Source organism: Micromonospora sp. NPDC007220, from assembly GCF_040634035.1.
Lineage (GTDB): Bacteria > Actinomycetota > Actinomycetes > Mycobacteriales > Micromonosporaceae > Micromonospora > Micromonospora reichwaldensis.
This window is the reverse complement of record NZ_JBEYEU010000020.1, coordinates 1-56400: the sequence shown is the minus strand read 5'-3', so window position 1 is coordinate 56400 and position 56400 is coordinate 1. Positions and strand designations below refer to the sequence as shown.

51 protein-coding genes, 1 tRNA gene and 1 pseudogene (1 of these 53 only partly in view) are annotated in these 56400 nt (G+C 73.3%); 24 read left to right on the top strand and 29 right to left on the bottom strand.

The genetic code is table 11. The features are described 5' to 3' along the window. The 3 genes from eccCa to ABZ573_RS25510 form a co-directional block, all read left to right on the top strand. Positions 1-1074 carry the final stretch of a type VII secretion protein EccCa gene (gene eccCa / locus ABZ573_RS25520; protein ID WP_358121484.1) on the top strand. Its footprint begins 2895 nt before the window's first position, so 1074 of the gene's 3969 nt are visible here — the last part of the coding sequence; its start codon lies beyond the left edge, outside the window; it ends in the stop codon at positions 1072-1074. Positions 1075-1148: 74 nt separating this feature from the next. Next, positions 1149-2555, top strand: coding sequence for a type VII secretion-associated serine protease mycosin (mycP, locus tag ABZ573_RS25515; RefSeq protein WP_358121531.1), 1407 nt, complete (start codon positions 1149-1151; stop codon positions 2553-2555). Positions 2556-2679: 124 nt separating this feature from the next. Then, complete coding sequence (locus ABZ573_RS25510) at positions 2680-3453, top strand: phosphatase PAP2 family protein (protein WP_358121482.1); 774 nt, start codon at positions 2680-2682, stop codon at positions 3451-3453. Between the two features lie 4 nt (positions 3454-3457). Here ABZ573_RS25510 and ABZ573_RS25505 read toward each other — a convergent pair whose 3' ends face one another. From ABZ573_RS25505 to ABZ573_RS25480, 6 genes are all read right to left on the bottom strand, one after another. Beyond that, positions 3458-4636 (bottom strand): MarP family serine protease, encoded by a 1179-nt coding sequence (locus ABZ573_RS25505; protein ID WP_358121480.1) that lies wholly within the window; start codon positions 4634-4636, stop codon positions 3458-3460. A 63-nt stretch (positions 4637-4699) separates the two neighbouring features. Continuing rightward, entirely contained in the window at positions 4700-5392 is a 693-nt protein-coding gene (locus ABZ573_RS25500; RefSeq protein WP_358121478.1) for a CoA pyrophosphatase, read from the bottom strand. Between the two features lie 70 nt (positions 5393-5462). Next, positions 5463-6086, bottom strand: coding sequence for a TlpA disulfide reductase family protein (locus tag ABZ573_RS25495; protein WP_358121529.1), 624 nt, complete (start codon positions 6084-6086; stop codon positions 5463-5465). A gap of 103 nt (positions 6087-6189) precedes the next feature. Next, the gene (nth, locus tag ABZ573_RS25490) at positions 6190-6978 is read right to left on the bottom strand and encodes an endonuclease III (protein WP_358121476.1); all 789 of its coding nucleotides are present in this window, start codon (positions 6976-6978) and stop codon (positions 6190-6192) included. 61 nt (positions 6979-7039) lie between these two features. Then, a complete protein-coding gene (locus tag ABZ573_RS25485; RefSeq protein WP_151455803.1) occupies positions 7040-8203 on the bottom strand; it encodes a CapA family protein in 1164 nt (387 codons plus the stop codon). Between the two features lie 56 nt (positions 8204-8259). Beyond that, positions 8260-8922 carry an adenosylcobinamide amidohydrolase gene (locus ABZ573_RS25480; RefSeq protein WP_151455802.1) on the bottom strand — a complete coding sequence of 221 codons (663 nt, stop codon included), beginning with the start codon at positions 8920-8922 and terminating at the stop codon, positions 8260-8262. 217 nt (positions 8923-9139) lie between these two features. Here ABZ573_RS25480 and ABZ573_RS25475 point away from each other — a divergent pair, with 217 nt between their 5' ends. The 9 genes and pseudogenes from ABZ573_RS25475 (at position 9140) to ABZ573_RS25435 (ending at position 20502) form a co-directional block, all read left to right on the top strand. Next, positions 9140-9817, top strand: a complete 678-nt coding sequence (locus ABZ573_RS25475; protein ID WP_089003062.1) for a Crp/Fnr family transcriptional regulator — start codon at positions 9140-9142, stop codon at positions 9815-9817. Between the two features lie 84 nt (positions 9818-9901). Beyond that, positions 9902-10645, top strand: coding sequence for a metallophosphoesterase family protein (locus ABZ573_RS25470; RefSeq protein WP_358121474.1), 744 nt, complete (start codon positions 9902-9904; stop codon positions 10643-10645). A 412-nt stretch (positions 10646-11057) separates the two neighbouring features. After that, positions 11058-11660: a TetR/AcrR family transcriptional regulator gene (locus tag ABZ573_RS25465; protein WP_327029854.1), complete on the top strand. Its 603-nt coding sequence runs from the start codon at positions 11058-11060 to the stop codon at positions 11658-11660. A 53-nt stretch (positions 11661-11713) separates the two neighbouring features. After that, positions 11714-12496, top strand: a pseudogene (locus ABZ573_RS25460) (TIGR03084 family metal-binding protein); the annotation flags it as partial. A 122-nt stretch (positions 12497-12618) separates the two neighbouring features. Continuing rightward, a complete protein-coding gene (locus ABZ573_RS25455) occupies positions 12619-14442 on the top strand; it encodes an acyclic terpene utilization AtuA family protein (RefSeq protein WP_358121472.1) in 1824 nt (607 codons plus the stop codon). Beyond that, complete coding sequence (locus ABZ573_RS25450; RefSeq protein WP_327029856.1) at positions 14439-15578, top strand: acyl-CoA dehydrogenase family protein; 1140 nt, start codon at positions 14439-14441, stop codon at positions 15576-15578. The genes ABZ573_RS25455 and ABZ573_RS25450 overlap by 4 nt, the downstream gene beginning before the upstream one ends. After that, on the top strand, positions 15575-17176 hold the full coding sequence (locus ABZ573_RS25445) for a carboxyl transferase domain-containing protein (protein ID WP_358121470.1): 1602 nt from the start codon (positions 15575-15577) through the stop codon (positions 17174-17176). Before ABZ573_RS25450 ends, ABZ573_RS25445 begins: the two co-directional genes overlap by 4 nt. A gap of 55 nt (positions 17177-17231) precedes the next feature. Next, entirely contained in the window at positions 17232-19295 is a 2064-nt protein-coding gene (locus ABZ573_RS25440) for a biotin carboxylase N-terminal domain-containing protein (protein ID WP_358121468.1), read from the top strand. A gap of 16 nt (positions 19296-19311) precedes the next feature. Continuing rightward, positions 19312-20502: an acyl-CoA dehydrogenase gene (locus tag ABZ573_RS25435; RefSeq protein WP_327029859.1), complete on the top strand. Its 1191-nt coding sequence runs from the start codon at positions 19312-19314 to the stop codon at positions 20500-20502. Between the two features lie 69 nt (positions 20503-20571). Here the strand turns inward: ABZ573_RS25435 and ABZ573_RS25430 are convergent, their stop codons facing one another. The 3 genes from ABZ573_RS25430 to ABZ573_RS25420 all read right to left on the bottom strand — a co-directional run bounded on the left by ABZ573_RS25430 (position 20572) and on the right by ABZ573_RS25420 (position 24720). Next, the gene (locus ABZ573_RS25430) at positions 20572-21201 is read right to left on the bottom strand and encodes a hypothetical protein (protein WP_358121466.1); all 630 of its coding nucleotides are present in this window, start codon (positions 21199-21201) and stop codon (positions 20572-20574) included. A gap of 349 nt (positions 21202-21550) precedes the next feature. Beyond that, positions 21551-22663 (bottom strand): hypothetical protein, encoded by a 1113-nt coding sequence (locus tag ABZ573_RS25425; RefSeq protein ID WP_358121464.1) that lies wholly within the window; start codon positions 22661-22663, stop codon positions 21551-21553. Positions 22664-22914: 251 nt separating this feature from the next. Beyond that, a complete protein-coding gene (locus ABZ573_RS25420; RefSeq protein WP_358121462.1) occupies positions 22915-24720 on the bottom strand; it encodes an alpha/beta hydrolase in 1806 nt (601 codons plus the stop codon). Positions 24721-25001: 281 nt separating this feature from the next. Between ABZ573_RS25420 and ABZ573_RS25415 the strand changes: the two genes are divergently transcribed. Beyond that, positions 25002-25349 carry a hypothetical protein gene (locus ABZ573_RS25415; protein WP_151456544.1) on the top strand — a complete coding sequence of 116 codons (348 nt, stop codon included), beginning with the start codon at positions 25002-25004 and terminating at the stop codon, positions 25347-25349. Here ABZ573_RS25415 and ABZ573_RS25410 read toward each other — a convergent pair. The 7 genes from ABZ573_RS25410 to ABZ573_RS25380 all read right to left on the bottom strand — a co-directional run bounded on the left by ABZ573_RS25410 (position 25326) and on the right by ABZ573_RS25380 (position 33197). Then, positions 25326-26825 carry a serine/threonine-protein kinase gene (locus ABZ573_RS25410; RefSeq protein ID WP_358121459.1) on the bottom strand — a complete coding sequence of 500 codons (1500 nt, stop codon included), beginning with the start codon at positions 26823-26825 and terminating at the stop codon, positions 25326-25328. The two genes, ABZ573_RS25415 and ABZ573_RS25410, sit on opposite strands and share 24 nt — an antisense overlap. A 30-nt stretch (positions 26826-26855) precedes the next feature. Beyond that, positions 26856-27326, bottom strand: coding sequence for a hypothetical protein (locus ABZ573_RS25405; protein ID WP_151456542.1), 471 nt, complete (start codon positions 27324-27326; stop codon positions 26856-26858). 127 nt (positions 27327-27453) lie between these two features. After that, on the bottom strand, positions 27454-31038 hold the full coding sequence (locus tag ABZ573_RS25400) for an adenylate/guanylate cyclase domain-containing protein (protein ID WP_358121457.1): 3585 nt from the start codon (positions 31036-31038) through the stop codon (positions 27454-27456). Continuing rightward, on the bottom strand, positions 31035-31862 hold the full coding sequence (locus ABZ573_RS25395; protein WP_151456540.1) for an MBL fold metallo-hydrolase: 828 nt from the start codon (positions 31860-31862) through the stop codon (positions 31035-31037). The genes ABZ573_RS25400 and ABZ573_RS25395 overlap by 4 nt, the downstream gene beginning before the upstream one ends. 121 nt (positions 31863-31983) lie before the next feature. Then, entirely contained in the window at positions 31984-32445 is a 462-nt protein-coding gene (locus tag ABZ573_RS25390) for a RidA family protein (RefSeq protein WP_151456539.1), read from the bottom strand. A 76-nt stretch (positions 32446-32521) separates the two neighbouring features. After that, positions 32522-32677, bottom strand: a complete 156-nt coding sequence (locus tag ABZ573_RS25385) for a DUF4177 domain-containing protein (RefSeq protein WP_018222171.1) — start codon at positions 32675-32677, stop codon at positions 32522-32524. 46 nt (positions 32678-32723) lie between these two features. After that, positions 32724-33197, bottom strand: a complete 474-nt coding sequence (locus tag ABZ573_RS25380; protein ID WP_327029868.1) for a hypothetical protein — start codon at positions 33195-33197, stop codon at positions 32724-32726. Between the two features lie 532 nt (positions 33198-33729). Here ABZ573_RS25380 and ABZ573_RS25375 point away from each other — a divergent pair. Genes ABZ573_RS25375 through ABZ573_RS25365 form a run of 3 tightly spaced genes read left to right on the top strand, consistent with a single transcriptional unit; the run spans position 33730 to position 36506 of the window. Further along, entirely contained in the window at positions 33730-34296 is a 567-nt protein-coding gene (locus ABZ573_RS25375) for a hypothetical protein (protein ID WP_327031116.1), read from the top strand. A gap of 26 nt (positions 34297-34322) precedes the next feature. Further along, positions 34323-35300, top strand: a complete 978-nt coding sequence (locus ABZ573_RS25370) for an ArsA-related P-loop ATPase (protein WP_151453589.1) — start codon at positions 34323-34325, stop codon at positions 35298-35300. 54 nt (positions 35301-35354) lie between these two features. Then, positions 35355-36506 (top strand): ArsA-related P-loop ATPase, encoded by a 1152-nt coding sequence (locus tag ABZ573_RS25365; protein WP_327029870.1) that lies wholly within the window; start codon positions 35355-35357, stop codon positions 36504-36506. A 6-nt stretch (positions 36507-36512) separates the two neighbouring features. On the opposite strand, the gene ABZ573_RS25360 is transcribed toward ABZ573_RS25365, so the two are convergent. Then, entirely contained in the window at positions 36513-36833 is a 321-nt protein-coding gene (locus ABZ573_RS25360) for a WhiB family transcriptional regulator (protein WP_132238543.1), read from the bottom strand. A 404-nt stretch (positions 36834-37237) separates the two neighbouring features. Between ABZ573_RS25360 and ABZ573_RS25355 the strand changes: the two genes are divergently transcribed. Next, positions 37238-39673, top strand: a complete 2436-nt coding sequence (locus ABZ573_RS25355; RefSeq protein WP_327029871.1) for a penicillin-binding protein — start codon at positions 37238-37240, stop codon at positions 39671-39673. A gap of 81 nt (positions 39674-39754) precedes the next feature. Here ABZ573_RS25355 and ABZ573_RS25350 read toward each other — a convergent pair whose 3' ends face one another. Next, positions 39755-40210, bottom strand: a complete 456-nt coding sequence (locus ABZ573_RS25350; RefSeq protein WP_151453586.1) for a GatB/YqeY domain-containing protein — start codon at positions 40208-40210, stop codon at positions 39755-39757. Positions 40211-40235: 25 nt separating this feature from the next. Between ABZ573_RS25350 and ABZ573_RS25345 the strand changes: the two genes are divergently transcribed. After that, positions 40236-41129 carry a metallophosphoesterase gene (locus ABZ573_RS25345; protein ID WP_151453585.1) on the top strand — a complete coding sequence of 298 codons (894 nt, stop codon included), beginning with the start codon at positions 40236-40238 and terminating at the stop codon, positions 41127-41129. Between the two features lie 308 nt (positions 41130-41437). Next, positions 41438-41514: transfer RNA gene (locus tag ABZ573_RS25340), tRNA-Pro, on the top strand. A 279-nt stretch (positions 41515-41793) separates the two neighbouring features. Here the strand turns inward: ABZ573_RS25340 and uppS are convergent. Together uppS and ABZ573_RS25330 are read right to left on the bottom strand one after the other, a co-directional pair. After that, a complete protein-coding gene (gene uppS, locus ABZ573_RS25335; RefSeq protein WP_151453584.1) occupies positions 41794-42576 on the bottom strand; it encodes a polyprenyl diphosphate synthase in 783 nt (260 codons plus the stop codon). A 205-nt stretch (positions 42577-42781) separates the two neighbouring features. Then, a complete protein-coding gene (locus ABZ573_RS25330) occupies positions 42782-43006 on the bottom strand; it encodes a winged helix-turn-helix domain-containing protein (protein WP_151453583.1) in 225 nt (74 codons plus the stop codon). 483 nt (positions 43007-43489) lie between these two features. Between ABZ573_RS25330 and ABZ573_RS25325 the strand changes: the two genes are divergently transcribed. After that, positions 43490-43708 carry a flavin reductase gene (locus ABZ573_RS25325; RefSeq protein ID WP_151453582.1) on the top strand — a complete coding sequence of 73 codons (219 nt, stop codon included), beginning with the start codon at positions 43490-43492 and terminating at the stop codon, positions 43706-43708. Then, positions 43705-43878, top strand: a complete 174-nt coding sequence (locus ABZ573_RS25320) for a hypothetical protein (RefSeq protein WP_165947716.1) — start codon at positions 43705-43707, stop codon at positions 43876-43878. The genes ABZ573_RS25325 and ABZ573_RS25320 overlap by 4 nt, the downstream gene beginning before the upstream one ends. A 584-nt stretch (positions 43879-44462) precedes the next feature. Here ABZ573_RS25320 and ABZ573_RS25315 read toward each other — a convergent pair. After that, positions 44463-44966 carry a hypothetical protein gene (locus ABZ573_RS25315; protein ID WP_358121451.1) on the bottom strand — a complete coding sequence of 168 codons (504 nt, stop codon included), beginning with the start codon at positions 44964-44966 and terminating at the stop codon, positions 44463-44465. A 433-nt stretch (positions 44967-45399) separates the two neighbouring features. Here ABZ573_RS25315 and ABZ573_RS25310 point away from each other — a divergent pair, with 433 nt between their 5' ends. Next, positions 45400-47319 carry a hypothetical protein gene (locus ABZ573_RS25310; RefSeq protein WP_358121449.1) on the top strand — a complete coding sequence of 640 codons (1920 nt, stop codon included), beginning with the start codon at positions 45400-45402 and terminating at the stop codon, positions 47317-47319. A 66-nt stretch (positions 47320-47385) separates the two neighbouring features. Here ABZ573_RS25310 and ABZ573_RS25305 read toward each other — a convergent pair whose 3' ends face one another. After that, complete coding sequence (locus tag ABZ573_RS25305) at positions 47386-47859, bottom strand: hypothetical protein (RefSeq protein ID WP_358121447.1); 474 nt, start codon at positions 47857-47859, stop codon at positions 47386-47388. A 132-nt stretch (positions 47860-47991) separates the two neighbouring features. Between ABZ573_RS25305 and ABZ573_RS25300 the strand changes: the two genes are divergently transcribed. Beyond that, on the top strand, positions 47992-49275 hold the full coding sequence (locus tag ABZ573_RS25300; RefSeq protein WP_151453577.1) for an MFS transporter: 1284 nt from the start codon (positions 47992-47994) through the stop codon (positions 49273-49275). A gap of 135 nt (positions 49276-49410) precedes the next feature. Here ABZ573_RS25300 and ABZ573_RS25295 read toward each other — a convergent pair whose 3' ends face one another. From ABZ573_RS25295 to ABZ573_RS25275, 5 genes are all read right to left on the bottom strand, one after another. Next, positions 49411-51117: a bifunctional metallophosphatase/5'-nucleotidase gene (locus tag ABZ573_RS25295; RefSeq protein ID WP_151453576.1), complete on the bottom strand. Its 1707-nt coding sequence runs from the start codon at positions 51115-51117 to the stop codon at positions 49411-49413. A gap of 288 nt (positions 51118-51405) precedes the next feature. Next, positions 51406-51861, bottom strand: coding sequence for a lamin tail domain-containing protein (locus ABZ573_RS25290; RefSeq protein ID WP_151453575.1), 456 nt, complete (start codon positions 51859-51861; stop codon positions 51406-51408). 270 nt (positions 51862-52131) lie between these two features. Then, complete coding sequence (locus ABZ573_RS25285) at positions 52132-52539, bottom strand: hypothetical protein (protein WP_358121445.1); 408 nt, start codon at positions 52537-52539, stop codon at positions 52132-52134. Continuing rightward, complete coding sequence (locus ABZ573_RS25280; RefSeq protein WP_358121443.1) at positions 52506-52835, bottom strand: hypothetical protein; 330 nt, start codon at positions 52833-52835, stop codon at positions 52506-52508. The genes ABZ573_RS25285 and ABZ573_RS25280 overlap by 34 nt, the downstream gene beginning before the upstream one ends. A gap of 19 nt (positions 52836-52854) precedes the next feature. Further along, positions 52855-53637, bottom strand: coding sequence for a phosphodiesterase (locus tag ABZ573_RS25275; RefSeq protein WP_151453574.1), 783 nt, complete (start codon positions 53635-53637; stop codon positions 52855-52857). A 216-nt stretch (positions 53638-53853) separates the two neighbouring features. Between ABZ573_RS25275 and ABZ573_RS25270 the strand changes: the two genes are divergently transcribed. Further along, entirely contained in the window at positions 53854-55275 is a 1422-nt protein-coding gene (locus ABZ573_RS25270) for a diguanylate cyclase (protein WP_151453573.1), read from the top strand. A gap of 14 nt (positions 55276-55289) precedes the next feature. On the opposite strand, the gene ABZ573_RS25265 is transcribed toward ABZ573_RS25270, so the two are convergent. Continuing rightward, entirely contained in the window at positions 55290-55793 is a 504-nt protein-coding gene (locus tag ABZ573_RS25265; RefSeq protein ID WP_151453572.1) for a helix-turn-helix transcriptional regulator, read from the bottom strand. A 62-nt stretch (positions 55794-55855) separates the two neighbouring features. Continuing rightward, on the bottom strand, positions 55856-56269 hold the full coding sequence (locus ABZ573_RS25260; RefSeq protein WP_358121440.1) for a hypothetical protein: 414 nt from the start codon (positions 56267-56269) through the stop codon (positions 55856-55858). Positions 56270-56400 lie beyond the last annotated feature (131 nt).

The window sequence follows — 56400 nt, the reverse complement described above, 5'->3', positions numbered from 1 at the left end:
ATCACCGACCTGGCCACCCGGGGGCTGTCGTACGGGGTGCACGTGGTGGCGACGGCGGTGCGTTGGCTGGACTTCCGGCCGGCGATCCGGGACCTCTTCGGTTCCCGGCTGGAGCTGCGCCTCGGCGACCCGGCCGACTCGCTGGTGGCCCGCCGGGCGGCGGCGAACGTGCCGGAGAAGACCCCCGGCCGGGGCGTCACGGCGGAGAGCCTGCACTTCCTCACCGCGCTGCCGCAGCTCGCCGCCTCCGGCGGGGACACCACGGATCTGGTCAAGCAGTCCGCCGGGGGCTGGGCCGGCCCGGTCGCGCCCCCGGTGCGGCTGCTCCCGCCGGTGCTCCCGTACGCCGAGCTGGACCTGGCCGCGGCCACCGGACTGCGCATCCCGGTGGGGATCGCCGAGGCGGACCTGCGCCCGGTGGTGCTGGACTTCGGCACCGAGCCGCACTTCGTGGTCTTCGGCGACGCCGAGTGCGGCAAGTCGTCGTTCCTGCGCGCGCTGGCCACCTCGATCATGACCCGGTTCACCCCGGAGCAGGCCCGGGTCATCCTGGTCGACTACCGCCGCAGCCTGGTGGACCTGACCGAATCGGCGTCGCCGCACCTGATCGGCTACGGCTCCGCCGCGGCGCACACCACCGACCTGGTCGAGTCCGCCGCCGGCTACATGGCGGGGCGGGTGCCCGGGCCCGACGTCACGCCGGCGCAGTTGCGGCAGCGGTCGTGGTGGTCCGGGCCGGAGCTGTTCGTGCTGGTCGACGACTACGACCTGGTCGCCGGCGGGCCGTCCAACCCGCTGCGCGCCCTGGAGGAACACCTGCCGCACGCCCGGGACGTCGGGCTGCACCTGGTGCTCGCCCGCCGCTCGGGCGGCGCCGGACGGGCCCAGTACGAGCCGCTCGTGCAGCGCCTGCGGGAGCTCTCCACCTCGGGGCTGGTGATGGCGGGCAGCCCGGAGGAGGGGGCGCTGGTCGGCCCGGTCCGGCCCGGTCCGCTGCCCCCGGGGCGCGGCCGGCTCGTCACCCGGCGCGAGGGCGTACGCCTCGTCCAGTTGGCCCATCTGCCGCCGCCGTGACCGGTGTCCCGGGAACGCCCCGCAAGGCGGCGAGGAACCGGTAATCTCCGATCGTCATGTTTGCGTCGTGATGAATCCCTGAGGATGTGACGACCGTGCGGCACAGCTGTCCGCCAGCGGCTCGGCGGATCGCCGGACGTACGTTGCTCGGTCTGGCGGCCGCCGTCGTGTCGGTCGCGGGTCCGGTCACGGCGGCCGACGCCGCCCCTCCGCAGCCCGCCGCCCGGCCGGTCCTCGACCCGCCGGCCGCCGTCGTCCCGGTGGCGCTCGCGGCGCCCGACAGCAAGAACCGCCCCGACCAGGTCCGCGACGAGCAGTGGCAGCTCGACGTGTTGCAGGCGAAGACCGCGTGGCGCAGCTCGACCGGGCGGGGGGTCACCGTCGCGGTGATCGACTCCGGCGTGGACGCCGCCCATCCCGACCTGGCCGGCCAGGTGCTGCCCGGCCTCGACCTGGTCGCGCCCCGGGGCGCCGCCGGCGACCCCGATCCGGTCGGCCACGGCACCACCGTGGCCGGGCTGATCGCCGGCCGCAACGACGACGCGCGGGGGGCCGTCGGCCTGGCGCCGGACGCCCGGATCCTCCCGGTGCGCGTCCTCGACGCCGAGAACCGCTACGACGACGCCCTGATCGTCGCGAAGGGCGTGCGCTGGGCCGTCGACAACGGCGCCCGCGTGATCAACCTGTCCCTCGGCGGCAGCGGCGACAGCCCCGCCCTGGCGGCGGCGCTCGACTACGCCTTCGCCCGGGACGTCGTCGTGGTCGCCTGCACCGGCAACCTGGGCAACTCGGCCAACGCGAAGGTCTGGTACCCGGCCCGCGAGCCGGGCGTCATCGCGGTCGCCGGGTCGGAGCGCGACAGCGACAACCTCTGGTCGGGTTCGATCACCGGGCGGGCCACCGTGCTCACCGCCCCCGCGACCGGCCTGGTCGGGGCCCGGCCGGGCGGCTACTGGCGGGTGCAGGGCACCAGCTTCGCGGCGCCGCTGGTCGCCGCCACCGCCGCGCTGGTGCGGGCCCGCTACCCGGAGATGTCCGCCGGCGACGTCGTCAACCGGCTGCTCGCCACCGCCCGCGACATCGGCCCCACCGGCCGGGACGACCGTTTCGGGTACGGCATGGTCGACCCGGTCGCCGCGCTGGACGCCGAGGTGAGCTCCGTGGGCCGCAACCCGCTGGACGACGAGTCCTCGCCGGGCGTGGTCGGTTTCGGCCCGGCCCCGGGGGCGACGCAGCCCGACGTCGCGGGGGTCGGCGGCGACCCGCGCGGCTTCACGGTGCCGCGCCAGCAGTCCCGGTGGGCGGCGCAGCCGGCGGGCGCGCAGGAGGAGACCACTCCGGAGCAGCTGTGGACCGGGGCCGCGTTCTTCGTCGCCCTGCTGACCGGGGCCGCGTTGATGGTGCGCCGGTTCCGCCAGTGGACCCCGCTGGCCTCGCCCCGGCGCAGCACCGGGACGTGGCGTCGCCCGCCGGCGCCCTGACCGGCCGGCCCGGTCGTCGTCGCCCTCGCGGGAGGAACCGCCGGCGCCCCGACCGGGCAACCGGCCCCGGGTGGACGCCCCGGATCGGGTCTGACCGGGCCGCGTCCCGGGTAGGAGCACTGTCATGAGCCCGTCCGGCCCGCGTACCCTCGCCGCCCCGCCGCGCTCCTCGTGGCGGGGCCGCCGACTGCACCCGGACCACGCCCGGGGCCTGCGGCTGACCCTCGCCGCGGCGGCCGCGTTCCTGGTGGCGGTGCCGTTCACGCTGCTGGCCGTCCTGGTCCTGGGAGACTGGTCCCCGCTGCGCCGGCTGGACATGGCGGTCACCGACGCGCTGGTCGGCTACGCCGCCGACCACCCGGCGTGGGTACGCCTGATGACCCTCTGGACCGACGTGTTCGCCCCGATGCCGCTGCGCGTCGGCGCCCTCGTCCTGGTCCTCTGGCTGGTCCGCCGGGGTGCCCGGCAGCTGGCGGTCTGGGTGGCCGTCACCATGACGGTCGGCGGCCTGCTCAGCCCGCTGCTCAAGCTGCTCGTCGGCCGGCCCCGGCCGGACCTGCCGGACCCGGTGGCCGAGGCGCCCGGCCTGGCCTTCCCGTCCGGGCACGCGCTCAACGCCGCCCTGGCGGCCGGGGTGCTGCTGGTGGTGTTCCTCCCGTACGCCCGGCCGGCCGGGCGCCGGGTGGTGTGGACGGCCGCCCTGCTGCTCGCCCTGGTGACCGGGTTCAGCCGGGTGGCCCTCGGCGTGCACTGGACCAGCGACGTGCTGGCCGGCTGGCTGCTCGGCGCGGCCGTGGTGGCCGCGACCGCCGCCGCCCTCACCGTCTGGCGGGCCGACCCGCCGGGCCGCCCGACGCCGCCCACGGGTCACGGGCCGGCGGCGGGTACGGGGAGCTGACCGGTCAGGTGCACTCGCCGGTGCCGACGGCGCGGGTGCGCTCGGCGCCGGCCAGGGCCACCGGGCGGGCCTCGGCCGCGGTCACCGCGAAGCCGGTGTTCGGATCGTCGGCCACCGCCGCGAAGATCACCCCGAGCACCAGCCCGTTCGACGAGACCAGCGGGCCGCCGGAGTTGCCGCTCTGCACGAGCGCCCGGATGGTGTAGACCTCCCGGGTCACGTTGCCGGCGGAGTAGATGTCCGGCCCGGTGATCCGGTCGACGTCCCGGATCCGCGCGGACTGCGCGTTGTACGGCCCGTCGAGCGGGAAGCCCAGCACGATCGCGTCCGCGCCGCTGCCCGCGTTGCCGGCGGCGAACCGCATCGACGGGCCCGGCAGCCCGGGCACGTGCAGCACGGCCAGGTCCCGGTCGGGGTCGTAGACGACCACCTTGCTGTCGTACCGCTCGCCGTTCAGCTCGACGACGGTGGACCGGGTCCCGGCGACGACGTGCGCGTTGGTCATCACCCGGTCGTCGGCGTAGACGAAGCCGGAGCCCTCGATCCGGCGCGAGCAGCTCGGGGCGGAGCCGAGCACCTTGACCACCGAACGCTGGCTGTTGACCACCACCTGCGAGCCGGCGAGCGCCGGATCCGGCGGGGACACCTGACGGGCGCGGGTGGGTGCCAGGTCGCCGAAGACGTCGGGGAAGCCGTTGGTGTCGACGGTGTCCCGCAGCGCCGTGGAGAGCTGCTGCGCCTGGTCGGGCAGGACCCGGTCGACCACCGTGAGCAGCGCGCTGTTGCGCACCGAGGAGGCCAGCCAGGGCAGCGACGACGAGCCGAGCGGCACCGCGACGAGCCAGGCAACCAGCAGCACGGCGAAGAGCGAGACGAACGCCCCGCCGACGTCGTCGACCCGCTTGGCGACGTCATTGGTGATCGTCTTGCGCAGGTGCGAACCGAGCCAGCCGGCGAGCGCCTGGCCGACCACCGCCAGCCCGAAGATCGCCACCAGGGAGATCAGCACCCGGGTGCCGCTGTCGACGAACTGCTGTGCCAGCAGCGGCCCCAGTTGGAGGCCCACCAACGCGCCCAGGAAGAAGCCGGAGAACGACAGCACCCCGATGACGAAGCCCTGGCGGTATCCGCTGATCGCGAACACGAGCATGAGCAGCAGCAGTACGAGATCCACGGCGGACACGCGTCAAGCGTACGGGCACCGGGCTCGCGAGATGACCATCGCTTGCGGAAGGTGACCGTCCGGTCAGCGCACCGGGGTCTCGTCGACCGCGTCGGTGCCGGCCGAGGGCGCCGGGGTGGCCCCGGCCGGCGGCAGGTCCACGACCCGGTCGCGGGGCCACGGCCGGGCCCAGCCGCCCATGTCGAGCAGGGCGGCCAGCACCCCGGCGGTGAAGCCCCAGACCAGCATCCCGCGCGCCGAGAAGGCCGGGCCGATCCAGCCGCTCGGGTGGCGGACCCGCATCCGGTTCGCCGGGTCGACCAGCTCGGCGACCGGCAGCCGGGCCACGTGCGCCACCTCGGCCGGCTCCCGGGGATGCACCGGGTGCGGCGCGTGCCACCAGGCGAGCACCGGGGTGACCACGAAGTCGCTGACCGGGATCCAGAGCTTCGGCAGCTCCGCCAGGACGGTGACGCTGGTCGGGTCGAGGCCGACCTCCTCGTTCGCCTCGCGCAGCGCGGTCGCCCGGGCGTCGGCGTCCTCCGGGTCGGCCGCGCCGCCGGGGAAGGCGGGCTGCCCCGCGTGGTTGCGCAGGGTGGCCGCCCGCTGGAGGATCAGCACGTCCGGGCCGGCGCCGGGCTCCTCGCCGAGCAGCACCAGCACCGCGCTCTCCCGCCCCCCGCTCTCCGGGGTGACCAGCCGGGTGAAGTCCTCGCTGCGCGCACTACCGAGCCGGGTCAGCAGCGGGTCGAACCAGCCCGGCGGACGCCGGTTCACGCCGACACTCCCGCGTCCTGCCGGTGGCCCGTGCCCGCACCCCCGCGCCCCGTCGCGCGTGCCGGACGGCTCACGCCGGCACCGTCACGCCGAGGTGCTGGCGGACCAGGTCCGCCAGCCGGGCGTCGTCGAGGGCGCCGCTGGAGTCCACGTGCCGGATGCGGCCCTGCCCGTCGACGAAGACGGTCAGGGGGATGGCCTTGCGGTTCAGCTCCCGCTTCAGGCGCTCACCCTGGTCGACCAGGACCGGGAAGCGGACGCCGAAATCCTCGCCGATGGCCTGGGCCGCCTCGCGGCCGTCCTGGTTGTTGACCCCGACCACCTGGAGCTGGCCGGCGGCCCGCTGGCTGAGCCGCTGGAAGGCGGGGAGTTCCTTGCGGCAGGGCGGGCACCAGGACGCCCAGACGTTGATCACCGCCGGGCCGCGCAGGTCGCGCAGGGCGACCGGGGCGCCGTTGGTGAAGCAGTTAAGGGTCAGCTCGGGCAACGCCTGGCCCCCGCCCCCGGCCGGGGCGGCGGGTGCGGCGGACGCGGGCGGCGTACCGAGGGCGGAGCAGTCCTGGAAGGGCGACGGCCGGCTGGCGGCGGCCTTCTGCCGGTCGGTGGGGCCCGGGTCCTTCTCCTCGGTGCCGGCGGTGCACCCCGCGACGGCCAGCAGCACGGGTACGAGCAGGGCGACGAGCCGGCGCTTCACCGGTCGCGACTGCGGGGCTCGCAAGACCGGCTCACTCCTCGCGCTCACGGCGATACCTCGGTTCGCGACTGCGGGGCTCGCAACACCGGCTCACTCCTCGCGCTCACGGGGCCTCCGCCACGACGGCCTGGACCGGCACCAGCTCCGGGTCGACCCCGGCCGCCACCGCCAGGTCCCGGGCCCGGGGGCCCTTGAGCAGCTTCGCGGCCGCCGCCGGCTCGGTCGGGCCGGTGCCGTACGACGGGCACAGCTTCACCAGGGTGCACGCCCCGCAGGCCGGCTTGCGGGCGTGGCAGACCCGCCGGCCGTGGAAGATGATCCGGTGCGACAGCATGGTCCAGTCGCGCCGGGGGAAGAGCGCCCCGATCGCGTGCTCGATCTTGACGGGGTCGGTCTCGGCGGTCAGCCGCCAGCGCTGGACCAGCCGCTGGAAGTGGGTGTCGACGGTGATCCCGGGGACGTCGAAGGCGTTGCCGAGGATGACGTTGGCGGTCTTGCGGCCGATGCCGGGGAGCGTCACCAGGTCGGCGAGCCTGCCGGGGACCCGGCCGTCGTACCGCTCCACGAGGGCCTGGCCGAGCTTGATCAGCGAGTCGGTCTTGTTGCGGTAGAAGCCGGTGGGCCGGATCAGCTCCTCCAGCTCCGTCCGGTCCGCCCCCGCGTAGTCGGCCGCGCTCGGGTAGCGGGCGAAGAGCTTCGGGGTGACCTCGTTGACCTTCTTGTCCGTGCACTGCGCGGAGAGGATCGTCGCGACGGCCAGCTCCAGGGCGTTGGAGTGGTCCAGTTCACAGTGCGCGTCGGGGTGGGTGTCGGTCAGCGCCCGGCCGATCCGCCGGGCGCGACGGGTGCGCCCGAGGTCGGTCTCGGTGAAGCCGGAGGAACTCGTGGTCACGCCGGCCAGCCTACGTCGCCCGGCCGACGGTCGGCCGGGTCCACGCGCCGTGCCGCCCCGGTCAGCCGCCCTGCGGCGCGCTGATCGCGCCCGAGTCGTCGAAGTCGGCCCCGGTCTCCGGGAAGTCGCTCTTGGTGAGCTGCTTCATCAGGCCCAGCCCGCGGTCGTCCTTGTCCATGGTCGGCTTGCCGATGGAGTTCATGTACGTGGAGACGAACGAGCCGCCGGCCCAGCTCCCGTCCGGCTTCAGCGAGACCTTCAGCACCCCGCCCCAGCCGAGCCGGCCGGCGTTGCTCAGCGAGTTGCCTCCGCCAGCGAAGTTGCCCAGGCTGTACGCGATCAGCCGGCCCTTGTAGAACTCCATGCCGCGCAGCACGTGCGGGCCGTGCCCGACGATCAGGTCCGCCCCGGCGTCGATCATCGCCTTCGAGAACTTGACCGGGTCGCCCCGGTTCTCGCCGAGGAACATCTCGGTGCCGGGCCGCACCCGCGTCTTCTCGGAGCCCTCGCCGCCCATGTGCACCTGCACCACCACGATGTCGGCCATGCCGGCCGCCTTGGTGATCACCTTCTTCGCGGCGGCGATGTCGGTGAGGCTGTTGGACCAGACGTACGACGAGAAGCCGGCAACCGCGACCTTGACCCCCTTGACGTCGACCACGGTGATCTGGTCGGGCGCCCCGGTGTGCGCGAGCTCGTACTTCTCCAGCGCCTTCTGGGTGTTCTCGTAGCCCCTCGGCCCGAAGTCGTAGCCGTGGTTGTTGGCCTGGTTGAGCAGGTCGAAGCCCGCGTCGCGCAGGTGCGCGGCGTACTCCGGCGGGGCCCGGAACTGGAAGCAGCGGGTCGAGTTCGGGCCGCACTTGCCGGTGCCGGTGTCGACGGTGAGCGGCTCCTCCAGGTTGCCCATCACCAGGTCGGCGGCGAGCGCCTTCTCGACCGAGTCGAAGAAGCCCTTCCCGCCGTTGGGGGGCAGCCGGTTCGGCGCGTTGCCCATGATGATGTCGCCGGTCGCCGAGAGCGAGATCGCCTGCTCGGCGGGCTGGGTGGTGCTCGTGGGCTCGCCGGAGCGGACCGGGGCGCCGGTGTTGCCGCCGCCCGCGCCGGGCTGCCAGACCGCGTCGGACCCGGATCCGGGACCTCCGCAGCCGGCGGTGAGCAGGACGGCGAGGAGTCCGCCGAGGGCGAGTGCGGCCCGGCGACGCGGAGAGGAGGCGGCAGCGTACATCGAGCGCGACCTTATCGGCTGGGCAACGCCGAAACGAGGGCCGATCGGACGGAGTCTCAGCCCGCCAGTCGGTCCGACCACGGGACCACGGTGCCCGCCCCGCCGGCCGTCACGGCGGCGTGCACGGCCCGGGCCAGCGGGGCGCCCCAGGTGGAGCGCGGTCCGCCGTACGCCGACTCGGGGCCGTCGACCGGGCAGAGCACGGTGACCGCGTCCGTCGGGGTGCCGGTACCCGGCACGCCCAATTCCGCGATCGCCTGCGCCTTCGCCTCGGTGGCGGTGGCCACCGCGTTGACGAGGGCGGCGTCGCCGAGCCGCGCCGGGACGTACACCACGATGTTGACGGTGCCGACCCGCTGGGCCAGCGCCGCCGGGGCGGGCTCCGCCGCCCAAACGGGGGTGCCCAGGCCGACCGTCGCCCAGGCCCGCACGCCGGTGTCCGTCCGGGCGACCACCTCGGCGACGTCCACCCCGGTCAGCAGGCCCACCCCGGGCCCGTCGAGGTCGAGCCGGTCGGCCAGTTCGGCCAGGTGGTCGGCGGGGTCGTCCCGGTCGTACGACATGGGCACGGTCGCGTTGACGACCCAGTGCCGGACGCCGATCCCGCCGCCCAGCGGCGCGGAACTGACCGCGCGCAGCGGGCGGTCGGCGCGCCAGAACAGCAGCGGGACGTCCCGACCGTCCTCCTGGCGGGCGGTCAGCACGGGTTCACTCAGCACGTGGTGACCCTACGACCCGGGTGTCGGGGGCCGGATCGGCGTTCGGGAGGGCGCGCGATTTTACTGCTTGATCAGGCCCGGCAGGTTACGCCCAACGATCAAGTTTCCAGGGGTGCACCTCTGATTGCTGCTCACGTGCGCCTAGACTGGCGACGCGCGAGGGATCAGCGGACGGCGGACCCGGCCGACGGACGGCACGCGCAGGCGGAGGTGCGCGATGGACGAGGTACTGGCCCGCAGCGGGATCTTCCAGGGCGTCGACCCGGAGGCTGCCGAGGCGCTCGCCAAGGAGATGGAGACGCTCGAGGTCCGCAAGGGCGAGATCGTCTTCAACGAGGGCGAGCCCGGCGACAGTCTCTACATCCTGCTGTCCGGCAAGATCAAGGTGGGTCGGCGGGCTGCCGACGGCCGGCAGAACCTGATCGCGGTGATGGGCCCGTCGGACATGGTGGGCGAGCTGTCGCTCTTCGACCCCGGCCCCCGCACGGCGACCGCCACCGCGGTGACCGACACCCGGCTGGTGCGGCTGCGCAAGCAGGCCCTGCGCCCGTGGCTGAACAACCGGCCGGAGATCGCCGAGCAGCTGCTCCGCGTGCTCGCGCGCCGGCTGCGGCGGACGAACGACTCGCTGGCCGACCTGATCTTCACGGACGTGCCCGGCCGCGTCGCCAAGAACCTGCTCCAGATGGCCGGCCGCTTCGGCACCCGCGACGGCGGCGTGCTGCGGGTGACCCACGACCTCACCCAGGAGGAGATCGCCCAGCTCGTCGGCGCCTCCCGGGAGACCGTCAACAAGGCGCTGGCCGACTTCGCCTCGCGTGGGTGGCTGCGCCTGGACGGCAAGAGCATCATCATCCTCGACCCGGAGCGCCTGGCCCGCCGCGCCCGCGTCTGACGCACCCGCTGATCTGCCCCGGGCCCTGTCTGCCCGGGGCAGAACCGCTGGACACCGGCACGGGCCGGTGGGCACGGTGGAGCGATGCTGAACCGGGTCGCCGTTCTCTCCGACATCCATGGTGCGCTGCCGGCGCTGGAGGCCGTGCTGGCCGAGCCGGACGTCGCCGCCGCCGACCTGATCGTGCTCACCGGCGACATCGCGGCCGGCCCACAGCCGGTCGAGGTGCTGGACGTGCTCGCCGACCTCGGCGACCGGGCCTGCTGGGTCCGCGGCAACGCCGACCGTGAGCTGGTGGAGGCCCGGGCCGGGCACCTCTCCCCGGTCGACGTCTCCAACTGGGCGGCCGAGCAGTTGCGCGACGACCAGCTGGCCCGGTTGGCGGCGCTGCCGCTGACGGTCACCCTGGAGATCGCCGGCCTCGGTCCGGTGCTGTTCTGCCACGCCACCCCCCGCGACGACGAGGAGGTCGTGCTCGTCGACTCCCGGATGGAACGCTGGGCGGAGGTGCTCGCCGACGTCCCCGCCGAGGTGGGAACGGTGGTCTGCGGGCACACCCACATGCCGTTCACCCGGCTGGCCGACCGCCGGCTGATCGTCAACCCGGGCAGCATCGGGATGCCCTACGGCGGCCCCGGCGCCTTCTGGGCGCTCCTCGGGCCCGGCGTGGACCTGCGGCGTACCCCCTTCGACGTGGACGCCGCCTGCGCCCGGGTGGCGGCCGAGTCGGGCTTTCCCGACGCCGCCGACTGGGCGGACGAGTACCTGCGCTCCCGACACAGCGACGCCGCGGCCCTCGCGGTCTTCGCCCCGCGCGACGGCCGCTGAGGACGGCGGGACGAGGGACGCGGAGGGCGACGGGACGAGGGACGCGGAGGGCGACGGGACGAGGGACGCGGAGGGCGACGGGACAAGGACGCGGAGGATGAACGGAGGAAGAACCCGGCCACCGCCCTGTCGAACTGAATCGCCTACGACATCAGAGGAATCCGGCGCCGCGTCTCTACGGTCGCCGCAGGAAGGCGCGGTCGCGTGAGTCGGCTACGACATCAGTTCGACAGGGCCGCGTAGGTCATCCGCCGCCCTGCCCGGCGCCCTGCCCGCCACGTTGTCCGCGGGCCATCGCGGTGGCGCGGATGGCGGGCTTGCAAGCACCGGGACCGGCGAGGCATGCGGTCGAGTCGCCCGCCGAGAAAAAGTCAGTCTTGACTGTTTGTTTCTGCGGCGGCACGCTGTCTCCATGTCCGCATCGACCCGCGTCCCTCAGCAGGAACGCAGCCGCGCCACCCAGGCGCGGCTGCTGGAGGCGACCGTCGAGTGCCTGGTCGAGCACGGCTGGTCCGGCACCACCACCACCGTCGTCGCAGCCCGGGCCGGCGTCTCGCGCGGCGCCCAGCTGCACCACTACCCCACCAAGGCCGCGCTGGTCACGGCCGCCGTCGCCCACCTCGCGGAGCGGCGGGCGGAGGAGCTGCGCACCGAGGCCGAGGCGCTGCCGCCCGGCCCCCAGCGGCTCGACCGGGTGATCGACCTGCTCGGCGCGGCCTTCACCGGCCCGCTCTTCGTCGCCGCCCTCGAACTCTGGGTCGCCGCGCGCACCGACCGGGAGCTGCGCGAGGCCCTGGTGCCGCTGGAGGCCCGGGTCGGCCGCGAGATGCACCGGCTCACCGTCGCGCTGCTCGACGTGGACGAACGCCGTCCGGGCGTACGCGAGGCGGTGCAGGCGACCCTCGACCTGCTCCGCGGGCTCGGGGTGGCCAACCTGCTCAACGACGACTCGTCCCGCCGCGCCGCCCTGCTGCACACCTGGAAGCGCCAGCTCGCCACCCTGCTCACCCCCTGACCGCCCGCCCCGACCGGCCCGCCCTGGCCGCCCGCCCAGCCCCCGGAGGCACCATGGTCGACCTCAAGGACCTGCTCGCGGACCTGGCCGACGAATCCCAGCAGCTCGACGACCTGGTGACCGGCCCGCCGACCGACTGGGAGCGCGCCACGCCGTCCCCGGGCTGGAGCGTCGGGCACCAGATCGCCCACCTCGCCTGGACCGACCACGTCGCACTGCTCGCCGCCACCGACGCCGAGGCGTTCCTCGCCGTCGTGCTCGCCGCCCCCGACCCGGCCCGGCTCGTCGACGTCGGAGTGGCGGAGTTCCTCGCCCCGCCGAGCGGGTTGCTTCCCCGCTGGCGGGCCGGCCGGGCGGCGCTCGCCGACGCGTTGGCACGCGTGCCGGCGGGCGGGAAGCTGCCCTGGTTCGGCACCCGGATGTCGGCCGCCTCGATGGCCACCGCCCGGATCATGGAGACCTGGGCGCACGGCACGGACGTGGCCGACGCGCTCGGCGTGACCCGCCCCGGCACGGCCCGACTGCGGCACGTGGCGCACCTCGGCTTCCGTACCCTCGGCCACAGCTTCGCCGCCCACGGCCGGCCGGTGCCCACGGCGCCGGTGCGGGTCGAGCTGGCGGCGCCGGACGGCGACACCTGGGCGTACGGCCCGGCCGACGCCGCCGACCGGGTCACCGGTCCCGCGCTCGACTTCTGCCTGCTGGTCACCCAGCGGAGGCACCGCGCGGACCTGGCGCTGGCGGCGACCGGCCCGGTCGCCGACGCCTGGCTGGACGTCGCGCAGGCCTTCGCCGGCCCACCGGGTCCCGGCCGCCCGCCGACGGCTCCCGCACCCGACACGGCCGACACGGCCAACGCACCCGGCACGGCCGACACGGCCGACGCGGCCAACACGACCGACGCGGTCCCCGCTGCCGGGGCGGCCGGCTGGACCGGCGTGGCGGGCGGGGTGCCGGCGTGAGCGACGTGCTGCGGGTGGGCAACGCCTCCGGCTTCTACGGTGACCGGTTCACGGCGTGGCAGGAGATGCTCGACGGCGGCGAAGTGGACGTGCTGACCGGCGACTACCTCGCCGAGCTGACCATGCTGATCCTCGGCCGGGACCGGCTGCGCGACCCCTCCCTCGGCTACGCGAAGACCTTCCTCCGCCAGCTGGAGGGCTGCCTCGGCACGGCGCTCGACCGGGGCGTACGGATCGTGACAAACGCCGGCGGGCTGAACCCGGCCGGCCTGGCCGCCGCCATCGGGTCCCTCGCCGACCGGCTCGGCCTGACCGTCCGGGTCGGGTACGTCGAGGGCGACGCCCTCGCCCGCCCGGACGCGCTGACGGCGAACGCCTACCTGGGGGCATACGGCATCGCGGCCTGCCTCGACGGCGGGGCGGACGTGGTGGTCACCGGCCGGGTGACCGACGCGTCACTGGTGGTCGGGCCGGCGATCGCCCGGTTCGGCTGGGGGCGCGACGACCTGGACGCGCTGGCCGGGGCGACCGTCGCCGGTCACCTGGTCGAGTGCGGGGCGCAGGTGACCGGGGGCAACTTCAGCTTCTTCACGGAGCTGCCCGACGGCGGGCGGCGCCCCGGCTTCCCTGTCGCCGAGCTGCACCCCGACGGCTCCTGTGTGATCACGAAGCACCCGGGCACGGGCGGCGCGGTCACCGTGGAGACGGTCACCGCCCAGCTGCTCTACGAGGTCGGCGGCCCGGCCTACCTCGGGTCGGACGTGGTGACCCGGCTGGACACGGTCACCCTGAGCGCCGACGGGCCGGACCGGGTACGGGTGAGCGGCGTCCGGGGTACGCCCCCGCCAGCCACCCTCAAGGTGGGCGTCAACAACCTCGGCGGCTTCCGCAACTCGATGACCTTCGTCCTGTGCGGGCTCGACATCCCCGCCAAGGCGGCCCTGGTGCGGAGCCAGGTCGAGGCGGCGGTCGGCACGGAGGGGCTGGCGTTCACCCTGGCCCGCACCGACCACGCCGACGCGGTCGACACCGAGGCGGCGAGCGCGCTGCTGCACGTACACCTGCGCGACGGCGACAAGGCGCGGGCCGGGCGGGCCTTCTCGGCCGCCGCGGTGGAGCTGGCCCTGGCCTCCTACCCCGGCTGCACGCTGACCACGCTGCCGGGCGACGCGACGCCCTACGGGGTGTTCACCGCCGACGCCGTGCCGCAGGACGCGGTGCCGCACGTCGCGGTGCTCCCCTCCGGCGAGCGGGTGTCGATCCCGCCGCCAGCGCGGACCGCCGGCCCGCCCGACGAGCCGGGATCCCCCGCCGGCCCGCCCGACGGGCCGGCGCCCGACAGACCGACGCCCGACGCAACGGCGTCCGACGGACCGACGCCCGACGCAACGGCGTCCGACGGGACAGCGCCCGACGGGACGGCCCCGGCGGCCGACCGGCCCGTCCGGCGCGCGCCGCTCGGCGAGCTGGTCGGGGCGCGCTCCGGCGACAAGGGCGGCGACGCCAACCTCGGCGTCTGGGCCCGCACCGATGCCACCTGGTCGTGGCTGCGCGGCTGGCTGACCACCGCGCGGCTGCGCGAGCTGCTGCCGGAGACCGCGCCGCTGACCGTGGAGCGGTACGAGCTGCCGAACCTGCGGGCCGTCAACTTCGTCGTCCGGGGCCTGCTCGGGCAGGGGGTGGCGGCCTCCACCCGGTTCGATCCGCAGGCCAAGGCGCTCGGCGAGCTGCTCCGGTCCCGGCTCGTCGACCTGCCGGCGGAACTCACGCCCGGCCCGGACTCCCCGGCCGTAGGCGCGACGCCCCGGGAGGGCCGATGACCATCGTGGACACGCCGGAGCGCCGGCAACTGCGGGAGCTGACCCGGGCCTTCGTCACCCGAGAGGTGCTGCCGCACCTGGACGACTGGGAGCGGGCCGGCGAGATCCCCCGGGAACTGCACGCCACCGCCGCCAAGCTCGGCCTGCTCGGCATCGGCTTCCCGGAATCGGTCGGCGGCAGCGGGGGCGACCTGCTCGACTCGGTCATCGTCACCGAGGAGATCATCCGCTCCGGCGGCTCGTCCGGGCTGATCGCGGCGCTGTTCACCCACGGCATCGCCCTGCCGCACATCGTCGCCTCCGGCGACGCGGAGCTGATCGACCGGTACGTCCGGCCCACGCTGGCCGGCACCATGATCGGCGCGCTGGCGATCACCGAACCGGACGGCGGCTCGGACGTGGCGAGCATCCGCAGCCACGCCCAGCGCGACGGCGACCACTACGTGGTCAACGGGTCGAAGACCTACATCACCAGCGGCGTACGGGCCGACTTCGTGACCACCGCCGTCTGCACCCTGCCGCCGGGCACCGGCGCCCTGACCCTGCTGGTGATCGACAAGGGCACGCCGGGCTTCACGGTCGGGCGTCGGCTGGAGAAGCTCGGCTGGCACTGCTCCGACACCGCCGAGCTGTCCTTCGTCGACGTCCGGGTGCCGGTGGCGAACCGGGTCGGCGCGGAGGACACCGCCTTCCTGGCGATCATGCAGAACTTCGCCGCGGAGCGGCTCTCCCTCGCCACCCAGGCGTACGCCATCGCGCAGCGTTCCGTGGAGCTGGCGGTGCGCTGGTGCCGGGACCGGTCCACGTTCGGCCGCCCCCTGGCGAGCCGGCAACTGATCCGGCACCGGCTGGCCGAGATGCACACCCGCACCGAGGCGGCCCGCGCGTACGTGCACCAGGTGGCGGCCCGGGTGGCGGCGGGCGAGCCGGTGGTGACCGAGGTGGCGATGGCGAAGAACGTCGCGGTGGCCGCCTGCGCCGAGGTGGTCGACCAGGCGCTCCAGTTGCACGGCGGCTACGGCTACCTGCGCGACGCCGAGGTGGAGCGGCACTACCGCGACGCCCGGATCCTCGGCATCGGCGGCGGCACCACCGAGATCATGAACGAGATCATCGCGAAGGGCATGGGCCTATGACGACACTGCGCAGCGCGGTCGACGCGTCCTCGCCGGGGTACCGCGCCAACCGGGAGGCCCTGCTGGAGCGCCTCGCCGAGCTGGACGCCGCCCTCGACCAGGCCCGCGCCGGCGGCGGCGAGAAGTACGTGACCCGGCACCACAAGCGGGGCAAGCTGCTCCCCCGGGAGCGGATCGAACTGCTGCTCGACCCGGACAGCCCGTTCCTGGAACTGTCGCCGGTGGCGGCGTACGGCACCGACTTTCCCGTCGGCGCCAGCGTGGTGACCGGCATCGGCGTCGTCGAGGGCGTCGAGTGCCTCATCGTCGCGAACGATCCGACGGTACGCGGCGGCGCGGTGAACCCGTGGTCGCTGGCGAAGACCCGCCGGGCGGGCGAGATCGCCCTGGCCAACCGCCTGCCGATGGTGAACCTGGTCGAGTCGGCGGGCGCGGACCTGCCCACCCAGGCGGAGATCTTCATCCCGGGCGGGCGGGTGTTCCGCGACCTGACCCGGCTCTCGGCCGCGAAGATCCCCACGGTCAGCGTGGTCTTCGGCAACGCCACCGCCGGGGGCGCGTACGTGCCGGGGATGTCCGACCAGGTGATCATGATCCGGGACCGGTCGCAGGTCTACCTGGCCGGGCCGCCGCTGGTGAAGATGGCCACCGGCGAGGTCACCGACGACGAGTCCCTCGGCGGGGCCGCCATGCACGCGAGCACGTCCGGGCTGGCCGACTTCCTCGCCGAGGACGAGCCCGACGGCATCCGGCTCGCCCGGCAGTGCGTACGCCGGCTGAACCGGCGCAAGCAGGGCCCGCCGCCGCGCAACCCGTTCCCGGCTCCGCCGAAGTACGACCCGGAGGAGCTGCTCGGCATCGCCAGCGCCGACCTGAAGGTGCCGTTCGACCCGCGCGAGGTGCTGGCCCGGGTGCTCGACGGCAGCGAGTTCGACGAGTTCAAGCCGGCCTACGGCACCGCCCTGGTGACCGGCTGGGGCGAGCTGCACGGCTATCCCGTCGGGGTGCTGGCCAACGCGCGGGGCGTGCTGTTCAGCGAGGAGGCGCAGAAGGCGGCCCAGTTCATCCAGCTCGCCAACGCCGCCGACACCCCGCTGATCTTCCTTCAGAACACCACCGGCTACATGGTCGGCACCGAGTACGAGCAGCGCGGCATCATCAAGCACGGCGCCCTGATGATCAACGCGGTGTCGAACTCGACCGTGCCGCACCTGACGGTCAACCTGGGCGCCTCCTACGGCGCCGGCAACTACGGCATGTGCGGGCGGGCGTACGAGCCGAGGTTCCTCTTCACCTGGCCGAACGCCAAATCGGCGGTGATGGGGCCGGCGCAGCTCGCGGGCGTGCTGTCCATCGTGGCCCGGCAGGCCGCCGCCGCCCGGGGCCGGGACTACGACGAGGACTCCGACGCCGCGATGCGGATGATGGTCGAGCAGCAGATCGAGTCGCAGTCCGGCGCGCTCTTCCTCTCCGGCCGGCTCTACGACGACGGGGTGATCGACCCCCGCGACACCCGTACCGTCCTCGGGCTCTGCCTGTCGGCGATCCACACCGGACCAGTCAGGGGCGCCGACGGCTTCGGCGTCTTCCGCATGTGAGCGCGAGGAACGCAGCGAAGCGGAGTCCCGCAGTCGCGAACGAAAGGCAGACTCAGTGATCACGAGACTTCTGGTGGCGAACCGGGGCGAGATCGCCCGCCGGGTCTTCGCCACCTGTCGGACGCTGGGCGTCGAGACGGTGGCCGTGCACTCCGACGCCGACGCCGACGCGCCGTTCGTCGCCGAGGCCGACCAGGCGGTGCGGCTGCCCGGGAACACGCCCGCCGAGACGTACCTGCGGATCGACCTGATCCTCGACGCGGCCCGCCGGGCCGGTGCGGACGCGGTCCACCCCGGCTACGGCTTCCTCGCCGAGAACGCCGAGTTCGCCGCGGCGGTGACCGACGCCGGGCTGACCTGGGTCGGCCCGCCGGCCAAGGCGATCGCCGCGATGGGCGACAAGGTGGCGGCGAAGGCCCTGCTCGCCGAGGCGGGCGTGCCGATGCTGCCCACCTGGACCGACGCCGACGCGATCACCGACTTCCCGGTGCTGGTGAAGGCGTCCGCCGGCGGCGGCGGGCGCGGCATGCGGATCGTCCGCGACGCCGCCGACCTCGCCGAGGCCGTCGCCTCCGCGCGCCGCGAGGCGGCTGCGGCGTTCGGCGACGGCACGGTCTTCGTCGAGCGGTACGTCGAGCGCGGCCGGCACGTCGAGGTCCAGATCTTCGGCGACACGCACGGTACGGTGGCCGCCCTGGGCGTGCGCGAGTGCTCGATCCAGCGCCGGCATCAGAAGATCGTCGAGGAGGCCCCCGGGGTCCTTCCCGCCGAGGTCCGGGAACGGCTGCACGAGGCGGCGGTGGCCGCCGGCCGGGCGGTCGACTACGTGGGCGCCGGCACGGTCGAGTTCCTGCTCGCGCCCGACGGGGAGATCTACTTCCTGGAGATGAACACCCGCCTCCAGGTCGAGCACCCGGTCACCGAACTCTGCACCGGGCTGGACCTGGTCCGGCTGCAACTGATGGTCGCCGAGGGCCAGCCCCTGCCGGAGAACGCCATTGACCCGAACTGGATGCGTGGCTACGCGATCGAGGTGCGGCTCTGCGCCGAGGACCCGGCGCAGGGCTGGCTTCCCGCCACCGGCACCCTCCACCGGTTCGCGGTCCCCGGGGTGGCGCGGGAGTTCGGCAACCTCCGGGCGATCGGCCTGCGGCTGGACTCCGGCGTGGTGGACGGCTCGACCGTCGGGGTGCACTACGACTCGATGCTGGCGAAGGTGATCGCCTGGGGCCAGACCCGCGCCGAGGCGATCCGGCTGCTGGCCGACGCGCTGACCCGGGCCGAGCTGCACGGGGTGACCACCAACCGGGACCTGCTGGTCCGCATCCTGCGCAGCCGCGAGTTCGGCGCCGTGGAGATCGACACCGGTTTCCTGGACCGGCACGGGGAGGTCTTCGCCCCGCTGCTGCCCACCGACCAGCTCCCCCTGGTGGCCCTGGCCGCCGCGCTGGCCACCGCCGCCGCCCGCCGCGCCGCCGCGCCGGTGCTCGCCGGCCTCCCATCGGGCTGGCGCAACGTGCCCGCCTTCCCGCAGGTCACCCGCTACGCGGGACCGGACGGCGAGATCGAGGTCCGCTACCGGCTGGACCGCTCGGGCGGCCTCGCCGAGTGGTCGGCCTCGCCGGGCGCCGGCTCCACCGCCCGCACCGACGGTTTGGCCCCGGACGGAGCGGCCCCGGCCAGCGGGTCGTCGTCGGACAAGGCGGCCCCGGCAGGCGGGCCGACGCCCGTGGTGAGCCTTGTCCAGGCCACCCCGGACCGGGTGGTGCTCGACGTCGACGGGGTGCGGCGGGCGTACCGCGTACACCGGGTGTCCTCGGAGGTCTTCGTGGACGGCCCGGACGGGGCAGCGAGCCTGACCGAGCTGCCGCGCTTCCCCGAGCCCACGGCGGAGCTGGCGGCCGGGTCGCTGGTCGCGCCGCTGCCCGGCGCGGTGACCCGGGTGCACGTCGAGGTCGGTCAGCGGGTGGCGGCCGGCGACCTGCTGCTGACCCTCGAAGCGATGAAGCTGGAACATCCCGTGCTCGCCCCGGCCGACGGCGTGGTCGCCGAGCTTCCGGTCGCGGCCGGCGGGCAGGTCGACACGGGCGCCGTGCTGGCCGTGGTCAACCCCGAGTGATCCTGGAGGCCCCCCGATGAACTTCGACCTCACCCCCGAGCAGGACCAGCTCCGCGACGCCGTGCGCGCCCTGGGCCGCCGGTACGGCCACGAATACTTCGTCGCCAAGGCGAGATCCGGCGAGCACACCACCGAGCTGTGGGACGAGGCCGGCCGGCTGGGCTACCTCGGGGTCAACATCCCCACCGAGTACGGCGGCGGCGGGGGCGGGATCACCGAGCTGGCCATCGTCTGCGAGGAGCTGGCGGCGGCCGGCTGCCCGCTGCTGCTGCTGGTGGTCTCCCCCGCCATCGCGGCCACGGTGATCGCCCGGCACGGCACCGAGGAGCAGCGCAAGCGCTTCCTGCCCGGTTTCGCGGACGGCTCGCTGAAAGTGGTCTTCGCGATCACCGAGCCGGAGGCCGGCTCCAACTTCCACCGGCTCGGCACGGTGGCCCGCCGCGACGGCGACGACTGGCTGCTCTCCGGTCGCAAGTGCTACATCTCGGGCGTCGACGAGGCGTCGTACGTGCTGGTCGTCGCCCGCGTCGCTGTCGAAGACGGCCAGGCCGGCACAGGGGATGCCACGCCGCAGAAACTAAAGCCGGCGCTGTTCATCGTGCCGACCGACGCGCCGGGGCTGACCCGCTCCAAGCTGGACATGGAGATCGTCTCCCCGGAGAACCAGTTCCTGCTCTACCTCGACGACGTGCGGCTGCCCGCCGACGCGCTGGTCGGCGAGTCGCTGGACGCCGGCCTGCCGGCGCTCTTCGCCGGGCTCAACCCGGAGCGGATCACGGTCGCCGCGATGGGCGCCGGCACCGGCCGGTACGCGATCGAGCGGGCCAGCGAGTACACCGCCACCCGCAAGGTCTGGGGCGGCCGGACCATCGGCTCCCACCAGGGCGTGGCCCACCCGCTCGCGCACGCCGCCGTGCAGGTCGAACTGGCCCGCCTGATGATCCACAAGGCGGCCACCCTCTATGACGCGGGCCGCGACCTGGAGGCCGGAGTCTCCGGCAACATGGCCAAGTACGCCGCCGGGGAGGCCGCCGCGCTGGCGGTCGACACGGCCGTCCAGGTGCTCGGCGGGGCCGGCATGACCACCGAGTACGGCGTGGCCACGCTCCTCGGCGCGGTGCGCGCCGGCCGGATCGCCCCGGTCAGCCGCGAGATGATCCTCAACTTCGTCGCCCAGCACGTCCTCGGTCAGGACAAGTCCTACTGACTCCGGCTCGCCCCGTGTCAGGTACGGGATCCACCCGTTGAGGCAGGCTCTGACGGCGGGGAGCACCGCTCATCGTGGATGGGCGGTGTGGGTCTTCAGTGCTCGGCGCCAATGATGGTCAGGAAGGGTGGTTCCCAGGGCATCGTCGAGCCATCGGCTGGCTGGTTGGCTGAGAAGCGGCAGGGCTGCGGCGAAGTCGATCTCATCCTTGGCCAGTTGGTTTGCCGGCTTCGCCTTGTAGTGAAGCTGGACCTCTGGAGCAAGGTACGGCCAGCCATCGCGGGTGCGTCGACCGAGGCGGTCGACAGGAAGTGTCACCGCCGGGTGGCGTCGCGAGTGCCAATGCTGCCCTTCGGCGTTGTCGATCATGAACTGGATCCGCCAGGGCGAGGTGGGACCTTCTCGGCACCAGATGTCGTGGACGTGTTCGGGAAGCAGCTCCCCCTCTCTCCAGGGACGCAGCTGCCCGGGCGGATCGGCGGCTTGGATGTCCCAGCCGGGTAGGACGTGGTGGACCATCCACTGATCACGTCGAAGGATCAGGACATCGATGTCACCGTGGGGGCGAAGACTGCGGCCGGCGAACAGTTCGATCGCGTAGCCGCCGGCGATCCACCACGGCTGTCGGACGTCGCTGCGGCGGAACCGGTCCACGACTTGTCGAGGAGTCTCCGGCTCCCATCTTCCGAGATCGCTCATCGGTCCATCGTTCCACTCAGCAGGGCTGACGCAGCGGGCCATGTTCCGTCCTGCAACCCTGGCCGGGCGACGGAGCTGTCCGGTAGCCGGGTGCAGCCGGTGACCACACTCGACATCGTCGCTCAGGCGTCGGACCTGCCGCCCTTGATGTCCTGGACGAAGCTGGCCCACTGGCCGCCGGTGAAGGACGACACCTCCGCGTGAGCGCCCGCCCCGGTGATCAGGACGCCATGGACCTCAAAGCAGCCGGATGACGTCCATAGGATCCTGATCACCCGCCCCGCGCCCCGGCGCGACTGGGCGGCGGCCGGCAGGTCAGCCGCGACGGCATCCGGCCGATGGCGTAGTGCTAGCGCAGGACGTTGGCGATGTGGCCGCCGGCCTGGATGCTGGGGGCCTGGAACGAGGAGACGACAGCGTTCCACGGCTCGGGATGGGGGCCGGACGGCGGATTCGGCTTCGGGATGCGGATCTGCCACGCCAGGCTGTTGCCGCACCAGTCGCCGTCGAGGTGGTCGCCGTGGATGGTGGCGGCGATCGGCTTTCCGGCGATGGCGACGCCGGATGCGGTGGCTGCCGTCGGCTCGTGCCAGGTTCCGGCGACGTTCGAGGTGGCCCGGACGGCGCCGTCGTGGCCGGCGAACATGACGATGGCCGGGCCGCCGGCGAACTGGGCCGCGGCGAGGTGCGCCCCGGCCGGTGCGGTCCCGGCACCGGCGACGGCGACCGGTTGCCACGGGTCCGGTATCGGGCCGCCGGTCAGCCTCACCTGCCAGATCCGTCCGTCGAGCCCGGTGACGAACCCGGCGAGGGCGGAGATGGCGGCGAGCCCGCCACCGGGTGTGGCGAAGTTCGGCGGGCTGGCCGGTGCCGTCGTCCAGGTGCCGGTGCTGTTCGACCGGACCACGCGGAGTGCGCCGTCGGTGCCGACGAACGCCACTCCGGGAGTGGTCCCGGGGATCGCGGCGACAACCGCGCCGGGTGGGGCGATGCCGGCGACGGTGATCGGCCGCGGCCCGACCGGCGCGCTGCTCAGGTATGACCTGTTGAAGACCGCGCCGTTGCGGCCGACGAAGAAGACGTCCAGGCCGGCGGCGGCTGTCGGGGCCCCGGGTGGGGCCAGGCCGGAGGGGCCGTCGATGGTGACGGCGGGGCCGGGGCCGAGCGGCAGGGTCCGCGACATGACGAGACCGCCGTTCAGGCCGATCGCGAACGCGGTGACGCTGCCGGATGCGGGCCGGATGGTGGCGATGCCGGCCCCGGGCGGCGCGACGTGCTCACCGTGCACCAGGGCTGGTGCGCCGCCGGTGGACTTGTAGAGGCCGTAGCCCGTGCCGATCGTGTACGCCTCGACCTGGCTGTCGGCGTACGCCGGTGGGGTGCCGATCGGCGCGGCCGCGAGGATCAGCGCGGCGCCCATCGCGACTGCGGCGCGTCGATGTCCGGCGCGGATCTGGATCATGCGTGCCCCCTGCGGGTGATGGAACCGGTAGGGACAGAGTCGCCGCAGGACCACAAATCGCATAGGGATTCGTCGATCGATTTCGGGTGTCGGCATTTTCGGCACGACGATGAGGATCCTCAGCCGCGTCGCCGAGCCAGCCCATGTCGACCACGACCTGCCGCGGTTCCTCCTCGCTCGGGCATCTCCTGCGCGCGCTGTCGCGGGGCGGGGTGCGGCGGGCGCCCGATCGCCCGCCGCACCCCGGGTCCTCAGCGGACGGTCAGCGAGCCGACCGCCGGCAGCGGGGCGACCACCGGCGGGAGCCGCTTCGGCTCACCCCGCCCGGGGGCGCCCTCGGCGGCCAGCACGCCCTTCGACGCCTCCGCCCGCCGGGTCGCCTCCGGCTCGGCCGGCAGCTCGGCGAACGGCTGGACGTCGCCCACACAGACCTTGCCGTTGGCCGGCAGCGCCCCGCGCAGCAGGTACGCGTCGACGGCGCCGGTCACGCAGGCCGACGTCCCGTACGCGGTGTGCCCCCAGCTGTCGCTGCTGAGCAGGCGGCTGTTCGGCAGCAGCCGGGCCGAGCTGACCGCGCCCCGGTAGTTGGTCGCCGGGTCCCAGTAGTTGCCCAGCACCAGCACCGGCGCGGCGGTCCGCCGGTTGAACGGGCCGGTGTAGGCGTCCTCGTCCCGCACGGTCCAAGTCTTGCGGGCGCACGGCGAGGTGCCCCACGTCCACAGCCGACCGAAGTACGGGTCGCGCTTGTCGGCGTTGGCGGCCAGCGCCGGGAACGAGCCGGCGTCCTTCGGGTGGTACGCGTCGGTGCAGTCCACGCCGAGGAAGGTCTCCAACCCGTTCTCGTACGGGAAGTCGTACCGTCGGGCCTGCTCGCGGGCCTTGGCGGCCTGGCGGGTCACGTCGGCCGTCGCCGGGCGGCGGGCGGCCGGCGACGACGCCGGGTCGGTGAGCACCAGCAGGGCGGCGGTGAGGTCGACGACCTCGGCGTAGCCCGTCGGGCCGTAGAGCATGCTGAGGTTGGCGGCGACGAAGTCGGCGTACGTGATGGTGACCGGGCCGAGGTCGGGGTCCTCGATGACCACCGGCTTGGCCCGCAGCCGCTTCGCGACCAGGTCGAACGACGCGACAGGATCGCCCTCGGCCAGCGCACACGCCTCCGCGCCGGCCTTGTCGCAGCGCACCAGGATCTCCCGCAGCGCCTTGTACGCGCCCTGTGCGCTGCGCATCCGGTCCTCCTGGGACAGGTTGCGCGCCCTGCCCTGGCCGACCCACTCGTTCGGGTTGAGCACGCCGTCGATCACCAGGGCGCGGACCCGGTCCGGGAACATGTTGGCGTAGTACTGGCCGAGGATGCTGCCGTAGCTGAAGCCGAGGAAGGTGAGCTTCCGGTCACCCACGGCACGGCGCAGCACGTCCATGTCGCGGGCGACCTCGGCGGTCGACATCGCGCCGGTGAGCGGCTTGCCCGTGGTGGAGCAGCCCTTGCCGACGGCCTTCGAGGAGGCCACGTAGGCCTTCTCCTCGGCCTTCGTCCACGGGAACGCCACGTTCAGCCCGGCGTACGCCCGGGTCTGCTCCTTGACGGAGGGGAAGCATCTGACCTGCTGGCTGGCGGCGACGCCGCGCGGGTCGACGCCGACGATGTCGAAGCGGTCCAGCACCTCGTCACCGAGGAAGTACGGCGCGGCGAGCGCGACGTCGGTGCCGGAGCCGCCGGGGCCGCCCGGGTTGACGAAGAGGCTGCCGATCTTCCGCTGCTGGTCGCGGGCCTTGACGCGCAGCACGGCGACCTCGGTCGTCGGGCCGTTCGGCTTGTCGTAGTCGCGGGGCAGCCGGACGGTGGCGCACTCGGCGTAGCCGTAGCAGGCGTACCAGTCCAGCGCGGGCGTGGGCACCCGGTCGACCCGGCGGGCCTCCTGTGGGCTGGTCCGGTCGGAGGTGACCGGACGGTCCCCGCCGGCGGGGGACGGTGCGGCGGCGGCGGGTGCGACCGCGGCGCCGGCGAGGAGGACGCCGGCGATTCCCGCGGCGGCGAGGGACCGGTTTCGTCGTGGCATGTGGACGCCTTCCGGTGGGCGACAGGACGGTCGAGCGTGGCTCGACCTCCGTCACTCTAGGAACGGCGGACCAGGATTACCGGCCGGCGAACGGCCGCATATCCGACAAACCGCTGATCGATGTAACGAATTGTTCACCGTCGACGCTTTTGGCGGCGGCCAGGCGCAGTGGCCCGGTGTCAGCCCGCGCGCCGGCTCACTGATGCCGGCCATCCACACCGGCGGTCATCCGGTGCCGGCGACCCGGTTGACAGCGGGCCCCGCTCGGACATCCTGGACGGGTGAGACTTGCGAGGCCCGATGCACGGGCGAAGGCGGTGGCGGCCGCGCTGGTGGCGGCCTCCCTGCTGGTGACGCTGATCGTGTGGGGGCGCCAGGATCTCGTCGGCGTGACGTTGGCGCTGCTCTGCGTACTGGCGACGATGATCGCGGCGGTGTCCGTGGCGGCGGCCCGGCAGGATGACGGCCCGGAACCGGCGGTCACGCCGAACGGCCCGGGGCAGCCCGTCGGGGGACTGTACGGCGTCGACGCCGACACGCTGGAGTCGCTGGACCACCGGGAGGCCGTCCGCGCGATGCGCGAGCGCCACCGGGGACGCGGCGGCTCAGCGGCCCGTGAGGGTGGGTGAGACGAGCGCGTCGAGCCCACGCCCGGCCAGGCAGCGGTACGTCCGGTCGGCGTCGGCCGGGGGCAGCACCTCCAGGTTCCAGCCGTCCGCGTAGCTGATCCCGCTGGTGAGCCGGAAGGTGGTCTCGTTGCAGACCCCGCGTACCGCCGCGTCCGCGCTGACCTGGTCGTGGCCGGCGCCGACCAGGGTGTCGGGGAGCTTGCCCTCGGCGTAGCTCTCCCAGGTGTGCTGGCCGTCGCAGGGCACCCGGGGCGCCCGGGTCCGCGCGCCGCGCACCTCCATCGGCCCGAAGCACTCCAACTCGTCGGCGCAGCCCGCGCCGGCCGGCAACGCGGTCGTCAGGGCGCAGGCGGGCAGCACCGTGCTCGTCGCCGCCACGCCGGCGGTCGGCGACGGGCCCGGGCTGGAGACCGCGCCGGCCAGCCAGGCACCGGCGCCCGCCGAGGCGGCCAACGCGACCATCCCGGCGCCACCGAGGAACCAGCGCCGCCGACGCCGCTGGCGGGCGGTGGGCACCGTGGGGTGGAGGTCCTCCACCGGCGGTCGCGGAGCGGGCCGGGAGACGTGGTCCACGCCGTACGGGCCGACGGGGCCGGGCACGCCGCTGACCGGACCCGGGATGCCCGTGCCGCCCGCCTGGGCGCCGGCGGGACCGAGCGGCAGGCCGACCAGCAGGTCGCGCAGCTCGACAGCCGAGGGACGCTCGCCGGGATCGTTGGACATCCCGGCCCGGAGCACGTCGATCATCTCGGCCGGCACCCCGGGCAGGCCGGGAACCGGCTGGTGGAACATCTCCAGCACGGTGACCAGGCTGGGGTTGCGTTCGGACTGCCAGCGCGGCGGGCGGCCGTGCATCACCGCGTAGAGGGTGGCGCAGAGGGCGTAGACGTCGACGGCGGGCGACGGCGGGCTGTGGTTGAACATCTCCGGCGGCGCGTAGGCCGGGGTGAGCACCTCCAGGGCGACCGAGGCGTCACGCATCTCGGCCACCACGGCCAGCCCGAAGTCGGCCAGCACCGCCGAGTTGAAGTGCGAGTAGAGGATGTTCGCCGGCTTGACGTCGCGGTGCAGCACGCCGGCGGCGTGCGAGTGGGCGACGGCGTCGGCGATCTTGACCCCGAGGTCGCGCGCCTCGGCGGGCCCGAGCGGCGAGGTCCGCATCCGCTCGGCGTACGAGCCGTCGCAGAGCTCCATGATCAGATAGGGATGCTGGTCGACCGTGACCCCGACGTCGAAGAGGTCGACCACGTGCGGGTGGGACGACATCCGCCCGGCGGCCCGCGCCTCGCGCAGGAAGCGGGCCTGGTCGTGCTCGCTGTCGAGGGTGCGATTCTCCACCTTGACCGCGACCTCTCGCCCCACCGAGATCTGGGTCGCCTTGTAGATCGTCGCGTAGCCTCCCCTGGCAAACACGCGCAGATCGGTCAGACCGGGCACAATGGGCGCCGGCAGGGCGCCGGGCGGGGTCGCGGTCACAGCTCGAAAATACCCAACCGGACCGACGGCTCAGTGAACCGCATCAGCGGCCGGAACGGCACCGGCTGCGGAATCGCCTCCGCCGCCCACCGCCCCCGGGCCCGCGCGACGGTTGTCCCACCAGAGCCCGACGGCGGTCGCCACCGCGCCGAGGCCCTCCCAGGCGGCCACCCCGAAGAACCTCCCGGGCGCGATGTCGGCCAGCACCGCGATGCTGAACACCGTGAACGTGACCAGCCGGAACACCACCGTGAAGCGGAAGAACGACCGCCATTCGGTGGCGGTGGCGAGCAGGTAGTAGACCCCCATGTTGAACGAGGCCATCGAGGAGGCGATCAGGAAGGTGCCGGTGTGGTCGCCGGCCGCGCGCGTCGCCGGCACCTCGAAGCCGAGCATTCGCAGCAGCGCCTCCGGCCAGACCAGCCCGACCGCGCCCATGAGCAGGGCCAGCACGCCGAAGACCGCGATCGTCCATCCGGCGGCCGAACGCGGCAACCTCATCACGGCCCTCCCCAGACCCGACGCGGTCGCACGACCGACCGCCCCTCGGACCTGACACGCTATCGGCCATCCCCGACACACCGCATCCCCAGAACCGCCAGACCTTCCGGTTCCGGGGTTCGCGGGACTAGGGGGTGGTCAGGCGCGCCCGCAGGGCGTCGGCGGCGGCGCGCTCGCTGCGCTGCTCTGTCGCGTACGCCAGGCGGACCGCCTCCTCGGCGCTGGCGAGCGCCTCCACGGGCCGGCCGCAGGCCGCGAGCGCCTCGGCGAGCACCCGGGCGGCGACCACCTGGCTGCGCACGTCCTCCGCCGGGGCGGCGACGGCCCGCCGGGCCCAGTCCAGCGCCTGCTCGCACTGGCCGTGGGCGAGCAGGGCGGACGCGTACCGGGCCATGGTCTGGCGGCGGGAGAAGAGCAGCGAGGGCACGGTGGCGGCGGCGGTGGCCACCGGGGCGAGCAGCCCCACGGCGGTCGCGGAGTCGCCGGCGGCCAGCCGGGCGGTGGCCAGCAGCACCCGGGGCCCCACCTGGGCGGGTGCCTGCGGGTTGTGCGGCTCGACGGCGGTCAGCACCGACCGGGCGTCCCGCTCGGCCGTGTCGCAGTCACCCAGGTCCAGCGCCACGAACCCGCGCAGCGTGCCGGCCATCCCGGTGAGCAACGGGTGCGACGTCCGCTCCGCGTACGACAGCGCGTCGGTGAGCAGGTCGGCGGCGTGCCCCGGCTCGCCCAGCCCGCGCGCCACGACGCCCCGGACGACCAGCGCGAACCCGCGCCCCCAGTCGTCGGAGGCGGCGGCGAACTCGCGGTACGCCCGACGGGCCCCCCGGTCCGCCTCGCCCAGCTCGCCCAGCTCGGCGGTGGCGAACGCCTCGACCGCGCGCAGCGTGCCCACCGCCCACGCCTCGCCGACCCGCTCGCCGAACGGCAGGAAGACCTGCGCCATCCGGCACGCCTCGCGCAGCCGGCCGGCGAGCAGCCGGGCGAAGGCGGTGGTGCCGCGCAGCCAGGCCCGCCCGTACGGGTCCTTCAGCTCGGCGAAGAGCCGGGCGGCCCGGCCGAGCACGGCGTCGGTGCCGGCGAAGTCGCCCCGGGTCGTGGTCACCCAGGCAAGGTTCTGCAACGACCACGCCTGCCCCCGGCGGTCCTGCGACTGGAGGCTCACCTGGTACGACGCGGCGAGCCGGCTGCTGGCCTGCCCCAACCGCCCGGCGACGAAGTCGGCCATGCCGAGGCGGCGCATCGCCGAGGCGCGCAGCGTCGGCAGCCCGCCGGCCGTGGCCACCTGCAACGCCTCCTGCCAGCAGCCCACCGCGCGCGCCTGGTCGCCCATGGTCTGGTGGGCCTGCCCGGCGAGCAGCAGCGCGCTGGTCCGGACGGCGGACTCGTCGCCGGCGTTGGCGGCGATCTTCTCGGCGAAGGCGAGCGCGTCGGCGGGACGTCCGACCTGGAGCAGCGCCCGGGCGTGCACCACCCGGTCGGCCGCCGGCACCCCGTCCCGGGCCAGCTCGGCCGCGCGTTCGGCGTACTCCACGGCCAGCGCGGGCTCACCCGCCTGCAACGAGCGGCGCGCGGCCCCGCCGAGGGCGGTGACGCCCAGACCGACGACGGCCCGCGCCGGCGCGTCCGGCCGCAGCCCGACCGCGTCGGCCAGCGCGGCGGCCCGCTCCACGTGCTGGGCCACGAAGACGTCGCGGGCCGCCTCGGCGAAGCCGCCCGGCGCGCCCGCACCTGCCGACGGGCCGGCCGCGGCCCACCGGGCCAGCGCCGCGTGCCGCTCGGCCAGCTCGGCCTTGCTCACCCCGGCGTACGCGGCCTCCCGCATCAGCGGGGTCGCGAAGGCGTACCCGGCGCGGGTGCGGTGCAGCATCCGGCGTTGCAGCAGTTCCTCCACCGCCCGTTCCAGCTCGACGGCGACCACCGCCGCCGGGCGGCCGTCGCGGCCGGCCCGCTGCTCGCGCAGCGCCTCCAGCGCACCGTCCGGCACCGTGTCGCCGACGACGGCCGCGTCCCGCAGCACGGAGCGGGCCTCCGCCGGCAGCGCGTCGATGCGCGCGGCGAGCACCGCGGCCAGGTCGCGGGAGAGCAGGCGGCTGCCGAGCGAGCCGGGCACCAGTCGCCAGCCGCCCGGACTCGGGGAGTTCCGCTCGGCGACGGTGGTCAGCGCGCCCCGCTCCATCAGCAGGGTGACCAGCTCGGCCAGGTAGAACGGGTTGCCCTGGGCGGTGGCGAGCAGCCGGTCCGCGTCGGACTGCGGCAGCCTGCCGCCGCCGAGGTAGGTGGTGAGCAGCCGGGCCGCGTCGGCGCCGCGCAGCGGCGGCAGCGCGTGCACCTCGGCGTCGGCGACCCGGGTCAGCGCCCCGGCGGTACGCACCAGCTCGGGCCGGCCGAGCAGCAGCACCAGCACCGGGCCGGCGAGCCGGGACAGGGTGATCCCGAGCGCCTCGATGGTCTCGGCGGTGGCGTCGTGCAGGTCGTCGACGACGACCACCAGGGGCGCCTCCCCGGCGAGCGCGGTGAGCAGGTCCGCGACCGCGTTCGGCACGGTGTCGGCGTCGGCGGGCTGGGCGGTGCCCCACTCGCCCTGGTCGGCCGGGCCGCCGCCGGGCAGCTCGGCGTACCCGAGCAGGGCCAGCAGCTGGTCGATGGCGACCGGCGCCGGCGTGCCGGTGCGGCTGAGTCGCTGGCCGAGCCGGCGCAGGCGTTCCTCGACGGCCGGGCGGGTGAGCGCGGTGGCGGCGTCGTTGGGCAGGCCGACCGCCGCCCGGACCAGGTCGGCCAGGGGCGCGAGCCGGCGCCGCTCGCCGAACGCGGCGCAGCGCACCGACAGCACCCGGGCGCCGGTGTGCGCGGCGTACCGGCCGGCGCCCACGTCGTAGCCGGCGGCGAGGCGTTCCACCTCGGCGGCGAACCGCGACTTGCCGATCCCGGCCTCGGCGGTCATCAGCAGCACCCGGGGCTCGGCGCGGTCGATCACCTCGGCCAGCCGGCCGGCGACCCGGCCGATCTCGGTCTCCCGCCCCACGAAGGGGGCCTCGTCGCCGAGGCCGGACCGGGTGCCCGGGGCGTCCAGGAGGCCGAGCAGCTCGTACGCCTCGACCGGCTCCCGCTTGCCCTTGAGCCGCAGCGGGCGCAACGCCCGCCAGGAGGCCACGTGCCGGGTGGCGGCGGAGGTCCGCGCCCCCGCGTAGACCGCGCCGACGGCGGCGGCGTCGGCCAGCCGGGCGGCGGTGTTGACGGTGTCGCCGATGACCGTGTACTCGATGGCGGCCTGGATGCCGGCGATCACGTCGCCGGTGTTCAGCCCGACGCGCAGGCCGAGCGGCGCGCCGCCGCCCCGCTCGTCGTCGAGCACCCGGCGGACCGCCCGCTGCATCGACAGCGCGGCCCGCACGGCCCGCTCGGCGTCGTCCTCGTGCGCGACCGGCGCCCCGAAGACCGCCATGATCCCGTCGCCGGTGAGCTTGTCGACGTGGCCGCCGAACGTCTTCACCGCGCCGGCCAGCGCGGCGAGCACCCGGTCGGTGACCGCGCCGACGCGTTCCGGGTCGAGGTCCTCGGACCAGGAGGTGAAGTCGGACAGGTCGCCGAAGAGCACCGTCACCACGCGGCGTTCGGCCGCGGGCAGCGTCGCGGCGGCCGGCAGCGCGGCGCCGCAGTTGTGGCAGAACCGCGCGCCGGGCACGGCGACGGTTCCACACACCGGGCAGGTCACGCTTGCTCCAACCCCGCGGCACCTCCGCCGGATTCCCGGCCCAGGTACTCCAGCTGGGCCCGGACGGACCACTCGGCGGCCCACCACAGCGACCGGTCGACGTCGGCGTAGACCGTCGCGACCACCTCGGCGGCGGTGGAGGCGCCCGCGGCGACCGCCGCCCGGACCTGGTCGAGCCGGGCCCGGCGGTGGGCCAGGTAGAAGTCCGCGGCGACGCCGCAGTCGGCCAGTGCCGGACCGTGCCCCGGCAGCGCCGGGATCCCCCGGTACGTCGAGAGCAGTTCCAGGCTGGCCAGGTAGTCCCCGAGGTGCCCGTCCGGGTGGGCGACCACGGTGGTCCCCCGGCCCAGGATCGTGTCGCCGGTCAGGACCACCCGCTCGTCGCCGTGCTCGACCAGGAAGCAGACCGAGTCGCCGGTGTGCCCGGGGGTCGGCACGAGTCGGACGCCCAGCCCGTGGCCGTCCAGCTCCCCGCCCGGCCCGGTCAGCGGCTCCCCGGCGATGGTGTGCGCCGGGTCGGCGGCGCGTACGGGCACCCCGCCGAGCAGCTCGTGCAGGCGGCGCGAGCCGTCGGTGTGGTCGGGGTGGCCGTGGGTGATCAGCACCAGGCCGATCGGCCCCTGCGCGGCGATCGCCGCCAGGTGCCCCTCGTCGGCCGGGCCCGGGTCGACGACGACGGCGTGCTCCCGGCCAGGGGCGCGCAGCACCCAGGTGTTGGTGCCGTCGAGCGTCATCGGCCCGGGGTTCGGGGCACGCAGCAGCGTCACCCAACCCGGCAACCCGTCGGCGAGCGCCGCCGCCGGCGCGGTGAAGTGCCCGGTCATGGCTGCGATCGTACGGCCCCGCCGGCCACTCCCCGCGATCTTGCAGGCTCCGCCTCTGATACGTACCGGTTCACGGCTTTTGCCGGGCACCGAACGCAAGATCGCGGGGAGGTGGTGCGGGTCAGGAGACCTCGACGACGACCTCGACCTCGACGGGGGCGTCCAGGGGCAGCTCGGCCACGCCGACGGCGCTGCGCGCGTGCCGGCCGGCCTCACCGAAGACCGCGCCGAACAGGTCGGACGCGCCGTTGATCACGCCCGGGATGGCGGTGAAGCCCGAGGAGGCCGCGACGAAGCCGGTCAGCTTGACGACCTTGACGACGTTCTCCAGGCCGACCAGCGAGTCGATCGCGGCCAGCGCGTTAAGCGCGCACTGCTGGGCCAGGTCCTTGGCCTGCTCGGCGGAGACGCCGGCGCCGACCTTGCCGGTGGCGAGCAGCTTCCCCTCGACCATCGGCAACTGCCCGGAGACGTAGACGTGCTGCCCGGACTGGACGGCCGGCACGTAGCTGGCCAACGGCGGGACCACCTCGGGCAGCGTGTGCCCGAGCTCGGCGAGTTTCGCGTGCGGACCGTTGCTCATGCCGCCACCTCGCTGCGCTCGGCGGCGTCATGAGCCCTCGACGCGCCGGTCAGGATGATTCGCTCGCTCCGCTCGCTCATGCCTTCGGCCGCTTCAGATAGGCGACGAGCTGCTCCGGGTTGGGACCGGGAACCACGGAGACGAGTTCCCACCCGTCCTCACCCCAGTTGTCGAGGATCTGCTTGGTCGCGTGGACCAGCAGCGGGACCGTGGAGTATTCCCACTTCTGCATCGGTGGAGGGCTCCCTTGGCTGGAGTTCGACTTCTCGACGCACAGCCTACGGTCCGGCGGACGGGCGGGGCGCGGGACGCTGCTCCGGGGGCGCCGGCACCTCCCCGCAGGAGCCGCCGTGCTCGTACGGCTGGGGGCAGCGGGAGCGGTCCGGCAGCAGCAGGTCGCAGAAGACCCGGTGCCGGTTGTTCTGGTCGTCGGTGCTGGAGACGGTGGTCTCGCCGGCGTCCAGCTCGCTGAGGAAGCTCAGCGAGGTGGCGACCGTTCCGGCCAGCGCGGTGGCCGCCCTCAGGTCGGCGACCCGGATCGGCAGGTGGATGACGAAGCCGGGCTCCTCCTCGTCCCGGGCTCCCGGCCGGGAGGGCACGCGCACCACCTCGACGGGTTCGGCGAGCCGCCGGTACGACCGTTCGTTGACGGGCAGGCCGACGCCGCCCTCGGCCTCCCCCGGGAAGCCGGGCCGCCGCGCCCGGTCGCCCACCGGGAACTGGGCCCGAGGATTGTTGTCCACGTCGCGCATGCCTTGCCTCCGGACGTCGTACCTGGTCAGGTCATCGCTTGCGGGTCCGGGCCCTCCGCCCGGCCCGCCCCCCGCGCCGCTGAGAACGTAGGTCGGCGGCGACAGACACGCCAACCGGACGCGCACAGACGATCACCCAAAGTCACATATACGACACACCATCGGTAAGGAACCTGACGGCACCCGCCGCCCCCCGGAGCGGGGAACCGACCGTTACCCTTCCGGTCGGACGGGCGCTCCGCCGGCTCGCCGCCAGCTCGATCACGCTCGTCGCCCGGTCAGGCGGCGACGCCGCAACCCGGGGGATGAGATGACCCAACCACCCAGCGGTGGCCCCGTCGGACCGCCGGCCGACCAGCCCGGCTCCCCGGCGGCTCCCGGCCCGGCCGCCGCACCCGACCCGGCGACCCCATCCAGCCCGGCAGTCCCATCCGACCCGGCCGCCGGGCCCCACCCGGCCACCCCGTCCGGCCCGGCCGCCGCTCCTCCGCCCGGTCCGGCCACCCCACCCGGTCCCGCCACCCCACCCGGCCTGGCTGCCGCCCCTCCGCCCGGTTCGGCCGTCGCTCCTCCGCCCGGCCCCGCCGTCGCCCCGGACCCGTCGATCCCGCCGGCCCCGGTCGGGTACCCGCCCTACCAGCCGCCCGCCGCGCCGAAGAAGAAGCGCGGCGTGCTCATCGCCTCCATCGCCCTGGCCGTGATCCTGCTGCTCTGCGCCGGCGGCGGCGTCGTCGCGTTCCTGACGCTGCGCGACGCCGACAGCGGCACGGGGGCCAAGGAGCCGACGGTCGCGGTCGACGAGTTCCTCAAGGCCGTCTACCAGGAGCGCGACGCGGACCGGGCGGCCGGCCTGGTCTGCTCGTCGTCGCGGGACGAGAAGAAGATCGCCGCCAAGGTGGCCGAGGTCGAGAAGCACGTCTCGGCCCACCAGAACCCGCGGTTCCGGTGGAGCACCCCGAAGGTGGACAACCAGACCGGCGACCGCGCCACGGTCACCACCAAGGTCACCATGACCACCGCGGACGAGAAGGTGGCCGACCAGGACCTGCGGTTCACCGTGGTGAAGAAGACGGGTTGGTGGGTCTGCGAGGTCGCCTGAGCCCACGGCCTGGATAGGCTCGACGGGTGCGCGCAGCAGAGTCGCCGGCCGACCCGGCCGGCACCCAGTGGCCGGCCCGCCTCCACGTCGTGACCGGCAAGGGGGGCACCGGCAAGACCAGCGTCGCGGCGGCGCTGGCCCTCGCGCTGGCCGCCGGCGGCCGGCGCACGCTGCTGGTCGAGGTCGAGGGACGGCAGGGCATCGCCCAGCTCTTCGGCACCGATCCGCTGCCGTACGAGGAGCGGCACCTGACCGACGCGCCGGGCGGCGGGGAGGTGCGGGCCCTGGCGGTGGACGCCGAGGAGGCCCTGCTGGAGTACCTCGACATGTTCTACAAGCTCGGCGCGGCCGGCCGGGCGCTGCGCAAGCTCGGGGCGATCGACTTCGCCACCACCATCGCCCCCGGCCTGCGGGACGTCCTGCTCACCGGCAAGGTGAAGGAGGCGACCACCCGCACGTCCGGCCAGCGGCGCGCGTACGACGCGGTGGTGCTGGACGCGCCGCCCACCGGGCGGATCGGCCGGTTCCTCAACGTCACCGCCGAGACGGCCCGGCTGGCCAAGGTGGGCCCGATCAAGACCCAGAGCGAGGGGGTCGCGGCGCTGCTGCGCTCCCCGATCACCGCCGTGCACGTCGTCACCCTGCTGGAGGAGATGCCGGTCCAGGAGACGGTCGACGCGATCGCCGAGCTGACCCAGCTCGGCTTCCCGGTGGGACGGGTGATCGTCAACGGCGCCCGCCCCCCGCTGCCCGCGGGGCGGGTGGTGGCCGCCACCGAGCTGGAGCGGGGGCTGCGCGCCGCCGGGCTGCCGACCGACCGGGACACCGTCGCCGGGCTCGTCGCCGAGGCGCGCGACCAGGCCATCCGCCGCGAGCTGGAGGATTCGCTCCGCGCCGACCTGGTGGAGCTGGGGCTGCCGATGACCGAGCTGCCGCTGCTGCCCGACGGGGTGGACCGGGCCGGCCTGGACCAGCTCGCCGCGACCCTCGTCCGGGCGGATTGACTCACACCTGCGACCGGCCCGGGCGCACGGACCGACCCGGCCCGATACGCTCGATTGGTGCCTTCCGAAGACGCGGCGCCGCAGCTGGACGTCGACCAGATCCTCGCCGATCCGGGCGTCCGGATCGTGGTGTGCTGCGGGGCGGGCGGGGTGGGGAAGACGACCACGGCCGCCGCGCTCGCGCTGCGCGCCGCGGAGCGACACGGCCGGCGCACGGTGGTGCTCACCATCGACCCGGCCCGCCGGCTGGCCCAGTCGCTCGGGCTGACCGAGCTGGACAACACCCCCCGCCAGGTCAAGGGGATCGACGTCGAGGCCAGCGGCGGCGAGCTGCACGCCATGATGCTCGACATGAAGCGCACCTTCGACGACGTGGTGCTCCAGCACACCGACCCGGCGAAGGCGGCGGAGATCTTCGCCAACCCCTTCTACCAGGCCATGAGCTCGACCTTCGCCGGCACGCAGGAATACATGGCGATGGAGAAGCTGGGCCAGTTGCACGCCCGGGGCGAGTGGGACCTGATCGTGGTGGACACCCCGCCGTCCCGCTCGGCGCTCGACTTCCTGGACGCACCGGCCCGCCTGTCCCGCTTCCTCGACGGGCGGATGCTGCGGCTGCTGCTGGCCCCGGCGCGGACCGGCGGGCGGAGCATGTTCAGCCTGGTCACGGCCTCGTTCGGGATGTTCTCCAAGGTCGTGCAGAAGGTGCTCGGGGCCCAGTTGCTGACCGACCTCTCCGGTTTCGTCGCCGCGTTGGATTCGATGTTCGGCGGCTTCCGGCAGCGCGCCGAGCAGACGTACCGCATCCTCCAGGCGCGGGAGACGGCGTTCCTGCTGGTCGCGGCGCCGGAGCCGGACGCGGTCCGGGAGGCCGCGTACTTCGCGGGCCGGCTGCGCGAGGAGAAGATGCCGCTGGCGGGCCTGGTGCTCAACCGGGTGCACCGCTCGGCGGTGCCCGGGATCGACGCGGCGGAGAGCCTGGCCGCCGCGGAGCGGCTTGCCGGCCTCGGCGGGCACGAGGGCACCGTCGACGTGCTGCGGGCCCACGCGACGCTGGCCCAGCAGGCGGTACGCGAGCGGCAGGTGGCGGCCCGCTTCACCGAGGCGTTCCCGGCGGTGCCGGCGGTGTCGGTGACGGCGCAGCCCGCCGACGTGCACGACGTCGACGGGCTGCGGACGATCGGCGCGGCGATCAGCCGGCCGTGACGGTGCTCAGCCGGCGGTGGTGACGAGGATCTTGTCCTTGCCGGTCTTGTCCTTGGCGTTCTTCTTCATCGCGGCCTCGAACATCTTGCGCCAGCTCGCCACCTGTGGGTGACGGCGCAACAGCGCGCGACGTTCGCGTTCGGTCATGCCGCCCCACACTCCGAACTCGATCCGGTTGTCCAGCGCGTCGGCCAGGCACTCGTACCGAACTGGGCAGCTCCGGCAGATCCGCTTCGCCACGTTCTGTTCGGCGCCCTGTACGAACAACGCGTCCGGGTCCCCGTTCTGACACGCCGCCAGCGACGGCCAGTCAGTGATCATGCCCATCTGTACACGTCCCCCCTTGCAGTACCTACCGACCCCGTCGCGGACCAGCCGGCAATCCCCCCGATCGCCCTGCCCGCCTTCCCCAAGGCGGCACGGACGACATGTGGCGCTGTCGCCGCCACCATCATGCTCTGTAGTCGCCTGATTACGCAACGTTGTCGGCGAAATCCATCATTCCGGACACTCCCGGCTTCCCGGGCTTCGCGACCGCCGGTTACCCCGTCGGGGTCCGTGAAAACGCTGCGGGCCCCCTCCGTCAGGAGGGAAACTCGGCGGCGGATTCACGCAACCTCGCACCGGGGGTCGTGCGTTTAGCACAACGAGGTCGGCGCGCGCAGGAAATGGGGAAAGAACGCCCCGGCGCCCCTCGTTCCCTACTCGCGTACCCTGTCGAGGTGACCTGGATGCGGAAACGTGACCACAATGTGCTGACCAACGCCGCATCGCTACTCATCTGTGGCCTGTTGGCCGGCGTGGTGGTCGCGGCGGCGGCCTTCCCCGCAGTGGCGATGTCCGGACTGGCCGCGAAGGCCGGCGCCGAGACCTTCGGCGCACTGCCCAAGGAGCTGACCGTGGCCCGCGCGCCGCAGATCAGCTACCTTCTCGCCTCCGACGGCAAGACACCGCTGGCGACCATGTACGACGAGAACCGTCGCGACGTGAAGCTGGCCGACATCGCGCCCGTCATGCAGAAGGCGATCATCGCCGCCGAGGACCACGACTTCTACAAGCACAACGGCGTCGACCTCAACGGCATCGCCCGGGCCTTCGTCAACAACCAGTCCAACGCGTCCAGCCAGCAGGGCGCCTCGACGCTGACCATGCAGTACGTCCGCCTCGCCATCGCCTACTCGGCGAGCCACCCGGCGGACGTGGTCGCGGCCACCGAGGACACCAGCGCCCGGAAGCTGCGCGAGATGCGCTACGCGATCCAGATCGACAAGGAACTCTCCAAGGACGAGATCCTGGAGCGCTACCTCAACATCGCCGCGTTCGGCAACGGCGCGTACGGCATCTACGCCGCCAGCCAGGTCTACTTCAACAAGCCGCCGAGCAAGCTGAAGCTCGAGGAAGCGGCCATGCTCGCCGGCATGGTGAAGGCGCCGAGCACCAACGACCCGACCACCAAGAGCGGCCACGCGGCGGCCCTCGCCCGGCGCAACTACGTCATCCAGAACATGGTCGAGACCGGCGCCGTCACCCAGCAGGAGGCGGACGCGGCGAAGGCCACCAAGCTCGTGGTCACCGGCAAGCGGGCCCCCAACGGCTGCGTCTCGACCAACGAGAAGGGCTGGGGCTTCTTCTGCGACTACTTCTACCGCTGGTGGATGGGGCAGGAGACGTTCGGCTCGACCTCGTACGACCGGGAGCGGCGGCTGAAGAGCGGCGGCTACACCGTCATCACCACCCTGGACCCGCAGGCCCAGCGGGGCGCCGACAAGGCCGTCCGCAAGGCCAAGTCGGAGAAGAGCAAGGAAGCCGCCATGGTGGCGGTGGTGGAGCCGGGCACCGGCCGGGTGCGGGCGCTGGCGGTGAACCGGAACTTCAAGCTCGACGACCCGAAGAAGCCGGCCAACAAGGAGCACAGCGACCCCAAGCAGCGCAAGAAGGGCAAGCGCGGCAACTACCCGAACACCGTCAACCCGCTGCTCACCGGCGGCGACGGCATCACGGGCTACCAGGCCGGCTCGACCTTCAAGATCTTCACCATCGTGGCGGCGCTGGAGAAGGGCATCCCGCTCGGCTACACGATCAACGCCCCGCAGGCGTTCAAGTCGGAATACATCGTCGAGGCGGGCAGCCAGGCCGCCTGCCCGGGCACCAACAAGTACTGCCCGACCAACTCCGGCAAGAAGGCCGGCGGCGTGCAGAACATGTGGAGCGCCTTCTCCTCCTCCATCAACACCTACTTCGTGCCGCTCCAGCAGCAGGTCGGCGCGGAGAACGTGGTCGACGTGGCCAAGCGGCTCGGCATCCAGTTCCGGGTCAGCAGGGAGAACGACTGGGCCAACAACAAGGCGGCCGCGCACGACTGGGGCGCGTTCACCCTGGGCGTCTCGAGCACCACCCCGCTTGAGCTGGCCAACGCCTACGCCACCCTCGCGGCGGACGGCAAGTACTGCGAGCCCATCCCGGTGCAGATGATCAAGGACCCGGAGGGCAAGAAGCTCGACATCGCCAACCCGCGTTGCGAGAAGCGGGTCAGCACCGAGGTGGCCCGCGCCGCCGTCGACGCCGCCCGCTGCCCGGTCGGTGACAACTCCTCCACCAGCAAGTGCGGCGGCAGCCGTACGGCGGCCGAGGTCAAGCAGGTCGTCGACGCGCCGGTGGCCGGCAAGTCCGGCACCACCGACTCGGAGAAGAGCGCGGCCCTGGTCGCGATGACCAAGCAGTACGCGGTGGCCGGCATCATGGCCGACCCGGACTGGCCGCAGACCAACGTCAAGATGAAGCACAAGCAGAAGGACGGCATCAACCCGCCGGTCTACGAGACGCTGCGCGACGCCATGAAGGGCAAGGACCGGAAGAACTTCGAGCCCCCGGGCAAGAAGATCTCCGAGGGCGACCAGCGCCGGATCCCCGACGTGAAGTGCCTCGACCCGGAGCAGGCGAAGTCCCGGATCAAGGCGGAGGGCTTCGACGCGATCATCTCCGACATCAAGGTCCCGTCGAGCTGCCCGGCCGGCAAGGCCGCCGGCACCAGCCCCGACGGCCGGACCATCAAGGGCGGCGTGGTCACCATCCAGATCAGCTCCGGCGGCGGCACCGCCCCGGGCACGACGCCCGACAACAACCGGCCGAACACCCCCGGCCGACCGCCGGGTCGATCCGGCGGCTGAGCCGGCCGGACGAACGCCACGGGCGGGCACCCTTCGCGGGGTGCCCGCCCGTTTCGCGTACGCGGGTCGGTGCGGCCGGAGTCAGAGGCCGAGCTGTCGGCGTACCTCGGCGGCGACGCGACCGCCCTCGGCCCGGCCGGCCACCGCCGCCTGGGCCGCCTTCATGGCCGGGCCCATCTGCGACTTGCCGGTGAAGCCGCCCGCGGCGAGCGCCCCCGAGACCAGCTCGGTCAGCTCGGCGTCGGGGAGCTGCTTCGGCAGGTAGCGCTCCAGCACCTCGCCCTCGGCGATCTCCTTCGTGGCCTGCTCGGTGCGGCCGGCGTCGCCGAAGGCGGTGGCGGCCTCCCGACGCTTCTTCGCCTCCTTGGTCAGCACCGCGAGCACCTCGTCGTCGGTGAGCTCGCGCTTGGCCTTGCCGGCGACCTCGGCGGTGCCGACGGCGGCCAGCGCCATCCGCAGCGTGGAGGTGGTCAGTTCGTCGCGCGCCTTCAGGGCGGCGCGCATGTCGGCGGTCAGACGGTCCTTCAGCGTGCTCATGGTCGGTGAAACTACCCTGAACGGCATGCGAAAGCGCACACTATTCCGGCTCGCGACCGGGACCGCCGCGCTCGGCGCGGCGACCCTGGCCTACGCGTCACTCGTCGAGCGCAACATGTTCACCCTGCGGCGGTACGACGTGCCGGTCCTGCCGGCCGACGCGGAGCCCCTGCGGGTCCTGCACCTGTCGGACCTGCACATGATGCCCGACCAGGGGCGTAAGCAGCGCTGGGTGGCGTCGCTGGCCGCCCTCGACCCCGACCTGGTCGTGGTCACCGGCGACAACATGGCGCACCCCGGCGCCGTGCCCGGCGTGCTGCACGCCCTCCAGCCGCTGCTCGACCTCCCGGGGGCCTTCGTCTTCGGCTCCAACGACTACACCGGGCCGGTCTGGAAGAACCCGTTCACCTACTTCCTGCCCGACCGGGAGTACACCGAGGGCGTCGAACTGCCGCACGAGGAGCTGCGGGACGTCTTCGTCGGCGCCGGCTGGGCGGACCTGAACAACGCCCGCACCACCGTCAAGGCCGGCGGCCGGGTCGTCGAGCTGCTCGGCGTGGACGACCCGCACGTCGAACGGGACGACTACGACTCGGTCGCCGGGCCGGTGTCGCCCACCGCCGACCTGTCGATCGCGCTCACCCACTCCCCCGAGCCGGCCGTCCTCGACCGGATGGCCGCCGACGGCTTCGGGCTGATGCTCGCAGGGCACACCCACGGCGGCCAGGTCTGCGTACCGGGGGTCGGCGCCCTGGTGACCAACTGCGGCCTGCCCCGCTCCATGGCACGCGGCCTGCACCGTTGGCCCGGCTCCGACTCGTGGCTGCACGTCTCCGCCGGCCTCGGCACCCACCCGACCGCGCCGGTCCGGTTCGCCTGTCCGCCGGAGGCGAGCGTGCTCACCCTGATCCCTCGCTGACCCTTGCGCCGGTGATCCGCCGGGCTGCCGCCTACGGCCCGGCGGCCCGGCGGCTCGGCGGCTCGGCGGCTCGGCCGGTTGACGAGCGAGGCGGAATTGGCTGCCGGCAGGCAGCCGTGCAGGGTGAGCGTCGGATCCGTCCGGGGACCTGGCTGTGTTCGCCCTGTCGAGCTGAGTCGTTCACGACATCAGGCGCCAGACGGGGTCGGCGCCCGGCGGGTACCGCACGGTCCGGGAGGACCCGCAGGGCGGTGGGGGTACCGAGTTGGACCACCGACGGGGGTGGGCTACTATTTGTCGGCACGCCTCGGGGTGTGGCGCAGCTTGGTAGCGCGCTTCGTTCGGGACGAAGAGGTCGTCGGTTCGAATCCGGCCACCCCGACCAGAGGTAAGAGCAGGTCAAGGCCCCTCCAACGAGGGGCCTTGATTCGTTTCTGACGATCATTGCTTTCTCGAAGGCAGCGAACGACGCGAGCACCCTGCGATCCCGGTCTCGAGTCGAGTGCGTGTAGCGGTCCAAGGTGAGCCCAAAACGGGACGTGACCAGCGCGGCGACCAGGCTGCCGCAGGCCACGGCAGGGCGCACCTGAGTTCCGCTTCAACGTCTGATGGTCGCCGGTCTTTGCGGTTGTGCCACGGAACCGGGAGCAGGGGGATGTGGTTGTCACGCTCCGAATCGTCGACTGCGGGCCGAGTAGGAGCGCAGGGCGCGCAGGAAGTCGATCTTCCGGAAGCCGGGCCAGTACACGTCGCAGAAGTACAGTTCGGAGTAGGCGGCCTGCCAGAGCAGAAACCCGGACATGCGGCGTTCTCCGCTCGTGCGGATGACCAGATCAGGGTCGGGTTGGCCGCCGGTGTACAGGTGCGCCGCGAGAGCCTCGGCGGTTAGTCGTTGTGCGACGTCGTCGAGTGTGGCGCCCGCTCGTGCCTCCTGTTCCAGCAGGGAACGAACTGCACTGACGATTTCCTCGCGGCCGTCGTAGCCGATGGCGACTGTGAGATGGAACTCGGCACCGCGTTCGCGGGTGGCGTCTTCCGCGAGTTTCAGGGCGTGGCGTGTCGAGTCGGGTAGGACGTCGGCGCGGCCGGCCAGGTGAAGCTGCCAGGGATTGGCCGGGCGGAGGAGCGGCTCCGCGACGACCTCCTCGATCATCCGCATCAGGTTCTCCACCTCTTCGGATGCCCGTTTACGCATGTTGTCGACGGAGGCGATGAACAGAGTGACGTGATGGATGCCCATGTCGGCACACCAGCCCAGTACCTCGTGGACGTGTTCCGCGCCGTACCGGTGGCCTATCCCGGGGTCATCGAAGCCCGCCTGCCTGGCCCACCGGCGGTTCCCGTCCATCACCATTGCTACGTGCCGTGGCAGCGACTTCCCGGCCAGCTGGGCGCGGAGGCGGCGGGTGTAGAGCCGGTAGGCGCCACGGCGTATGGGCTGCACCATGATCGAATGAAATCACCTCATCGGCGCTGGCGTTGGCCCGCGCGGACTGTCGACAGCAACGGTGACAGCTACGAGCCGGAACAAAGACGCCCACGCCCGGCGTCGCGTGGACGGTCGGTCGAGGCGGGCGACGGATGCGGACGCAGGCAGACGAACCGCACGGTTCTTGTAAGCGAGGCGTCGTGCCTCGGAAAGCGACCCCGGCTTACCGGGGAAGCGGGTTGGCGACGTAGACGCCCTTGCCTTGTCGGCCGTCGATCAGGCCTTCGGCCTTGAGTAGGAGCATGGCGGCGCGAATAACGGTGTTGCTGACCTTGTAGTGCTCGCAGAGGGCGGCGAACGAGGGCAACTTGTCGCCCGGCTTCAACTGGCCGGAGCTGACCTGCTCGCGGATCTCCCGGGCGACCTGTAGGTAGGCAGCTTCAGACATAGGTGGTGCTCCCAGCTTGGCGGCTGGTGCAAGCAGACCACACCTCCGGCTCGACTTACAACGCTATGTGTCGTAGCTGTTGACCCTGCGCACATTGCGTCTTAAGTTGCTGGTGGAGCTACCCAGCTTGGCGGCCGGGTCGTCCTGCCGTGGGTGCCCTGTCTCCGGACACGGCTGACCGGGCACCCACGGGACCCCAGCGTCGGCGGGAGGCGTGATGACCAGACCGAACGATGCAACTGGTTCGACCGCAGGTCCCGTGCGGGACACCGGCTACCACCAGAGGCAGAACAACAGCCGGCGACGCGTGTCCTACGACGAGTACGTCTTGGCGGCGGCGTTGACGCTCGCCCGCCGGCACCGGCCTGTCTGGTCATGGCGGCACTGGCGGCGTATCTGCCGCTGTGGAAGCGACCTGCCGTGCCGAAGCCGTCATCCCATCCCGATCAACCGGGGCCACTGGCCGAGCCAGGATGCGCCGCGATGACGACACACCTCCCGGTCACACCGGCTTGGACGTGCTGCGGCTGCGGTGCCGACTGGCCCTGCCAGCCCAGACGGCGCGAACTACGAGCGGAGTACGACCGCGCCCCGGTGTCGCTGGCCCTCTACCTCGCCGCCCAGCTCGTCGACGCCGCCCAGGACCTGGCCCACATCCCCGCCGGAAACCTGCACCACCGATTCCTCGGCTGGACCCGATGAGCATCCTGCGGCCCGGCGACGAGAAGTTCCACTACAGCGACGGCTCCCACAAGTGGATCCCACCCGACCCCGACTACGACCAGGAGGTCTGGAACGAGCAGGTCCGCCAGCACAAGGAAGGCCACCTGAGAAACGAGCAGCCCAAGGTCCGCATCCAGCGCCTCATCTGACGCCAGCAGTACAGCAGCGAAGTACAGCAACCGTGTCAGCCGAACCAGGCCAAGCCGAGCCTCAGCAGAGCCCGTGACCTCGGGAGCAGCCTGACCCGACCACGATGCAGCCAGTTCGGGACGAAGAGGTCGTCGGTTCGAATCCGGCCACCCCGACCGAGATGGGCAAGGCCAGGTGAGATGTCATCTCACCTGGCCTTTTGCCACATCCGGCTTGATCTAGCTCGTTGAGCTACGCCACTGTCGTCCCGCCGCCTTGGTCGTCGTTCTCGTCGGGAGTCAGCGAACGACTCCCGCACCCGGTCCGCGCCGGCCTCGAACGCGTGCGTGTAGCCGGGCCGCGCGGGACTTCGGGTAGGGCTTGAAGGTTCTCCGCGATGATGCGATCCCGCACGGCCAGCGCCAGCACAGCCCGCAGCGGCGGCAGCACTTCCGGACGGTCGCCGGGGCCAAGCGCTGGTCCAGCTCGGTTGCCCACGCCACCGCGCCGTGGCCGCCCGGTACGACAAGTTAGCCGTACGTTACGAAGCCACCATTCACGTCACCGCCATCAACAAATGGCTACACGCACTTCGAGACACGCCCTAGCCGCGGGCGGGCGAGTCCAGGTGCTCCCCGAGCAGGCGCTGGGCGGTGACCCCTTCCGTGACCGCTCGCTGACCGGCGTAGCAGACCCAGTGCAGCCCAGTGGCGTCCACACCCTTGCATCCGCCCGCGATATTGCCCTGATCGTCAACGAACGCGTGCTTGACGTCGGTGTAATCGGTCGCTGCGGGCCGAGGTGCCGTCTTTACCTTCTCCCGCTTAGCAGGATTGGGCAGCACGTCTGACTTCGGCGCGCGGCTGAGAGTGCAGTCGAAAACGACGTGGTCGGTCGTGGTGCACGACGGGTCGGTGCCCTCGAAGATCACGGCAGCGCCGGGCATGCCGCTGGACACGGTTTCCTCGGTGAGGTATGCGACAGCGGCCGCCGTACCGGCACCGGCCGCAACCACTCCGGCGGTAATCGCTGTGATCAACCCGGCCCGCGACAGTCGGCGACGACTCCTGCTGACCGGGGCAATCTGCGGAGTTCGTTGTTCATTCATTGGCACGTGAACCTCCAGGTCGTGGCGCTTGCACCTGGTCTATGCCAGAAACCCGGTCCGATGTTTCACCGGAGGAAGACCACAGCCCACAAGGGTGTGGTTTGAGCGTCAAGGCGGGCAATCGACCGGCTTTCCAGCGGAGCAGAAGCGGCATCGACGGCTGGGCTGGTCTCAGTTGTGGCCTCATCCGCCGATTGGGGATCTCACCCCCTGTAACACCGGCACCCGATGATGCTGCGGACGGCCCCCTGCCTGCTACTGCGATCAGCGGCAACCGGACCGGCCATGACCTCACCGGATCGACCATGACCAAGACGTCTGGGGCGTGCAGCAGCGCCCGAAAGGCTGTTGCCGCCCATCGAGCCTGCACGATTTGATGTCCACAACTTTCCGGCCGGACGATCCCGGCTGGATACGGGGAGGGCCATCCACTGTGATAGTTACCTGGCCACGTCGTGGCCTCATCGGCGCGCTCGCGCTGACGCTGGGCGTCAGCGGGCTCGCCCTCGTCGCGACCGGCAGTCCCGCCGTCGCGGCACCGCACTACGAAAGCGCTCCGTCGATCCAGATCGGCTGGACCGACTCCGCCACGCCGCGCAAGGCGTACGGGTGGAACGACGAGACACACATGCCGCTCGGCACGTCCGTGGACGACGCGGGTGTCAGCCACACCTCCCGGGTCTACGCCACCTTCGATCTGTCCGCCTACGAGGGCCGGAAGATCTACGGTGGGACGGTCTTCATCGAGGAGTACAGCGCCGCCGACTGCGGAAAGCGGGCGATCGAGATCTGGCGCACCAAGCCGGTGAGCACCACGCCCACCTGGAACAGCGCTCCTGAGCCGCTGACCAAGCTGGACGAGGTCCTCACCCCGGAATGGTGCCCGAAGGCGACCCTGTCGTTCGACGTCGGTGCCGCCGTGCAGGACGCTGTGGCGCGCAAGCAGCGCCGGATCACGTTCGAGATCCGCGTCCCGGAAGCCAACGAGAGCGACCCGGCCTACGGTCGTCGGCTCAACTGGTACCGCAGCGTCGGCCTGACCACGCAGTACAACTCGGTGCCGAAGGGCGACAACGCCCACCTCTACAACGGCGGGTTCCCGTGCACCCAGTTCCGTCCGTACCCACGGCTGGCCGGCTTCGCCAACGTGCTCCAGGCCCTCGGCACCGACGCGGACCCGGATGACGAGTACCGCCTGACCAGTGAGTTCGCAATCTGGCCGACGGGCGATGCGGCGGCCCGACAGGTCTTCACCAGCCAGCACGCCATCTCGGGTCGGGTGCACACGGCCAACCTGCCGGCGGGCACGCTCGTCGACGGCAAGTCGTACGCCTGGCAGGCCCGGGTGGGTGACGGGGCGGACTTCTCGGCCTGGTCGAAGAAGTGCTTCTTCACCTACGACGACACCAGCCCCACGGCACCGACGGTTGCCTCCGCGAACTACCCGGCCACCGACACCGGCCAGCAGGCCCCGGCGGGTGTGCCGGGCGTCTTCACCTTCTCCGGCGGCGGCAACAAGGACGTGGCGGGCTTCCAGTACTCGTGGAACGGCCTCGGGGTGAACACGTGCGCGGCCACGGGCGACCTGGGCCAGTTGGTCTGCCGCGATCCGTTCAGCCTGCCCAACACGGTCAGGGCGGACGTCCCTGGCGGCTCGGCGACCGTGACGCTGAACCCGACCGGGGCCGGGCCGCAGCAGTTGACCGTGCGTTCGCTCGACCTCGCCGGCAACATCTCGGCTCAGACCGTCTACAAGACGATGGTTCCCTGGTCCGCGCCGGATGTCCGGGTCGAGAACGGAGATCCGCAGTGGGGACAGGAGGTGGTGCTGAAGTTCGCCCCGGCGGCCGGCGTCACCGGCGTCCGCGAATACGAGATCGTCCTGGACAACGGGGATCGCGAGACGAGGCAGGCCGCCGAGGACGGCACCGCGCACTTCAGCTTCATCGCCGGCAATCCGCATGGGCACTCGGTGCGGGTACGCAGCAACAGCGACAACGGCTTCGTCTCCACAGAGGCCAGTTGGTCGACCTACTTCTACCCCGGCCCGGGCGTCAAGTCGGATGTCTACGTCCAGCCGCCGGACGGTTCGCCGGTCGGCGGAGTGGGAGTCGCAGGCACCTTCACCTTCTCCCCGCCGCCGGGCTGGACGGACACCGTGGCCTACCGGTACTCCTTCGTCGACGGCGAGGAGCTGACCGAGATCGCGGCTGATGCCAATGGTCGCGCAACGGTCACCTGGACGCCGACGACGAGCGGTTGGGTGCTGTTGACCGTGTACGCCGTCAAGCCCGACGGCACCTTGAGCGAGTACGGCAACTGGTACTCGTTCGAGGTGGCGGCCAGTTCCTGAGCCCTGCTCCTAGGTGACGGAGGGCCTGGCACCTGCCGGGCCCTCCGTCACGTACGACGGCGCCGGTCAGTCCTGCTGTTCGGTGCGGGCGATCTCGGCGAACGCGTCGGTCAGGTAGCCCTCGACGGGCCGGCCGGTGACGGCGAGCAGGTCGGCGACGAGCAGCGGCGCGTGCCGCACCACGGCGGGCGGGTCCGGCGGCGACTCGTCGCCGTCCGGGTCGTAGACGCCGAGGGCGCCCGCCAACAGCACGAGCACCACGTGCGGGTCGACGTCGGGCTGCCACTGCGCGGCGTCGCGGACGCAGCCTTCGAGCACCTGGCGGACGTCGTCGCCGTCGAGGCCGTCGGGGTGGGTCTCCTCCAGCAGCAGCCGGACCACCGCGCCGAGCACCAGGCCCGACCGTTCGGCCGCCGCGAGCCGGGCCACCGCGACGTCGTACGCCTCGGGGGCGCGCTCGCGGGCGGCGGCGACCGCGTCGGTGGTGGCGGCGGCGATCTCGCGGGCCGCTGCGGGCAGGTGTCGCCAGGCTGTGGTCATCCCGACCAGGATCGCAGAGAGGTACGACGCCCCGCCGCCGCGCCTGCGGTGTGACCCCGCGCACACGGCGAACGGGAAACTCGGCGCGAAAAGGCCTCGCGCCGTGTCACACCCAGCACACAGAATCGGGGGATGCTCAGTCGCGCCCTGCCCCGCCGTTCCGAAGCCCGGCGGATGCTCATCGGCACGCTGTTGTCGGCGATCGGGCGCGGCCTCACCCTGCCGTTCCTGTTCATCTACCTGACCGACGTCCGGGGTCTCACCGACACCCGCGCCGGCCTGGTGATCGGCTGGTACGGCGTGATCACCCTGGCGCTCTCGCCGATCGGCGGTGCGCTCATCGACCGGTTCGGCGCCCGCCGGATCCTGCTGTCGGGCCTGCTGATCGAGGCGGTCGGCACCGGGTCGCTGGCCCTGGTCGACTCGAGCGCCTCGGCGTTCGGGGTGATGACGCTGGTGGCGATGGGCAGCTCGGTCATCTGGCCGGGGCAGAACACGATCCTCGCCTCGCTCACCGACGCCGACGAGCGGCAGCGGGTCTTCGGGCTGAACTTCGCCCTGCTCAACCTCGGCATCGGCGTCGGCGGCCTGACCTCCGGCGCGATCGTCGACACCGCCCGCGAGGTCACCTTCCAGGCGATCTACGTGCTCGACGCGATCAGCTACCTGATGCCCGCGCTGATCCTGCTGACCCTGCCGCACGTGGGCCACCGGCTCGCCGCCGGACCGGCCGGGGAGCGGACGTCGGCCGGCGGCTACCTCACCGTGCTGCGCGACCGTCCGTTCCGGCGGCTCGTCATCTTCGGCCTCGTGCTGACCACCTGCGGCTACGCGCAGATCGAGGTCGGCTTCACCGCCTACGCCATACGGGTGGCCGAGGTGACGCCGCGCGTGGTCGCCTGGGCGCTGGCCGGCAACACGGTGATGATCGTGCTCTCCCAACTGCTGGTCCTGCGGCGGATGGAGGGGCGCAGCCGCACGGGCGGGCTGGCGGTCGTGGGCGGGGTCTTCGCGATCGCCTGGCTGGTCCTGGGGGCCGGGGGCGTGGTCGGACCGGGCAACGCGCTGCTTGCCGCCCTCTGCGTCGTGGCCTGCTCGGCGATCTTCGGCTTCGGCGAGACGCTGCTGTCGCCGGTGATGCCGGCGCTGACGAACGCGCTCGCCACGGACGCGCTGCGCGGCCGGTACAACGCCATGAGCTCGATGATCTTCGGCATCAGCGGCGTGATCGGCCCCGTCACGGCGGGCCCGCTGCTCGGTGCGGCCGACGGCCGGATCTGGGTCGTGGTGGTCGTCAGCGGCTGCCTGGTGGCCTCGCTCATCGCGCTCTCCCTGCGCCGGCTGCTCACGCCGGCCCAGGACGGCCGCGCGCCGGCCGCCCCGCCGGCCACCGAACCGGCCCCCGTGCAGGCCTGACCGCACCGCCCCGCCGCGCACGCGGACCGTGGACGGCGGGCACCGAGCGTCCGGTCCCCGGCGCTGCTAACGGCGACGGGCCCCGGAGAATCCGCCAGGGATGCTCCAGGGCCCGTCAGGTGCGTACCGCTGCCGTCAGGCGGTGGGGACCTCCGCGGTGGTCCGGATGCGGTCCAGAGCCGGCGCCGAGACCGGGGACTCGGCGGTCAGGTAGGCCACGAACGCGTCCAGGTCGATCATGCCGGTGACCGCGTTGGTGCCGCCGGTGAGGACGGTGAAGCCGTCGCCGCCGCCGGAGAGGAAGTTGTTCACCGTGACCCGGTACGTGGCGTCGGCGGTTACCGCCACCCCGCCGAGGGTGAGGCTGCCCCGGACGACCCGGGTGCCCGTGCAGGCGTCGGCGACGGTGCCGGTGGTGCCGGCCGGGTCGACGACGTAGCGGACGGTCGACGACGGGTAGAGCGTCCGGCCGGTGACGAACTGCTGCTCCAGCATGCAGTAGAGCTGGGCGCCGGTGAGGTCGAGCGTCACGAGGTTGTTGCCGAACGGCTGCACCGTGAACGCCTCCTCGTAGGTGACCGGGCCGGCGTCGAGGTCGGCGCGTACGCCACCGGGGTTCATGAAGGCGGCGACGGCGCCCTGCTCGTCGTCGGTGGCGGCGAGCTGCGCGTCGGCGATCACGTTCCCCAGCGGGGACTCGCCCAGGGTCGTACCGAAGAGGGTCTCCTGGGTCTTCTTGATCTCCGTGGTGGTCTGGCCGACCTCGCGGCCGGCCACCGGGCCGAGCACGGTCTTGTAGCGGTTGATCAGCGCGGTCTGCGCCGGGTCCTTGGGGAGGTCCCGGGTGACCACCACGTTCTCGGCCTTGGCGCTGATCACGTCGCCGGTGCGCCGGTCGATGGAGAGGTCGATGTCGGTGACCAGGCGACCGAAGGAGCTGGCGCTGGTGACCAGCTTGCCGGCGATGTCGCAGTTGTACGCCTGGTGGGTGTGGCCGCTGACGACCACGTCGATGGACGGGTCCATCCGGTTGGCGATGTCCACGATGGGGCCGGAGATGCCCTTGCAGTCGTTGATGCCGCCGGTCGCGTCCTGGGTGCCGCCCTCGTGCAGCAGCACGACGATGGTCTCGACGCCCTGGCGGCGCAGCTCGCGGGCGTACCGGTTGGCGGTCTGCGCCTCGTCGGCGAAGGTCAGGCCGGCGACGCCCTGCTGGCTGACGATCCGCGGGGTGCCCTCCAGCGTCATGCCGATGAAGCCGACCTTGACGCCCTGCACCTTGTGGATGGCGTACGGGGCCAGCAGCGGCTGGCCGGTCGCGGTCTTGAACGCGTTCGCGGAGAGGTACTGGAAGCCGGCGCCCTCGTACGGGGTGCCGTCGACGCAGCCGTCGACCGGGTGGCAGCCGCCGTTCTGGATGCGCAGCAGCTCGTCGGCGCCCTCGTCGAACTCGTGGTTGCCGACGCTGGCGTAGTCGAGCCCGGCCAGCGAGAGCGCCTCGATGGTCGGCTCGTCGTGGAACGCGGCGGAGAGCAGCGGGGAGGCGCCGATCAGGTCGCCGGCCGCCACGGTGATGGTGTTCTGCTTCTTGGCGTGCCTGCGCAGCTCGGCGAGCTGGGTGGCGAGGTGTTCGGCCCCGCCGGCGGGCTGCCCGGCGATGCTGCCGCTGGAGCCGGACGGCGGTTCGAGGTTGCCGTGGAAGTCGTTGAGGGCGAGCAGCTTGACGGCGACCGGCTTCGGGCCGGCGTCCGCCTGGTCGGGGGTGGTCGTGACCGCGCCGAAGGCGGTCACGGCGAGCGCGGTCAGGCCGATGGCGGCCCGGCGCATCCCGGGGATGGACATGGAACTCCTCGTGGGAAGCCGGCGCGGGCACCCGGGTGACGGTCCACCCCGGGGGCGGGCCGCGCCGTCGACAGGTTCGGTCGCGGTGGCGAGGGTGGCCGAGCGCCGCCGCGTCGCGGACAGCCTCTCATCGTCGCCCGCCCCGGTCGACCGGGGCGGGGGTGCAGACCTGCGCAAACTCGCGGCCGGCGACCGTCCGGACGGGCGTTTCCGACATGCCCGGCAGCCTGGGCGCCGGCCGGCGGAGGGGTGCCGCCGGCCCCGGCTGCCCGGGGCCGGCCGCCCGCCTCAGCAGTACGTGTAGCTGCCCTTGCTCCCCCACGAGCAGGAGTCGATCAGGGTGCCGGACGAGTTGCGCAGGGACGCCTTGTCTCCGGTGTTGTTCCAGATGTAGGCGCCCGAGCCCCAGTAGCGGTGGGTCGAGCTGTTGGTGCCCTTCCCGGTGTGCACGAAGACGCTGGCGCCCGGGGCCAGCCGGAAGTCGCCGGAGAACTTGTAGACGTGGTTGGACTGGTCGCGCAGCGTCCAGTACTTCAGGTTGACGGTGGTGGAGCGCCGGTTGGTCAGCCGGACGTACTCGGCGTTCAGGCTGGAGTTCGAGCGGTTGTCGGCGCCCGGCGAGTTGTAGTAGGCCTTGGTGATCTGGACGGCCGGGGTGGCGGCCTGGGCCGGGCCGGCGGTGGTCAGCGACACGCCCACCGTGACGGCGAGCGCCACCGCGAGACCGATCAGCCTTCTCCTCATGCGATTCCCCCACACAGACGGCCGGTCGTGGTGCCGGCGGATGAGCCGTACCCGCGCACGGCCGGCCGAGGTTATCGATCTCCTGCGGTGATTGTGGACGGTGAAACGGCCGCCCCGGGCGATTGCGTCCGCCCGGTTGATCCGCTGTCGGCCGGCGGGACGTGCGCCGCTCGTCCGACCGACCGCCGGGGTCACCGTGCGGCGCGACGGCGGCCACCGAGCGTCCCGCCCCCGCCCGCGTTCGGCGTCGGAGGCCGTACGGTGCGTCGGTCAGCCCGGCACCTCGGGCAGGTCCGTGGTCAGCCCGGCACCCTCGCGCCCGTCCGTGGTCAGCCCGGCCCCCTCGCGCCGGTGCGTCCCGGCGAGCAGCGCCGCGACGGCTGCGGCGTCCCAGGCGCCGGCGACCCCCGGCCGAGCCAGCAGGTACTGGGCGATCCGGTCGGCGTCCCAGCCGTGCGACTCGCGCAGGCCACGGGCGATCATGTTGAGGTAGGCCGGGGCCGGGGCCTGCCACGGCACCTCGGACGCCGCCCACGGGGCGGTGAAGGTCAGCAGCGGGAGCCCGTCGAGCCGGCCGGGGCAGAGCAGGGTCTCGTACCGGCCGGGGCCGAGGGTGGCCCTCCCGGTGGCGACGGCCTCGGCGATCAGGCCGGCGTCGGCACCGGGTTCCCGGTACATCTCTGGGCGGCCACGTCGGCGAACTGCCCGACGTCGAGCAGGTAGGCCCGGGCCGCCGCCTCGCCGGGGAGCGCCGGGTCGTAGAACGCCATCCCGCCGGTCCAGGCCCGCGACTCGCCGGCGAAGTAGACGCCGCCGGGCAGCGACACCGGCACCGTACGCCTGGGGGGTCGCGGGTCCCGGCAGCCCGGATACGTCCGCCGCCCGCCGGGCGGGCAGCCTCCCGCCAGGTAGAAGCCGAGCCGGGCGGCGTGCATGTTCGACCCGTACGCGACGTACCAGACCTCGCCCACCACGGCCGACCGGTCCCGGCGGTCAGAAGCCGCAGGTCATGCCGGCGGCGTGGCTGGCCTGCACCAGGTGCGTGGCGCAACCGCTCCCGGTGACCTTGTGCAGCAGGAAGCCGGTCGGCTCGACGACCCAGCCGAACTGGTCGTCGGCGCTGGTGGTGAGTGAGCTCTGTCGCCAGGTGCTCGGCGCGGTGGTGAGCACCGTGCCGGCGAAGGTCACGGTGACCGGGCGGTGGACGTGCCCGGCGACCACTCGGACCACGTGCGGGTGGCGGGCGATCACCTCGGCCAGCTCGTCGCCGTCGGTCAGCCGGATGTCGTCGAGGAACGGGATGCCGACCGGTGCCGGCGGGTGGTGCAGGCAGACCACGGCCGGCACCTCGGGTCGACCGGCCAGCACCCCGTCCAGCCAGCCGAGCTGGTCCTCGCCGAGGCAGCCGGCGTCGCCCCCGCCCGGCATCAGGGAGTCCAGCACCACGACAGTCGCCTCCGGGTGGTCCACGTGGTAGTGCGCCGAGAAGCCGCCGCCGAGCCACGGCGTGCCCCCGAAGGCGTCCAGCAGCGACTCCCGGTCGTCGTGGTTGCCGGCGACCAGGTGCACCGGCAGCGGGAACCGGCCGATGACCTCGCGCAGGGTCGCGTACTCGTCGGGGCGGCCACGGTCGACCAGGTCGCCGGTGATCACCACGCAGTCGGGCCGTGGGTTCAGCGCCAGCACCCGGCCCAGGGCGCGGTGCAGGCCGGCGGCCGGCTCGGCGGCGAGCACGCCGGTGGTCAGGTGCGGATCACTGAGCTGGGCGATGAGCATCGGTGCCTCCACTCGACCGGGACCCTCACGCTATCGCCGCGGGCCCCGGCGCGCGGCCCGCCCGTACCCACAGGCCCTGTCCACAGCCTGTGGATGGCACATGTGTACGAAAGTCTCGACGATCTTGAATCCCGCTGGTCCCGCGCCTGCCTGAGTACGCTTGATCGCGGGCCCGCCCGCCGGTCGCGGCCCTCCCTACCTGGAACGACGTGCCGAGTGGATCACGAGCGAGTCATCCGTGACGTCACGGTCCGCCTCCCCATGGCGTCGACCGTCGTCGAGGCGTGCCGGTGGACCGTCACCGCGCTCGCCCGCCACGCGCCGGCCACCATCTCCGTCCTGCTGCACGTCCACGACCGGCTCCGCTGCGTCGCGGCCACCGGCTCCTGGCAGGTCTTCTCCACCGTGCCGCCGAAGACCGGGATCGTGGGCCGCGTGTACGCCTCCGGCGAGACCGCCGTGGTGCCCGACGTCGCCGCCGACCCCGACTACATCCCGGTACGCCCCGACGTCACCGCCGAGGTGTGCGTACCGGTGCTGGACCCGGCGGGCCGGCCCATCGGGGTGCTGGACCTCCAGTGGTGCGGCCCGGCCGACCTCGGCCCGTGGCGCGACACCGCCGAACGGCTGGCGGCCCGCCTCGGGGCCCGGATCGTGGCGCTCGGCGGGCCACCGCCGGAGAGCCGCAGCGAGAAGCTCCTGCGGCACGCCGCCGCGCTGACCTCCGCGTCGACGGAGTGGGACCTGTTCGCCGCCGCGATCGCCGCCGCCCGGGACGTGTCCACGCTCTCCGCGGCGGTACTGGTGCTCGCCGGCCCGGACGGGCCCCGCCTGGGTACGCCGCCGGCCACCCCCGGCGAGCTGGAGGCCCGGATCCGGGCGGAGCTGACCGAGGCGGACCCCGCCGCGCTGGACGGACTCGTGGCTCGCGCCCACCGCCACGGCGTGGGCTACACGCTCGGCGAGGCGGGACACCCGCCCGTGCCCGACCACCGGCCGCTGACCCGGGCCGGGGTGCGCACGCTGGTCGCCGTGCCCGTCGGCCGGCCCGACGACGGCGGGGTGCTGCTGGTGGCCGACGAACGACTGCTGCGCCCCGACCCGACCACCGTCAACCTGCTGGAGCTGCTCGCCGGCCAGGCGTGGAGCTGCCTCGACCGGCTGCGTACCCTGGCCCGCCTGCGCGAGCAGGCCAACTCGGACCCGTTGACCGGGCTGCGGCACACGGGGCCGTTCGGCCAGCGGATCGCCGTGGCCACCCCGGGGCGTACGGCCCTGCTGGCGATCGACGTCGACGGCTTCAAGGCCGTCAACGACACGTACGGCCACCAGGCCGGCGACCGGGTGCTCGTCCGGCTGGCCCGGGCCCTGGAGGGGGCGCTGCGGCACGGCGACGAGCTCTACCGGATCGGCGGCGACGAGTTCGTGGCGGTGATCGAGGTGGGGCGCCCCGAGGAGGCGGTCCGGATCGCCGAGCGCCTGGCCGAGGCGGCGCGGCAGATCGGCCGCACGATCAGCGTCGGGGTGGCCCTTCCCCGCCCGGGAGAGTCACCCGAGGCCACGCTGCGCCGCGCCGACCAGGCGCTCTACGCGGTGAAACACCACGGCCGCGACGGCGTACGCCTGGCCCCCGCCTGACCGCCTCCGTCCGGTCACCGTCGGCGGCGGGCGACGTTCACCGGCTTCTGCTCGTTCGGGGGCATCTCGACCCGGGCGACGCCGGCGTGCCACCGGGTGTGCAGCGCGGTGTCCGCGATCCACGCCCCACACCGGTGGCAGACCTCGACGTCCTTCGGCCGCCGCCCCGCGGGCAGCAGTTCCCCGCCGGCGTTGTCGGTCCCCGTGAGCGGGTTGGCCTCGTTGTCGGCGAGCATCCAGAGCCGGTGCCACGTGGTCTTGATGTCCTCCCGGGAGACCCCGAGCGCGAGCAGCAGCTCGGTCAGGTTCTCCCACTTCGGCGGCTTCCTGGCGGTGAAGATGCGGCTGATCGTGGAGGTCGACAGGCCGATCGAGGTGGTCCGGATGATCGTGCGGTAGGACGGGTTCCCCGCCTGCCGGTAGGTCAGCTTCAGCTGACGGACGAGTTCGGTGAGGTGAGGGCTGCCGGTCTCGGAGCCTGGGCCCTCACGCCCGGCGTTGTTCGTGTTCGTGGACATCGGCGGCGCGCCGTGGTCGCCGGTGCCGGACGCGGGTCCGGCACCGGCGCGCTTCGTCGGCGCTACACCCCCCACCGAGGGCCAGGCGCCCCGAGCAGCCAGGTGGAGACCCGGCCGGCGACGGCGCCGGTCAGACAGACCGCCAGCGCGACCTCGGTCGGTGGCCGACCGGTCAGCAGCACCGCACCCGCGAGGACGGCGACCGCCGCAGTCACGAGTGCCGTGGGCAGCGGCCCGTGGACGCCAACGGTCCGGCGGGCCACCTCGCCGGCCAGCAGGACGACCGCACCCGCCGTCAGCAGGGTCTCGTCCAGGGCGCGCCCCGACAGCAGCAGGGCCACCGACGTGGCGATCACGATCACGATCACGATGACGCCGGGCCACCAGGCCCCCGGCTGCGGGGCCGGTTGCCGGGTTGCCGGGAGGCCGCATGGAACGGCCGCCCGGCGGGGGTCGAGGGATGGTTGTTCGGTCATCCGGCTCGGAACTCCTTCGGTCGTGGCGGCCGCGCGGCCGCCCCCCAGATGAGCGGGGCGGGCGTGCGCCCCCGCGGGAGGGGCGGGGGGGGCGGCCGCGCCCCCCGGGGGGGGGTGGCGGGCCGCCGGGG

What these genes read in the sequence shown, in the direction of transcription:
- ABZ573_RS25275 (WP_151453574.1), bottom strand. Translation starts at nt 53,637, where the DNA reads ATGCTCATCGCCCAGCTCAGTGATCCGCACCTGACCACCGGCGTGCTC.
- ABZ573_RS25430 (WP_358121466.1), bottom strand. Translation starts at nt 21,201, where the DNA reads ATGAGCGATCTCGGAAGATGGGAGCCGGAGACTCCTCGACAAGTCGTG.
- ABZ573_RS25305 (WP_358121447.1), bottom strand. Translation starts at nt 47,859, where the DNA reads ATGACCACAGCCTGGCGACACCTGCCCGCAGCGGCCCGCGAGATCGCC.
- ABZ573_RS25380 (WP_327029868.1), bottom strand. Translation starts at nt 33,197, where the DNA reads ATGCGCGACGTGGACAACAATCCTCGGGCCCAGTTCCCGGTGGGCGAC.
- ABZ573_RS25475 (WP_089003062.1), top strand. Translation starts at nt 9,140, where the DNA reads ATGGACGAGGTACTGGCCCGCAGCGGGATCTTCCAGGGCGTCGACCCG.
- ABZ573_RS25470 (WP_358121474.1), top strand. Translation starts at nt 9,902, where the DNA reads ATGCTGAACCGGGTCGCCGTTCTCTCCGACATCCATGGTGCGCTGCCG.
- ABZ573_RS25295 (WP_151453576.1), bottom strand. Translation starts at nt 51,117, where the DNA reads ATGTCCATCCCCGGGATGCGCCGGGCCGCCATCGGCCTGACCGCGCTC.
- ABZ573_RS25300 (WP_151453577.1), top strand. Translation starts at nt 47,992, where the DNA reads ATGCTCAGTCGCGCCCTGCCCCGCCGTTCCGAAGCCCGGCGGATGCTC.
- ABZ573_RS25395 (WP_151456540.1), bottom strand. Translation starts at nt 31,862, where the DNA reads ATGACCGGGCACTTCACCGCGCCGGCGGCGGCGCTCGCCGACGGGTTG.
- ABZ573_RS25510 (WP_358121482.1), top strand. Translation starts at nt 2,680, where the DNA reads ATGAGCCCGTCCGGCCCGCGTACCCTCGCCGCCCCGCCGCGCTCCTCG.
- ABZ573_RS25265 (WP_151453572.1), bottom strand. Translation starts at nt 55,793, where the DNA reads ATGTCCACGAACACGAACAACGCCGGGCGTGAGGGCCCAGGCTCCGAG.
- ABZ573_RS25355 (WP_327029871.1), top strand. Translation starts at nt 37,238, where the DNA reads ATGCGGAAACGTGACCACAATGTGCTGACCAACGCCGCATCGCTACTC.
- ABZ573_RS25345 (WP_151453585.1), top strand. Translation starts at nt 40,236, where the DNA reads ATGCGAAAGCGCACACTATTCCGGCTCGCGACCGGGACCGCCGCGCTC.
- ABZ573_RS25325 (WP_151453582.1), top strand. Translation starts at nt 43,490, where the DNA reads ATGACGACACACCTCCCGGTCACACCGGCTTGGACGTGCTGCGGCTGC.
- ABZ573_RS25445 (WP_358121470.1), top strand. Translation starts at nt 15,575, where the DNA reads ATGACGACACTGCGCAGCGCGGTCGACGCGTCCTCGCCGGGGTACCGC.
- ABZ573_RS25360 (WP_132238543.1), bottom strand. Translation starts at nt 36,833, where the DNA reads ATGGGCATGATCACTGACTGGCCGTCGCTGGCGGCGTGTCAGAACGGG.
- ABZ573_RS25315 (WP_358121451.1), bottom strand. Translation starts at nt 44,966, where the DNA reads ATGAATGAACAACGAACTCCGCAGATTGCCCCGGTCAGCAGGAGTCGT.
- ABZ573_RS25405 (WP_151456542.1), bottom strand. Translation starts at nt 27,326, where the DNA reads ATGAGGTTGCCGCGTTCGGCCGCCGGATGGACGATCGCGGTCTTCGGC.
- ABZ573_RS25385 (WP_018222171.1), bottom strand. Translation starts at nt 32,677, where the DNA reads ATGCAGAAGTGGGAATACTCCACGGTCCCGCTGCTGGTCCACGCGACC.
- ABZ573_RS25285 (WP_358121445.1), bottom strand. Translation starts at nt 52,539, where the DNA reads ATGTACCGGGAACCCGGTGCCGACGCCGGCCTGATCGCCGAGGCCGTC.
- ABZ573_RS25350 (WP_151453586.1), bottom strand. Translation starts at nt 40,210, where the DNA reads ATGAGCACGCTGAAGGACCGTCTGACCGCCGACATGCGCGCCGCCCTG.
- ABZ573_RS25485 (WP_151455803.1), bottom strand. Translation starts at nt 8,203, where the DNA reads ATGTACGCTGCCGCCTCCTCTCCGCGTCGCCGGGCCGCACTCGCCCTC.
- ABZ573_RS25290 (WP_151453575.1), bottom strand. Translation starts at nt 51,861, where the DNA reads ATGAGGAGAAGGCTGATCGGTCTCGCGGTGGCGCTCGCCGTCACGGTG.
- ABZ573_RS25260 (WP_358121440.1), bottom strand. Translation starts at nt 56,269, where the DNA reads ATGACCGAACAACCATCCCTCGACCCCCGCCGGGCGGCCGTTCCATGC.
- ABZ573_RS25420 (WP_358121462.1), bottom strand. Translation starts at nt 24,720, where the DNA reads ATGCCACGACGAAACCGGTCCCTCGCCGCCGCGGGAATCGCCGGCGTC.
- ABZ573_RS25330 (WP_151453583.1), bottom strand. Translation starts at nt 43,006, where the DNA reads ATGTCTGAAGCTGCCTACCTACAGGTCGCCCGGGAGATCCGCGAGCAG.
- ABZ573_RS25425 (WP_358121464.1), bottom strand. Translation starts at nt 22,663, where the DNA reads ATGATCCAGATCCGCGCCGGACATCGACGCGCCGCAGTCGCGATGGGC.
- ABZ573_RS25390 (WP_151456539.1), bottom strand. Translation starts at nt 32,445, where the DNA reads ATGAGCAACGGTCCGCACGCGAAACTCGCCGAGCTCGGGCACACGCTG.
- ABZ573_RS25435 (WP_327029859.1), top strand. Translation starts at nt 19,312, where the DNA reads ATGAACTTCGACCTCACCCCCGAGCAGGACCAGCTCCGCGACGCCGTG.
- uppS (WP_151453584.1), bottom strand. Translation starts at nt 42,576, where the DNA reads ATGGTGCAGCCCATACGCCGTGGCGCCTACCGGCTCTACACCCGCCGC.
- ABZ573_RS25320 (WP_165947716.1), top strand. Translation starts at nt 43,705, where the DNA reads ATGAGCATCCTGCGGCCCGGCGACGAGAAGTTCCACTACAGCGACGGC.
- ABZ573_RS25450 (WP_327029856.1), top strand. Translation starts at nt 14,439, where the DNA reads ATGACCATCGTGGACACGCCGGAGCGCCGGCAACTGCGGGAGCTGACC.
- ABZ573_RS25465 (WP_327029854.1), top strand. Translation starts at nt 11,058, where the DNA reads ATGTCCGCATCGACCCGCGTCCCTCAGCAGGAACGCAGCCGCGCCACC.